Source organism: Sphingobium sp. L-44, from assembly GCF_056859495.1.
Genome location: NZ_JBSXOQ010000096.1, coordinates 57,672 through 114,201, shown reverse-complemented (window position 1 = coordinate 114,201; position 56,530 = coordinate 57,672). Strand labels below are relative to the sequence as shown.

General features: G+C 66.6%; 52 protein-coding genes and 1 riboswitch (2 of these 53 only partly in view). Of the genes, 33 read left to right on the top strand and 19 right to left on the bottom strand.

Going from position 1 to position 56,530, the window contains the following annotated elements:
• A protein-coding gene (locus tag AC13EK_RS14435) for a CaiB/BaiF CoA transferase family protein (RefSeq protein ID WP_069335486.1) crosses the window boundary here: on the bottom strand, positions 1–658 show its 5' portion. The gene continues 506 nt to the left of window position 1, outside the view; 658 of the gene's 1,164 nt are visible here — the first part of the coding sequence; its start codon is at positions 656–658; the stop codon falls past the left edge of the window.
• Between the two features lie 164 nt (positions 659–822).
• Between AC13EK_RS14435 and AC13EK_RS14430 the strand changes: the two genes are divergently transcribed.
• From AC13EK_RS14430 to AC13EK_RS14410, 5 genes are all read left to right on the top strand, one after another.
• Complete coding sequence (locus tag AC13EK_RS14430; RefSeq protein WP_069335485.1) at positions 823–1,989, top strand: acyl-CoA dehydrogenase family protein; 1,167 nt, start codon at positions 823–825, stop codon at positions 1,987–1,989.
• An 11-nt stretch (positions 1,990–2,000) separates the two neighbouring features.
• On the top strand, positions 2,001–2,882 hold the full coding sequence (locus AC13EK_RS14425) for an HpcH/HpaI aldolase/citrate lyase family protein (protein WP_069335484.1): 882 nt from the start codon (positions 2,001–2,003) through the stop codon (positions 2,880–2,882).
• Positions 2,879–4,126 carry an acetyl-CoA hydrolase/transferase family protein gene (locus AC13EK_RS14420; RefSeq protein WP_069335483.1) on the top strand — a complete coding sequence of 416 codons (1,248 nt, stop codon included), beginning with the start codon at positions 2,879–2,881 and terminating at the stop codon, positions 4,124–4,126. Before AC13EK_RS14425 ends, AC13EK_RS14420 begins: the two co-directional genes overlap by 4 nt.
• Entirely contained in the window at positions 4,126–4,893 is a 768-nt protein-coding gene (locus tag AC13EK_RS14415) for an enoyl-CoA hydratase/isomerase family protein (RefSeq protein ID WP_069335482.1), read from the top strand. The genes AC13EK_RS14420 and AC13EK_RS14415 overlap by 1 nt, the downstream gene beginning before the upstream one ends.
• 74 nt (positions 4,894–4,967) lie before the next feature.
• Positions 4,968–6,329: an aromatic ring-hydroxylating oxygenase subunit alpha gene (locus tag AC13EK_RS14410; RefSeq protein WP_069335481.1), complete on the top strand. Its 1,362-nt coding sequence runs from the start codon at positions 4,968–4,970 to the stop codon at positions 6,327–6,329.
• A gap of 167 nt (positions 6,330–6,496) precedes the next feature.
• Here the strand turns inward: AC13EK_RS14410 and AC13EK_RS14405 are convergent, their stop codons facing one another.
• From AC13EK_RS14405 to AC13EK_RS14395, 3 genes are all read right to left on the bottom strand, one after another.
• Positions 6,497–7,771 (bottom strand): amidohydrolase family protein, encoded by a 1,275-nt coding sequence (locus tag AC13EK_RS14405; RefSeq protein ID WP_010335457.1) that lies wholly within the window; start codon positions 7,769–7,771, stop codon positions 6,497–6,499.
• Positions 7,764–8,630 carry a helix-turn-helix domain-containing protein gene (locus tag AC13EK_RS14400; protein WP_069335480.1) on the bottom strand — a complete coding sequence of 289 codons (867 nt, stop codon included), beginning with the start codon at positions 8,628–8,630 and terminating at the stop codon, positions 7,764–7,766. Before AC13EK_RS14400 ends, AC13EK_RS14405 begins: the two co-directional genes overlap by 8 nt.
• A 77-nt stretch (positions 8,631–8,707) precedes the next feature.
• A complete protein-coding gene (locus tag AC13EK_RS14395; RefSeq protein ID WP_069335479.1) occupies positions 8,708–10,279 on the bottom strand; it encodes a class I adenylate-forming enzyme family protein in 1,572 nt (523 codons plus the stop codon).
• Positions 10,280–10,352: 73 nt separating this feature from the next.
• On the opposite strand from AC13EK_RS14395, the gene AC13EK_RS14390 reads away from it, so the two are divergent.
• Positions 10,353–11,300, top strand: a complete 948-nt coding sequence (locus AC13EK_RS14390; protein WP_069335478.1) for an enoyl-CoA hydratase/isomerase family protein — start codon at positions 10,353–10,355, stop codon at positions 11,298–11,300.
• On the opposite strand, the gene AC13EK_RS14385 is transcribed toward AC13EK_RS14390, so the two are convergent.
• From AC13EK_RS14385 to AC13EK_RS14365, 5 genes are read right to left on the bottom strand one after another with little or no spacing between them, the layout of a single operon-like run.
• Complete coding sequence (locus AC13EK_RS14385; RefSeq protein ID WP_069335477.1) at positions 11,262–12,656, bottom strand: amidohydrolase family protein; 1,395 nt, start codon at positions 12,654–12,656, stop codon at positions 11,262–11,264. The two genes, AC13EK_RS14390 and AC13EK_RS14385, sit on opposite strands and share 39 nt — an antisense overlap.
• Entirely contained in the window at positions 12,650–13,804 is a 1,155-nt protein-coding gene (locus tag AC13EK_RS14380) for a CoA transferase (RefSeq protein WP_069335476.1), read from the bottom strand. The genes AC13EK_RS14385 and AC13EK_RS14380 overlap by 7 nt, the downstream gene beginning before the upstream one ends.
• A 1-nt stretch (position 13,805) precedes the next feature.
• Positions 13,806–15,302, bottom strand: a complete 1,497-nt coding sequence (locus AC13EK_RS14375; protein ID WP_069335475.1) for a class I adenylate-forming enzyme family protein — start codon at positions 15,300–15,302, stop codon at positions 13,806–13,808.
• Between the two features lie 10 nt (positions 15,303–15,312).
• Entirely contained in the window at positions 15,313–15,603 is a 291-nt protein-coding gene (locus AC13EK_RS14370) for a hypothetical protein (RefSeq protein WP_069335474.1), read from the bottom strand.
• Positions 15,604–15,639: 36 nt separating this feature from the next.
• Positions 15,640–16,866, bottom strand: a complete 1,227-nt coding sequence (locus tag AC13EK_RS14365; protein WP_069335473.1) for a CaiB/BaiF CoA transferase family protein — start codon at positions 16,864–16,866, stop codon at positions 15,640–15,642.
• Positions 16,867–17,085: 219 nt separating this feature from the next.
• Here AC13EK_RS14365 and AC13EK_RS14360 point away from each other — a divergent pair, with 219 nt between their 5' ends.
• Positions 17,086–17,877: an SDR family oxidoreductase gene (locus AC13EK_RS14360; RefSeq protein ID WP_069335472.1), complete on the top strand. Its 792-nt coding sequence runs from the start codon at positions 17,086–17,088 to the stop codon at positions 17,875–17,877.
• A gap of 199 nt (positions 17,878–18,076) precedes the next feature.
• Positions 18,077–18,379 (top strand): hypothetical protein, encoded by a 303-nt coding sequence (locus tag AC13EK_RS14355; protein WP_004209466.1) that lies wholly within the window; start codon positions 18,077–18,079, stop codon positions 18,377–18,379.
• A 115-nt stretch (positions 18,380–18,494) separates the two neighbouring features.
• Here the strand turns inward: AC13EK_RS14355 and AC13EK_RS14350 are convergent, their stop codons facing one another.
• Positions 18,495–18,959 carry a MarR family winged helix-turn-helix transcriptional regulator gene (locus tag AC13EK_RS14350; RefSeq protein WP_004209468.1) on the bottom strand — a complete coding sequence of 155 codons (465 nt, stop codon included), beginning with the start codon at positions 18,957–18,959 and terminating at the stop codon, positions 18,495–18,497.
• Positions 18,960–19,041: 82 nt separating this feature from the next.
• Positions 19,042–20,298 carry an acetyl-CoA C-acetyltransferase gene (locus tag AC13EK_RS14345; RefSeq protein ID WP_069335471.1) on the bottom strand — a complete coding sequence of 419 codons (1,257 nt, stop codon included), beginning with the start codon at positions 20,296–20,298 and terminating at the stop codon, positions 19,042–19,044.
• 160 nt (positions 20,299–20,458) lie between these two features.
• Between AC13EK_RS14345 and AC13EK_RS14340 the strand changes: the two genes are divergently transcribed.
• The 4 genes from AC13EK_RS14340 (at position 20,459) to AC13EK_RS14325 (ending at position 26,447) form a co-directional block, all read left to right on the top strand.
• A complete protein-coding gene (locus AC13EK_RS14340) occupies positions 20,459–22,123 on the top strand; it encodes an MFS transporter (RefSeq protein ID WP_069335470.1) in 1,665 nt (554 codons plus the stop codon).
• Positions 22,124–22,255: 132 nt separating this feature from the next.
• Positions 22,256–24,445, top strand: coding sequence for a TonB-dependent receptor (locus tag AC13EK_RS14335; RefSeq protein ID WP_069335469.1), 2,190 nt, complete (start codon positions 22,256–22,258; stop codon positions 24,443–24,445).
• A gap of 26 nt (positions 24,446–24,471) precedes the next feature.
• Positions 24,472–25,509: an NAD(P)H-dependent amine dehydrogenase family protein gene (locus AC13EK_RS14330; RefSeq protein WP_069335468.1), complete on the top strand. Its 1,038-nt coding sequence runs from the start codon at positions 24,472–24,474 to the stop codon at positions 25,507–25,509.
• A 2-nt stretch (positions 25,510–25,511) separates the two neighbouring features.
• Positions 25,512–26,447, top strand: coding sequence for an SDR family NAD(P)-dependent oxidoreductase (locus tag AC13EK_RS14325; protein WP_277788067.1), 936 nt, complete (start codon positions 25,512–25,514; stop codon positions 26,445–26,447).
• A gap of 98 nt (positions 26,448–26,545) precedes the next feature.
• Here the strand turns inward: AC13EK_RS14325 and AC13EK_RS14320 are convergent, their stop codons facing one another.
• The 3 genes from AC13EK_RS14320 to AC13EK_RS14310 are packed head-to-tail and all read right to left on the bottom strand — an operon-like array spanning position 26,546 to position 29,336.
• Positions 26,546–27,409 (bottom strand): SDR family NAD(P)-dependent oxidoreductase, encoded by an 864-nt coding sequence (locus tag AC13EK_RS14320; protein WP_069337624.1) that lies wholly within the window; start codon positions 27,407–27,409, stop codon positions 26,546–26,548.
• Entirely contained in the window at positions 27,406–28,632 is a 1,227-nt protein-coding gene (locus tag AC13EK_RS14315) for an MFS transporter (protein WP_069337623.1), read from the bottom strand. Before AC13EK_RS14315 ends, AC13EK_RS14320 begins: the two co-directional genes overlap by 4 nt.
• 50 nt (positions 28,633–28,682) lie before the next feature.
• Positions 28,683–29,336, bottom strand: a complete 654-nt coding sequence (locus tag AC13EK_RS14310) for a TetR/AcrR family transcriptional regulator (RefSeq protein WP_234792410.1) — start codon at positions 29,334–29,336, stop codon at positions 28,683–28,685.
• A 69-nt stretch (positions 29,337–29,405) separates the two neighbouring features.
• On the opposite strand from AC13EK_RS14310, the gene AC13EK_RS14305 reads away from it, so the two are divergent.
• The 7 genes from AC13EK_RS14305 (at position 29,406) to AC13EK_RS14275 (ending at position 36,167) form a co-directional block, all read left to right on the top strand.
• Positions 29,406–30,791, top strand: a complete 1,386-nt coding sequence (locus tag AC13EK_RS14305) for a hypothetical protein (protein ID WP_234792409.1) — start codon at positions 29,406–29,408, stop codon at positions 30,789–30,791.
• Entirely contained in the window at positions 30,788–32,206 is a 1,419-nt protein-coding gene (locus tag AC13EK_RS14300; RefSeq protein ID WP_483022258.1) for an acyl-CoA reductase, read from the top strand. The genes AC13EK_RS14305 and AC13EK_RS14300 overlap by 4 nt, the downstream gene beginning before the upstream one ends.
• 161 nt (positions 32,207–32,367) lie before the next feature.
• Positions 32,368–33,717 carry an MFS transporter gene (locus AC13EK_RS14295; protein WP_170828713.1) on the top strand — a complete coding sequence of 450 codons (1,350 nt, stop codon included), beginning with the start codon at positions 32,368–32,370 and terminating at the stop codon, positions 33,715–33,717.
• A 17-nt stretch (positions 33,718–33,734) separates the two neighbouring features.
• Entirely contained in the window at positions 33,735–34,037 is a 303-nt protein-coding gene (locus AC13EK_RS14290) for a DUF1330 domain-containing protein (RefSeq protein WP_069337619.1), read from the top strand.
• Positions 34,038–34,059: 22 nt separating this feature from the next.
• The gene (locus AC13EK_RS14285) at positions 34,060–34,713 is read left to right on the top strand and encodes a carboxymuconolactone decarboxylase family protein (protein WP_017500044.1); all 654 of its coding nucleotides are present in this window, start codon (positions 34,060–34,062) and stop codon (positions 34,711–34,713) included.
• A gap of 118 nt (positions 34,714–34,831) precedes the next feature.
• Positions 34,832–35,062 (top strand): biotin/lipoyl-containing protein, encoded by a 231-nt coding sequence (locus AC13EK_RS14280; protein ID WP_069337618.1) that lies wholly within the window; start codon positions 34,832–34,834, stop codon positions 35,060–35,062.
• Between the two features lies 1 nt (position 35,063).
• Positions 35,064–36,167 carry a Gfo/Idh/MocA family protein gene (locus tag AC13EK_RS14275; RefSeq protein WP_069337617.1) on the top strand — a complete coding sequence of 368 codons (1,104 nt, stop codon included), beginning with the start codon at positions 35,064–35,066 and terminating at the stop codon, positions 36,165–36,167.
• A gap of 142 nt (positions 36,168–36,309) precedes the next feature.
• Here the strand turns inward: AC13EK_RS14275 and AC13EK_RS14270 are convergent, their stop codons facing one another.
• Positions 36,310–37,110 (bottom strand): enoyl-CoA hydratase/isomerase family protein, encoded by an 801-nt coding sequence (locus tag AC13EK_RS14270; RefSeq protein WP_069337616.1) that lies wholly within the window; start codon positions 37,108–37,110, stop codon positions 36,310–36,312.
• Between the two features lie 134 nt (positions 37,111–37,244).
• Here AC13EK_RS14270 and AC13EK_RS14265 point away from each other — a divergent pair, with 134 nt between their 5' ends.
• Complete coding sequence (locus AC13EK_RS14265) at positions 37,245–38,933, top strand: FAD-dependent oxidoreductase (protein ID WP_069337615.1); 1,689 nt, start codon at positions 37,245–37,247, stop codon at positions 38,931–38,933.
• A gap of 130 nt (positions 38,934–39,063) precedes the next feature.
• Here the strand turns inward: AC13EK_RS14265 and AC13EK_RS14260 are convergent, their stop codons facing one another.
• Together AC13EK_RS14260 and AC13EK_RS14255 are read right to left on the bottom strand one after the other, a co-directional pair.
• Positions 39,064–39,363: a hypothetical protein gene (locus tag AC13EK_RS14260; RefSeq protein WP_004209488.1), complete on the bottom strand. Its 300-nt coding sequence runs from the start codon at positions 39,361–39,363 to the stop codon at positions 39,064–39,066.
• Positions 39,364–39,379: 16 nt separating this feature from the next.
• Positions 39,380–40,387, bottom strand: a complete 1,008-nt coding sequence (locus AC13EK_RS14255; RefSeq protein ID WP_069337614.1) for a zinc-dependent alcohol dehydrogenase family protein — start codon at positions 40,385–40,387, stop codon at positions 39,380–39,382.
• 204 nt (positions 40,388–40,591) lie between these two features.
• On the opposite strand from AC13EK_RS14255, the gene AC13EK_RS14250 reads away from it, so the two are divergent.
• Both AC13EK_RS14250 and AC13EK_RS14245 read left to right on the top strand, forming a co-directional pair.
• Positions 40,592–41,587 carry a thiamine pyrophosphate-dependent dehydrogenase E1 component subunit alpha gene (locus tag AC13EK_RS14250; RefSeq protein ID WP_026108932.1) on the top strand — a complete coding sequence of 332 codons (996 nt, stop codon included), beginning with the start codon at positions 40,592–40,594 and terminating at the stop codon, positions 41,585–41,587.
• Positions 41,584–42,570 (top strand): alpha-ketoacid dehydrogenase subunit beta, encoded by a 987-nt coding sequence (locus tag AC13EK_RS14245; RefSeq protein WP_069337613.1) that lies wholly within the window; start codon positions 41,584–41,586, stop codon positions 42,568–42,570. Before AC13EK_RS14250 ends, AC13EK_RS14245 begins: the two co-directional genes overlap by 4 nt.
• Positions 42,571–42,616: 46 nt before the next feature.
• On the opposite strand, the gene AC13EK_RS14240 is transcribed toward AC13EK_RS14245, so the two are convergent.
• Positions 42,617–43,102 carry an Lrp/AsnC family transcriptional regulator gene (locus AC13EK_RS14240; protein ID WP_004209492.1) on the bottom strand — a complete coding sequence of 162 codons (486 nt, stop codon included), beginning with the start codon at positions 43,100–43,102 and terminating at the stop codon, positions 42,617–42,619.
• Between the two features lie 94 nt (positions 43,103–43,196).
• On the opposite strand from AC13EK_RS14240, the gene phhA reads away from it, so the two are divergent.
• From phhA to bluB, 11 genes are all read left to right on the top strand, one after another.
• Entirely contained in the window at positions 43,197–44,063 is an 867-nt protein-coding gene (gene phhA, locus AC13EK_RS14235; RefSeq protein ID WP_069337612.1) for a phenylalanine 4-monooxygenase, read from the top strand.
• The gene (locus AC13EK_RS14230) at positions 44,060–45,271 is read left to right on the top strand and encodes an amino acid aminotransferase (RefSeq protein WP_069337611.1); all 1,212 of its coding nucleotides are present in this window, start codon (positions 44,060–44,062) and stop codon (positions 45,269–45,271) included. Before phhA ends, AC13EK_RS14230 begins: the two co-directional genes overlap by 4 nt.
• A 10-nt stretch (positions 45,272–45,281) precedes the next feature.
• Positions 45,282–46,322 (top strand): 4-hydroxyphenylpyruvate dioxygenase, encoded by a 1,041-nt coding sequence (hppD, locus tag AC13EK_RS14225; RefSeq protein ID WP_069337610.1) that lies wholly within the window; start codon positions 45,282–45,284, stop codon positions 46,320–46,322.
• Positions 46,315–47,631 (top strand): homogentisate 1,2-dioxygenase, encoded by a 1,317-nt coding sequence (hmgA, locus tag AC13EK_RS14220; protein WP_069337609.1) that lies wholly within the window; start codon positions 46,315–46,317, stop codon positions 47,629–47,631. The genes hppD and hmgA overlap by 8 nt, the downstream gene beginning before the upstream one ends.
• The gene (fahA, locus tag AC13EK_RS14215) at positions 47,628–48,920 is read left to right on the top strand and encodes a fumarylacetoacetase (RefSeq protein ID WP_483022257.1); all 1,293 of its coding nucleotides are present in this window, start codon (positions 47,628–47,630) and stop codon (positions 48,918–48,920) included. The genes hmgA and fahA overlap by 4 nt, the downstream gene beginning before the upstream one ends.
• The gene (gene maiA / locus AC13EK_RS14210; protein WP_069337607.1) at positions 48,917–49,561 is read left to right on the top strand and encodes a maleylacetoacetate isomerase; all 645 of its coding nucleotides are present in this window, start codon (positions 48,917–48,919) and stop codon (positions 49,559–49,561) included. Before fahA ends, maiA begins: the two co-directional genes overlap by 4 nt.
• Complete coding sequence (locus AC13EK_RS14205) at positions 49,558–49,935, top strand: Rieske (2Fe-2S) protein (RefSeq protein ID WP_069337606.1); 378 nt, start codon at positions 49,558–49,560, stop codon at positions 49,933–49,935. The genes maiA and AC13EK_RS14205 overlap by 4 nt, the downstream gene beginning before the upstream one ends.
• A 30-nt stretch (positions 49,936–49,965) precedes the next feature.
• Positions 49,966–50,205: riboswitch (cobalamin riboswitch) on the top strand.
• 177 nt (positions 50,206–50,382) lie between these two features.
• A complete protein-coding gene (gene cobW, locus AC13EK_RS14200) occupies positions 50,383–51,435 on the top strand; it encodes a cobalamin biosynthesis protein CobW (protein ID WP_069337605.1) in 1,053 nt (350 codons plus the stop codon).
• Complete coding sequence (cobN, locus tag AC13EK_RS14195) at positions 51,435–55,154, top strand: cobaltochelatase subunit CobN (RefSeq protein WP_277788064.1); 3,720 nt, start codon at positions 51,435–51,437, stop codon at positions 55,152–55,154. The genes cobW and cobN overlap by 1 nt, the downstream gene beginning before the upstream one ends.
• A gap of 2 nt (positions 55,155–55,156) precedes the next feature.
• Positions 55,157–55,762 (top strand): cob(I)yrinic acid a,c-diamide adenosyltransferase, encoded by a 606-nt coding sequence (gene cobO / locus AC13EK_RS14190; RefSeq protein WP_069337603.1) that lies wholly within the window; start codon positions 55,157–55,159, stop codon positions 55,760–55,762.
• On the top strand, positions 55,762–56,397 hold the full coding sequence (gene bluB / locus AC13EK_RS14185; RefSeq protein ID WP_069337602.1) for a 5,6-dimethylbenzimidazole synthase: 636 nt from the start codon (positions 55,762–55,764) through the stop codon (positions 56,395–56,397). Before cobO ends, bluB begins: the two co-directional genes overlap by 1 nt.
• A 4-nt stretch (positions 56,398–56,401) precedes the next feature.
• Here the strand turns inward: bluB and AC13EK_RS14180 are convergent, their stop codons facing one another.
• Positions 56,402–56,530: the 3' portion of an ABCB family ABC transporter ATP-binding protein/permease gene (locus AC13EK_RS14180; protein ID WP_069337601.1), read on the bottom strand. 1,716 nt of this gene lie beyond the right edge of the window; 129 of the gene's 1,845 nt are visible here — the last part of the coding sequence; its start codon lies beyond the right edge, outside the window; it ends in the stop codon at positions 56,402–56,404.

The window sequence follows — 56,530 nt, the reverse complement described above, 5'->3', positions numbered from 1 at the left end:
CGCTGGCATGTTCGGTCAGCATGAAGGACGCCATGGTCTCGAACATGGAGACTTCCACCTCCTGCCCCTCGCCGGTGCGCTCGCGGTGGAACAGCGCCATCATCGTCGCATAAAGGCCAGTGAGGCCCGCCACCTTGTCGGCGATGATCGTCGCCATGAAATCGGGCTTGCCGGTCATCAGCTGTTGCAGATGCGGGATGCCGCATTCGGCCTGGATCGTGTCGTCATAGGCCGGCTTGTCGCCGTCCGGCCCGCGTCGGCTATAGCCATAGCAATTGGTGTAGACGATGTCGGGCCTGATCGCCTTTACGGCCTGATAGTCGAAGCCCAGCTTGGCGATCGCCTTGCCGCGCATCGAGTGGATGAAGACATCGGCGGTGGCGATCAGCGCGCGCAGCGTCGCCTTGTCCGCCTCCTGCCGCAGGTCCAGCACCAGGCTGCGCTTGCCGCGATTGACGTTGGTGAAGACGCCGCCCAGCTCGGGCGTCGACCCGGCATTGATATAGCGCGTCGCATCGCCCGCCGGCGGCTCGATCTTGATCACGTCGGCGCCCATGTCCGCCATGATCTGGGTCGCATAGGGGCCGAATACCATCGCCGTCAGGTCCACCACGCGGATCCCGGCCAGCGGCCCTTTCGGCATGTGCGTCGCGTCCATCATCCTCTCCCCATAACTGCCTTGGGGCTAGGCCAAGGGCGCGGCGAAATCCACGCGCAACCCCTTCGCCCCACCGATATGTGGGGCCGCCCGATTGTGCGCGCGGGAGGCCGGATGATACCCGCAGGCGATCATCCAGACGCCAGCAGAAGGCCCCCAGAGACGTGGATTTTGCCCTGACCGAAGACCAGAGGAACATCCGCGATGCGGTGTTCCAGCTCTGTGCCCAGTTCCCCGACGATTATTGGCTGGAACGGGACAAGGATGCCGTCTTCCCCTTCGATTTCCACCGGGCGATGGCGGACGCCGGCTGGCTGGGCATCGCCATGCCCGAAGCCACCGGTGGTGCAGGCCTGGGCATTACCGAAGCGGCGATCATGGTGCAGGCGGTGGCGGAGGCCGGCGGCGGCATGACGGCGGCGTCCAGCATCCACGGCCCGGTCTTCAGCCTGGAGCCGATCGCCCTGTTCGGCACGGCGGAGCAGCAGCAGCGCATGATCCCGCCGATCATCTCGGGCGCGGAGAAGATGTGCTTTGCCGTGACCGAACCCAATACCGGGCTCGACACCACCAAGCTCAAGACCAGAGCCGATCGGGTCGAGGGCGGCTACCGCGTCAATGGCGAGAAGATCTGGATCACCAACGCCCATGTCGCCGACCGGATGATGCTGCTCGCCCGCACCACCCCGCTCGATGAAGTGAAGAACAAGACGCAGGGCCTGTCGCTCTTCTTCACCAAACTGGATCGTGACAGGATCGAGCATCAGCTGATCCCCAAGATGGGTCGCCACGCGGTCGGCTCCAACATGCTGTTCATCAACGACCTCTTCATCCCCGAGGAGGATCGGATCGGCGAGGAAGGTCAGGGCTTCAGGATCATCCTCAAGGGGCTGAACCCGGAACGCATATTGCTCGGCGCCGAAGCAATCGGCATCGGCCGCAACGCGATCCAGCGCGCCGCCCGCTATGCCCGCGAACGCATCGTCTTCGACCGGCCGATCGGAATGAATCAGGGGATCCAGCATCCGCTCGCCAAATGCTGGATGCAGCTGGAGGCGGCGAACCTGATGGTGATGAAGGCCGCTACCCTGTTCGACAAGGGCGAGGAATGCGGCGTGGAAGCGAACAGCGGCAAATATCTCGCCGCCGAATCCGCGTTCGAGGCCTGCCATACCGCGATGCTGACCCTGGGCGGCATGGGCTATGCCCAGGAATATCATGTCGAACGGCTGCTGCGCGAAGTGCTGATCCCGCGCACCGCTCCGGTCAGCCCCCACATGATCCTCAATTTCATCGCCGAAAAGGTGCTGGAATTGCCCAAATCCTATTGAGGCGAGAGACGATGACGCTGCCGATCAAGATGCGCTCCTGGCTGTTCGCGCCGGGCGACAGCGAGAAGAAGATGGCCAAGGCGGCGGACAGCGCCGCCGATATCGCGCTGTTCGACCTGGAGGATGCGGTCGCGACCGAAAACAAGCCGCTCGCCCGCCAGATGGTGCATGATTTCCTCGCCGCCAGGCCGGAAGGGCGCGAGCGGCTCTGGGTCCGGGTCAATCCGCTCGACGGCCCCTATACGCTCGATGATCTCGCCGCGATCATGCCGGCGCGGCCGGGCGGCATCATGCTGCCCAAAGTCTATGGCCGGCAGGATGTCGAACGGCTCGACCATTATCTGACCGCATTCGAGGCCGCGCATGGCATCGAACGGGGATCGACCCCGCTGATCGTGCTGGTCACCGAAACGGCAGAAGCCATGTTCCATACCGGCGATTACAAGGGCGCGCCGCGCGTGGTGGCACTGACCTGGGGCGCGGAGGATCTGGCCGACTCGATCGGCGCCAGTTCCAACCGCAATGCCGATGGCAGCTATGGCTTCACCTATGAACTGGCGCGCTCCATGTGCCTGCTGGGCGCGGCGACCGCCGGCGTCACCGCGATCGAGACGATCCAGGGCGATTTCCGCGACCTCGACGGGCTGAAGGCGCGCGCCGAAAAGGTCCGGCGCGACGGCTATCGCGGCATGCTGGCGATCCACCCGGCGCAGGTCGATGTCATCAACGCCGCCTTCACCCCGACCGAAGAGGAGATCGCCGAGGCGCAGGCGATCGTAGACATCTTCGCCGCCAATCCCGGCGTCGGCGCGATCGGCTACAAGGGCGGGATGCTCGACCGGCCCTATCTCAGCCGCGCCGAACAATTGCTGCGCCAGGCCGGGGCCTCATGATCGACTTCACCCCCTATCTGCGGCGCGGCGACCGCATCGTCTTTGGCCAGGCCTGCGGCGAGCCGGTCAGCCTGGTCAGCGCACTGATCGAGCAGGGCGCCGGGATCGGTGACCTGTCCGCCTTCATCGCCACCAGCTTCTCAGGCCTGTTCACGCCCGAAAGCGCCGACAGTTTCCGCCTTTCCTCCATGGGGGCGATCGGCGCGCTGCGATCGATGACCAAGGCCGGCAAGCTGCAGGTCATCCCCGTCCATGTCAGCCAGGTCGAGCCGATGATCACGGCCGGCATCATCGGCTGCGACGTGGCGATGATCCAGCTCAGCCCCGCCGATGCCGACGGCAATCATAGCTGCGGCCTGATCGGCGACTATGTCCGCGCCGCCGTGGACAAGGCGCGGGTGGTGATTGCGGAGATCAACGAAGCCGTGCCCTATGTGCCGGGCGAGCTGATCCCGGCGTCGGCCATCGACGTCGCCATCCCCGTGTCGCGCCCGCCGGTCGAGGTGGCGCCCGCGAAGATCAGCACCACCGACGAGGCGATCGCCCGCAACTGCGCCGCCTATATCGGCGACGGATCGGTGATCCAGACCGGGGTCGGCGCGGTGCCCGACGCGATATTGCGGCTGCTGGGTGATCGCAAGGATCTGGGCGTCCATTCGGGCATGCTGGGCGACGGGCTGGTGGAACTGGCCGAAGCCGGCGTGCTGACCAACGCGCGCAAGGAAATCGACACCGGCGTCTCGATCAACGGCGCGCTGATCGGCACCCGCCGCCTCTATGACTGGGCGCATAACAACCCGGCCATCCGCATGTGCGCGACCAGCTACACCCATGACGCCGCAGTCCTCGGGCGGCTCTCGCGTCTCGTCACCATCAACAGCGCGCTGGAGGTGAACCTGACCGGCCAGGTCAATGCCGAACAGTCCGGCGCGGCCTATCTCGGCGGCACCGGTGGCCAGGTCGATTTCGTCCGCGCCGGCGCCCGCTCGCCCGGCGGCTGCTCGATCATCGCGCTCTCCGCCTCGGCCAAGGGCGGCAGTTTGAGCAAGATCGTGCCCTGCCTGTCCGGCCCGGTCACCACCGCGCGCAGCGATGTCGACATCATCGTCACCGAATATGGCGCGGCGGAACTGAAAGGGCAGACGCTGGCCGAACGCACCCGCCGCCTGATCGCCATCGCCGATCCCACCTTCCGCGAGGAGCTGGAGCGGTCGGCCCATATCATCCAGCAGAGGGGATTTTGATGAACGATCCTGTCCTGTTCGAGGCGCGGTCCGACGGCATCGCCATCCTCACCATCAACCGCCCCGACCAGCGCAATGCCCTGGGTCGCGACGTGCGCGAGGGGCTGCGTGCCGCCTGGGACCGGTTCGAGCATGATCCGGCCCTGCGCGTCGCCATCCTGACCGGTGCGGGCGACAAGGCCTTCTGCGCGGGCGGCGACCTCAAGGAAATGGTCGACACCGGCATGACCGTGCCGCCGCGCGCCATGTTCCCGCTGCCCTATGACAGCATCGAACTCAGCAAGCCGACGATCGCGGCGGTCAATGGCGTCGCCTTTGCCGGCGGCTGGATGATCGCCCAGGCCTGCGACCTGTGCGTTGCCAGCACGGCCGCGCGCTTCGCCATTACCGAGGTGAAGGTGGGCCGCAGCTCACCCTGGTCCGCGCCGCTCATTCACATGATCCCGCAGCGGATCATGATGGAAATCATCCTCACCGGCAAACCGATCACCGCGAGCCGAGCCTACGAAATCGGCCTGGTCAATCGCCTGGCCGAGCCGGAAGCCCTGATGCAGGCCGCGCTCGATCTGGCGGCGGAGATATTGGAGGGCGCGCCCTTGTCGGTGAAGGCCGGGCGCGACACGGTGATGCTGGCGACCGAGATGGGCCGCGCCGCTGCGCTGCAGGCCGCCCGCGCGGCCTCCGAACATACCTATAACAGCAAGGACGCGCAGGAAGGACCGCGCGCCTTTGCCGAAAAACGCACGCCGCAATGGACCGGGCGCTGAGCCTGACTGTCTGAAATCGTCAAGTCCGGGTGACGCGGGCGTGGCAAAAGGGTGAAATGGAGAAGGAATAGGCCATGAACGAGATCAGCAGCATCGGCACGCCCGGCGAGGATCTGATCGAGCCGGTCGTCGTCCCGGTCGAAGCCTATGTGTCCAAGGACTATGCCCGCGCCGAGCAGGAGCGGCTATGGCGCAAGGTCTGGCTGCAGGCGGCCCGGCTGGAGGATATTCCCGAGGTTGGCGATTTCGTCACCTATGACATTCTCGAAGACTCGGTCATCATCATGCGCACCGGGCCGGATGAACTGAGCGCCTATCATAATGTCTGCCCGCATCGCGGCCGCCGCCTGATCGACACGCCCGCAGGCCAGCGCAACGCGCGCGGCAACCGCAAGTCGATCATCTGCGGCTTTCATGGCTGGACCTTCGACCGCCAGGGCCAATGCACCTTCGCCAACCATGCCGATGACTGGCAGGGCAAGCTGACGGCGCAGCGCACCGCGCTCGGCAAGGTCAGCGTCGACACATGGGGCGGCTGGGCCTGGATCAATCTTGATCCCGATTGCGGCCCGCTCGCCGATTATCTGGGCGTGGTGCCCGACATGCTCGATCCCTTCGGCCTCCAGAATATGCGCTATCGCTGGCGCAAATGGATCATCTTCGACTGCAACTGGAAGGTCGCGATGGAGGCGTTCAGCGAGACCTATCATGTCCAGACCACCCATCCCGAATTCAACGCCTTCGGCGAATTTCGCGGCTGGGCGCGCAAACATGGGCTGCACACCAATATCGGCTATGAAGCGCCCAAGAATATGGACGAGAACCAGGCCAAGCTGCGCATCGGATCGGGCGAAGACCCGCGCCTGTCGACCGCGGAGATGCAGCTTTTCACCTGGGAAAATGCCAATACCAACACCACCATGACTTTGGTCGCCGCCGCCCAGCGCTTGAAGGACGAACTGCCCGAGGGCACCCCCGCACCGCAGGTGCTACAGCACTGGCTCGCCATCGCCCGCGCCGATGACGAGAAGCGCGGTGTCTTCTGGCCAGTGGTCGAACCCGCCCATACCGCCAAGAGCGGCACCGCTTGGCAGATCTTCCCCAATTTCCAGATCGGCCACGCCGTCAACAATATGCTCTGCTACTCCGCCCGCCCCTATGGCGCGGATCCGGACAAGTGCATTTTCGAGGCGGCGGTCTATGAACTCTTCCCGGACGCGGAAACGCCCGCCACCGAATGGGAATATACCAGCGCGGAACAATGGCCGCCGGTGCTGCAACAGGATTTCACCAATATGCAGGCGGTGCAGCAGGGCATGAAGAATGTCGGCTTCCGCGGTACCCAGCCCAACCCCTATATGGAGCGGGCGGTGGCCAGCCTGCACTATAACCTGTCCCGCTACATGGGGACGGGCGCGCCAAAGCCGCTGGACTGACCGACATTGCCGCGATCATGGCCCTTCGCCGCCGATCATCTGTCTGGCGGCGGAGCGCTTTCGCGCCTCCATTTTTCACCAATGACTGTCTTCGACGACTGCCCTCCAATGGAAAGGGGCGCTCCCGGCAGGAGCGCCCCTTTCCGTTTCCATCCTGATTGGGCCCCTCAGAAGGGCAGCTTGTAGAGGTTCACCGCATTGTCCTGCAGCACCTTCTTCTTCACTGCGAAGTCGTAGCCGCCCAGCACATCGGTCAGATGCGCCTGCACGCCCGGATAGAGCGAGGTCGGGTGCGGGAAGTCGGTTTCGAACATGACCTTGTCGACGCCGATCGTTTCCAGCAGCAGCTTGGGCGCGACCTTCTCGAACCAGAAGGTCACCCAGAAATGGTCGCGGAAATATTCCCAGGGCCGCTTGTTGAGCAGGCCCACCTTGCTCGGCAGCATTTCGTCGAACTGATGCTCCAGCGCCTCGATCGCGAAGGGCACCCAGCCCGCGCCGCTTTCGATCAGGCCGATCTTCAGCTTGGGATGGCGGTCGAGCCGGCCCGACACCATCCAGTTGCCCAGCGTCGCGGCATTGCCGATCGAGAACATGGTGGCGACCACCGACAGCGTCTGTTCAAAGCCGAAGCCGTCCCAGGTCAGCGTATTGGGATCGATCGCCGCATTGAGGTGGAAATTGAGCGGCAGGCCTTCGGCCTCGCACATTTCCAGGAAGGGCGTCCAATAATCATTGAGGAAGCTCGGCACGCCGACGCGCTCGGGCGTGTCGGGCAGCACGAAGCCGCGCAGGCCCATGTCGACGCAGCGCCGCGCTTCGGCCTCCATCGCCTTCTGGTCCCAGAAGGGCAGATGGGCCATGTTGAAGATGCGTTCGCCCGACACCTGCTGATATTCGGCCGATGCGTCATTATACATCTGGATGATCGCGACCGCGAGATCGGGGTCGCCCAGCGACATCAGCGACCCGGCCTGGGTCACGCCGGAATTCTGGAAGCCGATCTGGGCATAGATGCCCATATCGTCCATCGCCTGCAGCCGTTCCTTGATCAGATGGCCACCCGGATGCGCCTGCGCCAGCTTGGGGAAGGCAAGACGGCCGAGCAGCTTGTTATTGTCGGCGCGGATGACGTTGCCGCCCATCGATCCGAAATTGCGGTCGCCCACATACCAGCGTTCGACGCCGTCGGCGTCCTGCTTCACATAGGGCACCTTGGCCTTGTACTTGGCCGGCGCGCGCGAGGTGAAGAGGTCCGGCGCTTCGGTGATATGGGTGTCGGTATCGACGATCTTGATGCCGGCCAGCGACGGGTCGAGCCCGCCCGACTGGGTGCTGTAATCGACCTCGCGGATGACGCCGCCTTCGGTATAGCCTTCGGCCGACCAATATTTACGCGCGGCCTGGGCGTCGGCGACGTCCTTGTCCTTCACATCAGCCATGCTTCACCTCCAGCGCGCCCTGCCAGCTGGCGGATTCGAAGATCGGCTGGACGGAGGCGGCCGGCGACTGTTCCTCGACCGAGCGGCGGACCGCTTCGCTGAGCGTGCGCTGCAGGCCGGCGGCGTCGATCTGGTCGGACGGTTCATAGACGAAGCCGATCGCCAGCGGCTGGCCGTCGGGCATGTGGGGCAGCAGCATGGCGGTGACGTCGGCGATCGAACCGAAGCCGGCAAAGCCGCTGATATGGCCCTCGTCCCGGCAGCGCTGCACCTGGCCGGCGACATCGGCGAAGACGAACTTGCGCTCCTGCGGCGCTTCGGCATTGAGGCGGCGGATCAGGCCGTCGCGACGCGGCTGCTGCACGGTCGACAGCATCAGCAGACCAGCGGCGGAGTCGGTCAGCCGTTCCTGGCGGCCACCGGCCAGGCCGTTATTGGCCGAGGTGCGCAGCGCCTTCTTGCCGGCGCGCCAGTGAACGATCTGGATGTTGAGGCCGACCATGCTGAACACGGCAATGCCAAGGCCCGTCTGGGCCGACAGGCGATCGATCAGGCCGTTGAGGACGCCATCGCGCACCATGCGCGGCTGGATCGCGGCACCCAGCATCGCGGCGCGCGGGGTCGGCGAATAGGCGCGCGAACCCGGATCCTTGTGGAGCAGGCCCAGGTCGACCAGGCTCGACAGCAATTCGGACGTGCTCGACTGCGGGCGGTCGAAGCGGCGGACAATGTCCATCACCGTCGCCTGCGGATGATCCTCGTCGAAAAATTCCAGCACCTCGACCACGCGCTTGGCGATCTTCGCCTTGTTGGACTCGGTCTTGGCTACCCTCGGCTTATGGGACTCGATCAGAGCCATGGTTCCTCTCCTTCGTTATTGAACATGGTTGTTCACTAACGCCGGGAGGCTGTCAACAGAAAATGAGATACCCTCGTTTATGTGATATTCTCTGTCTCATTCTGCGTTTCCGGCGACATATTCGCAAACAGCGCCTGAAGCGCGCGGCGATCGGTCTTGAGCGACGGGGTGCGCGGCAAGTCCCTGATGAACAGCCATTTTACCGGAACATGGGTGGCAGGAAGATGCTGGCGCACATGCGTTTCCAATGCTGCGACAGCGGGTGCAGCAAAATCGGCGTGAAGCCGGATCGCGGCCGCCGGCACTTGCCCCAGCCGGTGATCCGCCATGCCTGTCACCGCCGCTTCGGCGACGGCGGGGTGCAGCATCAGCGCGCGTTCGATCGACTCGGGCAGCAATTTGAAGCCGCCGCGGATGATCGCCCCGTCCGCCCGGCCGCGCAGGAACAGGAAAGCATCGGCATCGATCAGCGCGATGTCGGACGTGCGGATCCATTCCGGGCCGATTCGCGGCGCAATGACTTCCAACAGACCTTCACTGTTGGGCGGCAACGGGATGCCGCTGTCTGGATCGACGATGCGCAACTGTGCGCCCGGCATGGCGCGGCCGACCGACCCGATCTTGCGAGATCCCCATTCGGCATGGAGCGCGGCGGTCATCGACGCCACCGGGCCGGCGAACTCGGTGGCGCCATAGGAGAGCAGGATGGGGATGCCGTAGCGCGCCTCGAACGCCTGCTGCACGCCGGGATCGAGCGGCGCGGCGCCACAGCCGATCGCGCGCAGGGAAGCGAGGTCTTCGACCGGTAAGTCGGCGTCCAGCACCGCCTGCACGCTGGCCGGGGGCAGGCCGCCATGGCTGGGCCGCCAGCGACGCACATGGGCATGCCAGGCGGCGAGCGAGAAGCGCTCCAGCAGCTCGACCCGCTGCCCGCGCAGCAGCATCGGCAGCGTCGAATAGAGGCCGGTGATGTTGCCGAGCGGAAAATAGAGGAGGAAGGGCGGCGCGGCCTGGGGATCATCCGCCTGTTGCCGGGTCAGCGGGGTCGAGAGGAAATGTCGTTCCAGCAGCGCATAGGGCACGGCGAAGCTTTTCGGCGGGCCGGTGGTGCCGCTGGTCAATATCTCGATTTGTGGCGCGGCGGGGCCGTGGCGCTGCTGAATTTCTGGCGCGGCATGTTCATGACCCGGCAGCGCAGCCGCGGTCATGCCGTCGATCGCGACCGCTATTATAGCTTCGGCGGCCAGCACCGCGCGAATCTCCGGCCCGATATCCTCGGCAAAGGCGACCAGCGCAGCGGGGGCCATGCGCGCCAGATCGCGGGCGATCGCGGCGTCCGACTGAAAGGCATAGATCATGCGGATCGTTCGCCCCTGCGCGATCAGGCCCAGCAGCGCGGCGAGCGCTGCCGGCCGATTGCGCGCGACGAAGGCGACCGGGGCATCCGCCGCAATGCCGCTGGCCTCCATTGCCGCATCAATCTCTTCGGCTACTGCGCGCAGCGCTCCCCAAGCGATCCATTCGCCCTCATAAAGGATCGCTGCCTGATCGGCGGGCCGTTGCAGGGCGGCGGCGGCGAGCGCGCGCAGACTGGGGTGATCCGTCTCCATGGCGCGATATTGCGGCAGGGCGCGGCGCTGGTCAGCCATTGTCCGCAACGCCCTGGCGATCAGTGCTGCGTCCGCCTTTGCCGCGCTTCGGCCCGGTTCTACCCTGCCACCCATGCCCGGCCTTGCCGCCCTGATCGACCCCGATGGCCTGACGCTCCCCTGGACCGGGGATGCGCAGCCCTATGGGCTGGTCGATCTCGACCGGGCACCGCACAGCGATGCGCCGTTGCACCTGCCGCCCTTTCCCTTGCTGGGGATCGGCGACCCGACCCATCCGCTCGCGTCGCGGCTCGACGCTCTGGTCGAACTGCCGGTGTCGCTCGGTGCGATCACGCAGCAGATCGTGGCGCAGCCCGAAGCGGCGCGGGTGCTGGTGCAATTGCTGCGGTTGATCGACGGGCTGGCCCCCGCCCAGGCGCTGGTCGCGGAATCGCTCGCTTATGGTCTGCTTCAGGGCAGCGCCGGCCATGCCCGCTGGCTGGCCGCGCAAATGCCCGCGCCGATGCAGTCGCCCGGCATCATCCGGGTTGATCGGGACGGTGACCGGCTGTCGATCCTGATCGATCGGCCAGATGCCCATAATGCCATCGACCGCGATCTGCGCGACGGGCTGCGCGTGGCGTTCGACATTGCCGCGCTCGATCCCGATATCAGCCATGTCAGCCTGCGCGGCGCGGGCCGCAGCTTCTGCACCGGCGCGGACCTCAGCGAATTTGGCACCACGCGCGATCCGGCGACCGCGCATGACATAAGGATGCAGACGCTGCCGGCCCACGCGCTGCTGCGCTGCGCCGATCGGCTGACGGTCCATGTCCAGGGCGGCTGCGTCGGATCGGGCCTGGAAATGGCGGCCTTTGCCGGGCAGATCACAGCCAGCGCCGACGCCTGGTTCCATCTGCCCGAACTGGCGATGGGAATCATTCCGGGCGCAGGCGGCTGCGTCTCGCTCAGCCGCCGGATCGGGCGTCAGCGCGCGGCGCTGATGATCCTGTCGGGTAAGCGGATCAACGCCCGCACGGCGCTAGGCTGGGGCCTGGTCGACACGATCATGGATGATTGATCCGGCAATCCACGTCATCGCCACATCCTCCGCCCGCAGGCGGTCCCGTGCCTGCGCCCAGGGACGATCCAGCAGGCACAGGTCGGCCAGCGCCCCGACCGCGACTGCACGCTGCCGGCGCAGATCCAGCGGATCGGCGAGATAGAGGGCGAGCGCCGCCTCGGGCGTCAGCGCCTCGTCCTGCCCGATGACCGCGCCACCATCCGTTCTGCGCGATACCGCCGCGCGCATCGCCGCCCAGGGATCGGCAACGCCATAGGGCGCGTCGCTGCCCGCCGCCAGCACCAGCCCGGCGCGGGCAAAGGCGCCCAGCCGATAGAGCAAGGGCCGTTCGCGCGGTTCGACATCGCGCAGATACTGATCGCCGCGCTCGGCGATGAAATGCGGCTGGCTTACCACCTGCACGCCAAGCTCGACCATCTGCTCCAGCAGCGCATCGGGGGTGATGCCGGCATGTTCGATCCGGTCGCCCGGCCGCGCGCCGGCCTGTGCCAGCGCGGCGAGGGTGAATACCAGTTCGGTCTCGGTCGTGCAATGGCTGGCGATCGCCCGGCCCTGATCATGCGCGGCGCGCAGGAAGGTCACGCACTGGTCGAAGTCGGGCAGGGCATTTTCATGCAGGTGCAGCTTGGCCGGGCCGACCGCGATGCCGGGCGGGGGCGCCGAGTCCCCCAATGCGAGCGTGCCGGCGGCAACCAGATGCTGCGGCAGGCGACCGGCCGCCCGCTCGGCGGCGAAATAGCGCAGGCTTGCGCGGTCATTGCCCGGCGACATGTCGGTAACGCCGGTGACGCCATGGCGGGCCAGTTCGGCCCCGACCGCGTCCAGCGCCGGCGGCGTGCCGCCCAGTACCCCGCGCAGCCAGCCATCCTCGTCGAACAATCGCCCGGTCCAGCGCCCATCGATCCGCTCCAGCCCCGGCGGCGGCGCGTCCAGCGCCAGCAGCAGGTCCAATGCCCGGCTGTTGAGCAGCCACATCCGCCCCGACCGATGCTGGATGCGCACCGGCCGGTCCGCCTGCCATCGGTCGATCGTCCGCGCATCGGGCAGGCCGGCGACGCTCTCATGATAGCCGATGCCGCGCAGCCAGCCTTCGCCCGGCTGTGCCAGCGCGGCGGCCAGATCGGCTTCGCTGGTCACGGCCGGCGGTCCGCAGGGCAGCGAGGCGCGGGCGACGGCATAGGCCGCAAGATGGATATGATGGTCGTGCAGGCCGGGCAGCAGGGCGCCGCCGCACGCATCCATCACCGCTTCGCCGGGCAGAGGGGCCAGCGCGCCGATCGCCGCGATCCGCCCATTGGCGATGCGCAGGTCGGCCCGGCCCTTGCCCCATAGTTCGGCATCGCGGATCAGCATAGCCAGGCCCCATTATCCTGCCCCAGCGCCGCGACCGGTCCCGTGGTTCGCGACGCAACGGCGGGGAAGGGCGCGCCCTCGGCCGCTGCCCAGCGCTGCAGCTTCGCGGTAAAGCTTTCCGCGTCGCGCGCCCGTTCCCAGCCGATCGCCTCGGCCACCACGGCGCTCATCGACAGCATCAGATGCGCGCCCATCCCTTCATGCCACTGTGCCAGCGCGCGGTGCGCGGCATGGATTCCGGTCAGCGGGTCGGCGCAGGCATCGCCGCCAAAGCCGATCCGCCCGCTCGCCTGTCGCAATGCGGCGCTCAGCACGCCGGCGACGCTGCAATCATCGCCAAAGCCGATCCAGTGGACCGCGTCGCCCTCCGCGCCATGGCCGGTGATCGTCACCCAGACCAGCCCCGGCACGTCGCGCACCAGCGCATCGGCATCGATCCCCAATTGCGCCAGCGCGCGGGGGCGGGCGGCCGCGATCACCATGTCCGCGCGGCGGATCAGCGCGATCAGCGCCGCCCGATCCTCCGCGTCGCGCAGGTCGATCGCGACATTGGCCTTATGCTGGTTCAGCCGCGCGAACAGCAGCGGATCGCCCGCGCGCATTCGGTCGGGCCGGTTGCGGCTCTCCACCTTGATCACTTGCGCGCCGGCCAGCCCCAGCAGATGCCCGGCCAGCGGCCCGGCCCAGAGCGCCGACAGGTCGATCACCAGCGGCTGACGGTCGCGCTTCGGCCGGGCCCCCCCTGTCATCATCACGCGACAGGCCAGGCTGGCCGGCACCTCGTCGATTGCCGCGATCGCAAGGCCCAGTTGCCGCCCCTGTGTCACGATCGAGGACGCCTGCGTCGACGCAAAGGCTGTGACAATATCGCTGTCACTTTCGATGCCGACATCGCCGAACAGCGCCGGCATCAAGTCCCGGTCATCGGCCCGCGCCAGGGTCAGCGCGACCTGTCCGTCGATCGTGTCGTAGAGTCGACACCCCCCACCGGCCGAGCGCCGCCCCGGTATGGCAAAGCCGTTCAACGCCGCCCGCTCGCCCAGCAGCTGCGCGCCGCTCAACCCGGCCAGCGTCGGCGTTCCCGCTAGCGCCCGGATCGCCTGCAATTGCGCCTCGGCCCAGCCGGCAAGCGGCAGGGCGAGAGCCATGTCAGGCTGCGAACAGCTTCTTGATTTCCCGGCGGAGGAGCTTGCCCATTTCATTATAGGGCAGGCTCTTAGCAAAGAGCACGCGCTCGGGCACTCGCGAAGAACGCAGCCGGGCACGGATGACCTGCTTCAGCTCCTCGTCGGCCGGCGCCGCATGGCCGTCGCGCACGACCACGATCAGGCCGACCGCCTCGCCCCATTCGGCCGAGGGGATGGCGACCGCCGCCGCTTCGGCGATGGCGGGCAGGGCCAGCATCACATCCTCGATCTCGCCGGGCGAGATATTCTCGCCGCCGCGCACGATCACATCGTCGGCGCGGCCCGACAGGAACAGATAGCCCTCGGCATCGATATAGCCGGCGTCGCGGGTCGGGAACCAGCCATCGGCGTCGAGCGCGCTGCGCTCGCGATATTCGCCCGACACCTGGTCGCCACGGACATAGATTTCGCCCGGCTCGCCGGCGGGCAGGCAGCGGCCTTCCTCGTCCCTAATCTCGATCTCCACCGTCGGCAGCGGCCGGCCGACCGACGCCAACCGGGCGCGGGCGGCGGGATCGGTCGCGACATGGGCGGCGCGATGTTCGTCCGGCCCCAGCAGGGCGACGGTCGAGCTGGTCTCGGTCAGGCCATAGGCGTTGGTGAAGCCGGTGTCGGGAAACAGGTCGAGCGCGCGCTGGATCAGCTCCAGCGGCATCTTGCCGCCGCCATAGGCGACCGCGCGCAGATTGCTGAGGTCAGGTTGGACACCTTTGTCGACCGTCTCGATGATGCGCGAGAGCATGGTGGGCACGACAAAGGCATTGCTCGCCCGCTCGCTTGCCGCCAGGTCCAGCCAGGCGGCCGGATCGAAGGCGGGGAGCAGCAATATGCGGCGCAGCGCATAGATGGAGCTGAGCAGGGCAGCGATGCCGGCGATATGATAGGGCGGCACGCTGACCAGCGCGGCATCTTCTTCCGGCGCGGCGCCGAACTCGATCGTACCCAATATATAGGAGACCAGATTGGCGTGGCGCAGGATCGCCGCCTTGGGTGCGGCGGTCGTGCCGCTGGTGAAGAGCTGGATGGCGACGCCATCGCCTTCGTCCGCCTCGATCGGCGCATCGGCCGCAGCGTCCAGCGCGGCGGTCACGAAATCGGCGCGCGCCAGCACCTTGTTGTCGGCCGAGGGGCAGAGCCGTTCGACCCGCGCGACATCGCCGACGATCAGCGCCGGCGTGATCCGTGCCAGCAGCGCGGCCAGGTCGGCGTCGGCCAGCCGATAGTTGAGCGGCACATAGGGCACGCCAGCGATCGCCGCGCCGAACAGCGCCATCGCCGCCGCCTCGCTGCTCTCGTCCAGCAGCGCGACATGGCTGCAGCCACTGTCCCGGATCAGCACGGCGGCGCCGCGCGCGCCCGCCAGCAGCCGGGCATAGCTCCAGCGCTGGCCGTCACAGACCAGGCCGATGCGGTCGGGCGCGGCATCGGCCGCCATTTCAAGGAACAGGGCGATGTTCATGGGATGGGCGTCAGTCCGAAGCGGGCAGGGGCTTGGCGTCCTTGGGGCTCAGCGCCACGCCGTCGACCGACAGCGAACCCTTGCCCGGCTTGACGCACAGCAATTCGAAATTGCCGGCCGGATCGACATAGCGCTTGCCCATCAGTGTGCCCGTGCTGAAATCGGCGGCGGGCGTGCCGACCGCTTCCGGCCTGGTTTCGCCCATGGCGCTGCCGCCGCATTCGATCGTGCCGGTGCCGCTGCGGATCACCATCACTTCGGTGTCGCACACCGCGCTTTTCAGTTTCGTACCCGGTTTCATATCATTCCTGCCTTCCAGCCCCCCGACGTCGCCCCTTCAGGCGATAGCGCCGCTGGCCTTCCATTGTTCAATCTGGTCCCACTCGACGCCCAGTTCCATCAGCACCAGTTCGGTATGTTCCGATGCCTGGGGCGACCGCGTGGTCTGCACCGGCTGGCCGTCAAACTGCACCGGGCCGCGCACCAGCCGCAGCGGTGCGCCGCCATCGGCGCCCTCGACCTCGATGATCATGTCGTTGGCGATCGCCTGCTCGTCAGTCAGCAGATCCTTGAAGCTCTGGATCGGCGCCCATTGCCCCTTCATCGTCTTCAGATGCTCGCGCCAATAGGTGAACGGCTTCGCCCCGAAAGCCTTGACCAATATGTCGCTCGCCGCGCCGGCATTCTCGATCAACGCCAGCACATCCTTGAAGCGCGGATCGTCCGCCGCCTCGGGCACGCCGACATGGGCGAAGGTGTCGGCGATCAGGCCGGTGGGGCTGACCATGCACAGGTTGATCGTGCCGCCGTCCGAGGTGCGGAAATTGCCCATGAAGGGGTTGCGCAGCGATCCGCCGGAACTCGGCATGCCGTTGCGGGTCAGGATGTCGGTCTCCATCACCTGCGCGATCAGCGCGCCCGACGCCCACCAGGCGCTCGACAGCAGCGAGACGTCCAGCTCGACCGCCTCGCCGGTCTTTTCGCGGTGGAACAGCGCGCCGGAAATGCCGCCGGCAATGAACATGCCGCCGATCGAGTCGCCAAAGGCGGGAATGCCCTGGGTCAACGGGCCGGGCAGTTCCTCTGGCGTCATCGCATGGGCAACGCCGCTGCGCGACCAGAAGCAGGTGCCGTCGAAGCCGCCGACCTCGCGCTCGGGCCCCTTGTTGCCCAGCGCGCTGCCACGGGCATAGATGATGTTCGGATTGACCGCGCGGATATGCTCGATGTCGAACTTGTTCTTCTGCCGCACCTGGGGAAGATAGTTGGTGAGAAACACGTCGGCGCTCTTGGCCAGCTCATAGAGCACCGCCTGGCCCTCTTCGGTGGACAGGTCGATGCCGACGCTGCGCTTGCCGCGATTGGGATGCTCGAACAGGGTATGGCGCAGCGGATCGAGCTGCACCCCGCCCATGTTCAGGAACCCGCGCTGCGTGTCACCGCGCACCGGATGCTCGATCTTGATGACGTCCGCGCCCCAGTCGGCCAGGATCGCGCCGGCAGCCGGCACATAGGTGAACTGCGCCACTTCCAGAACGCGCACCCCCTTCATCACCTGGGTCATAAAATCAGCCATCCCCTCATTCGCCGCATGATGCGACCTGTTGGGGAAAGGGTAGAAGCTGCGCCGGTCGCCGCAAGTCCGGCGGGCCTGCTATCGCTATCGCGATGCGCCCCGGCTGCCTAGCGCCGCGGCGATATTGCCGGCGTCGGCGGGGTCATGGGTTGAGCCGCCTTGTTGCTGTGCCATAGCCGATCCGAAAACAGATGTGGGAGACATGCCATGAAACTCGACTCTTCCCTGTCCGCCGTGGTGACCGGCGGCGCGTCGGGCCTGGGGCTGGCGACGGTGCGGGCACTGCGCGAGGCAGGGGTGAAGGTCGCGATCTTCGATATCAACGAGGATAGCGGTCAGGCGATCGCGGCGGAGGTCGGCGCCACCTTCTGCCAGGTCGACATCATGTCGGAAGACAGCGTGCTCGCCGGTTTCGACGCGGCGCGGGCGGCGCAGGGGCAGGAACGCATCCTGGTCCATTGCGCGGTCGTGTCGAAGGGCGGCAAGACCGTGTCGAAGGACAAGGAGACCGGCGGCTTCAAGCGCATGTCGACGCAGGATTATGCGATTTCGGCCGAAGGCGTGCTGGTCGCCAGCTATCGCATCGCCTCGATCGCGGCGCTCGGCATGGCCGGCCTCGAACCGCTGGAGGATGGCGAGCGGGGCAGCATCCTGTTGACCTCCAGTGCTGCGGCGCAGGATGGGCAGGTCGGCCAGGTCGCCTATGGTTCGCTGAAAGCCGGGGTCAACGGCATGGTGCTGCCGATGGCGCGCGACCTGATGGAGCTGGGGATTCGCGTCAATGCGATCATGCCGGGCATCTTTGCGACGCCACCGATGCTGCGCTTCAAGGATATGAACCCGGCCATGTACGAAAGCCTCAACAATAGCGTGCCCTTCCCCAAGCGCCTTGGAAAGCCCGAGGAATTTGCCGGGCTGGCGCTGGAGATCACGCGCAACAGCTACATCAATGCCCAGCTGTTCCGGATCGACGGCGCGATTCGCTTTCCGCCGCGCTGAACCTCCGGCGCCGCGTCCATCGAATGCAAAGGCCGCGTTCCATATGGACGCGGCCTTTTGTCTGCCCGCTCAAGCCGCTGTTCGCACATGCAAAAATAAATACTAAGCTAGGTTGACATTATCGCTGGCAATAGCTAACCTAGCTTAGTGTTAAGGGGATATATCTCCCCGACCCGTTTTTAGTTGAAGAGGTTGTGCCATGACTCGTTTCGCCAAGATCGCCCTGTCGCTCTCTCTCGCCGCTGCCGCCCTGCCGCAGGTCGCTGCCGCTGGCGAAGCCGTCCAGATCAGCGCGGCCACTGCCGCCGCCGACTACAAGGGCAAGATGCTCTACACCGCCAGCGGCGATCGTCTGGCCGCCATCTATCGCGTCGCTGCCGACGGCAATGCGCAGATCATCCTCAACGGCAAGATGGTGAACGTGCCGGCGTCCAGCCTGACCGCCGCCGACGGCAAGCTGACCACCAGCCTGTCGAAGAAGGATCTGCTGACTGCGCACTAAGAGATCGCCGGGCGCGGCCTCCCCTGCGCCGGCCGATAGCGAATGGGCCGCTCCTTGCCGGAGCGGCCCTTTTTTTATGTCCGGGAAAGGTGGGGCGCCGGGACGGCGGCGGCCTTCAGGGCTTGACGATATTTTCCGAAATCGTGTCGAGCAGGCTGTTGAGGCGCTTCAAATCCTCGGCCGAGAAGCCGGCAAAGGCGACCTCCTCATTCTCCTGCGCGATGCCGGATAGCTGCATGGTGATCGCCTGGCCACGCTCGGTCAGGAATACGGCATGGGCGCGCCGGTCGTCATCCTTCTGCCGCCGTTCCAGCAGGCCGTCGGCGCAGAGTCGGTCGATCAGTCGCCCGGCCGATGCCTCGGCCATTTCCAGCAGGTTGGCGATATGGCGCTGGGTCGTGCCGGGATAGCGCGCGACCGCCGCGATCACCGTCCATTGCGAGCGGGTGACGCCCAGCCGCACCACGCTCTGGTCGAAATGCGCGCGCAACTGACGCGCGATGATCGTCAGCTTCATCGTCGCGTTGCGCATCAGCGCCGGCGGGTTGTCGGCGAGTGTCTTGTCCTGCAGGCTTTCCATTGTGCGCGCAGCATAGCGCCATCGCGGCGAAACGAAAGCAGCCCCCTCCTGTTCGGCGCAGCGCGGCGGCCGGACGATCCGATCAGACACGTTCGATGATGATCGCGGGCGCCATGCCCCCGGCCGCGCACATGGTGATCAGGGCATAGCGGCCGCCGCTGCGTTCCAGTTCGTCGAGCGCGGTACCGATCAGCACCGCCCCGGTCGCGCCGATCGGGTGGCCCAGCGCAATCGCGCCGCCATTGGGATTGAGCTTGGCGCGGTCGACGCCCAGGTCGCGGATGAACTTCTCCGTAACCACGGCGAAGGCTTCATTGACCTCGAACACATCGATGTCGGCCACGGTCAGACCTGCCTTGGCCAGCACCTTGCGCGCGGCTGGGACCGGGGCGTTCAGCATCAGCGTCGGATCATCGCCGACATTGGCGGTCGCGACGATGCGGGCGCGGGGCTTCAGCCCATGGGCGTCGGCATAGGCTTTCGAGGCCAGCAGGATCGCGGCCGCGCCATCGACCACGCCCGACGATGTGCCCGCATGATGCAACGGTTCGATCGCCAGATCGGGATATTTCTGGTTGATGAGTTGGCGGAAGGTCGGCCCGTCTTGGCGCGAGGGCATGTCCATGAACGCGGCGAAGGCGGGTTTCAGGCCGGCAAGCTGCTCGGCGGTGGTGTCGGGGCGGGGATATTCCTCATGGTCCAGCACGACGCTGCCATCCTCGTCATGCACCGGCACGGTCGACCGGGCGAAGCGGCCTTCCTTGAGCGCGATGCCGGCCCTGCGCTGGCTTTCGGCGCCAAAGGCATCCAGCTCTTCGCGGGTGATGCCCTCCATCGCGGCGATCGCGTCGGCGGCGACGCCCTGGTTCGACTGGGGGTGTTTTTCCTGCAACCGCATATTGCCGGTGCCAAGTCCGCCAGCGGCCTTCACGCCCGCTTCGCGCAGCGACTGGCCGTACCAGGTGACATAGGACATCATCTCGGTGCCGCCGGCGATCACCAGATCCTCCATGCCCGACATGATCTGCGCTGCGGCCAGGTTGGTGGCGGTGAGGCCGCTGCCGCAGAAGCGATCCAGCGTCACGCCCGAAGCCTTGACGTCATAGCCCGCATCGAGCGCCGCCATCCGGCCAAGATCGCCGCCCTGTAGCCCCATCTGCGCGCTGGTGCCCCAGATGATGTCGTCGACATCGGCGGTGTTCAGATTGTTGCGATCCTTGAGGGCCTTCAGCACTGCCACCGCAATATGCTGCGGGTGCATGTGCGACAGCGCGCCCTTGCCCATCTTGCCGATGCTGCGCGGGGTGCGGACGGCATCAATGATATAGGCGTCGGTCAAGCATCTTCTCCCGGTCTCTTTTGCCGCAGGCGCGGCTCTCGCATCCTATCGCATGGAAGCGGGACGGCCCCCAATCGCACAGGCGATCGATCGCGCGTGGATTGGCCTGCGTCGCCCGGCTGGTGCAGGCTGGACGGGCAGATGATGAGGAGGGAGACGGATGGCGCAAGGCGAAGTCGCGCAGGCGACGGGCGGCAGCTTCGCGCCGCTGCGCGAACCGGTGTTCCGCCGCATCTGGACCGCCAGCCTCCTTTCCAATTTCGGCCAGCTGATCCTGGGCGTCGGCGCGGCTTGGGAAATGACGCGGATGACCGCATCGCCCAGCATGGTCGCGCTGGTGCAGACCGCGCTGATGCTGCCACTGATGCTGGTGACATTGCCCGCCGGCGCCTTTGCCGACATGTTCGACCGCCGCCGGATCGCGATGAGTGGCCTGGCCTTCTCCATGGCCTGCGCCGCGCTGCTGACCTTCCTGGCCTGGACCGGGCATAGTTCGCCCTGGATGCTGCTCGCCTTCTGTTCGCTGATCGGTGCGGGCGTCGCGCTCTATTCGCCGGCCTGGCAGGCGTCGATCAGCGAACAGGTCGGGCCGCGCCTGCTGCCCGCCGCCGTCGCGCTCGGCACGATCAGCTATAATGTCGCGCGCAGCTTCGGCCCGGCGCTGGGTGGCATCATCGTGCTGGCGGCCGGCGCCCATGCCGCCTTCGCGATCAACGCCATCTGCTATCTGCCACTGTTCCTCGCCTTCTTCGCCTGGCAGCGGCGTCATGTCCCCGCGCGCCTGCCGCCCGAACAATTCCACCGGGCGATGGTGTCGGGCATGCGCTATGCCCTGCATGCCGGGGCGATCCGCACAGTGCTGCTGCGCGCCTTCCTGTTCGGGCTGGCCGGGGCGTCGGCGTCGGCGTTGGCCCCGCTGGTGGCGAAGAATCTGCTGGGCGGCGATGCCAGCGTCTATGGCCTGTTGCTGGGCGCCAGCGGGGTGGGGGCCGTGCTGGGGGCACTGCTGGTCGGGCCATGTCGCGACCGCTTCGGAACGCAGCGGACCACCGCCGTGCTGGCGCTGGTCAGCGGGATCGCGCTGGCGCTGGTCGGGGTCAGCCGCCATGTGCCGCTCACCTGCCTGGCGTTGCTGGTCGCGGGCGGCGCCAATATCCTGACCATCGCCCTGTTCAATGTTGCGGTCCAGCTGTCGGCGCCGCGCTGGGTGACGGCGCGGGCCTTGTCGCTCTTCTCCTCGGCGCTGACCGGCGGCATCGCGATCGGTGCGCTGCTCTGGGGGCTGGTGGCGCAAAGCTGGTCGGTCGATGTCGCCCTCTATGGATCGGGACTGGCATTGGCATTGCTACCGCTCGTGGGCTGGCTGTTGCCGCTGCCCGAAACCCGCGAGGCGGATGTCGAGCCCTTCATCATCGCGGGCGAACCGGAAGTCGGCATGGCGCTCACCCGTCGCTCCGGCCCGGTCATCATCGAGATCGACTATGATGTCGATCCCGACCAGGCACGCGATTTCTATGCGGCGATGGTGGAGGTGCAGCGCACCCGGATGCGCAATGGCGGCTTCAACTGGTCGATCGCGCGCGACATCGCCAATCCCGCACTGTGGACCGAACGCTATCAATGTCCGACCTGGGGCGATTATCTCCACATGCGCGATCGTTTCACCCAGGCCGACAAGCTGGCGCAGCAGGTGGCGCGCGCCTTCGACCGCAAGGCCGGCGAGGTGCGGGTGCGGCGGCGGCTGGAGCGGCCATTCGGATCGGTCCGCTGGCGCGCGGACTCGCCCGATCCGCGACAGGATACGATCGGATATCTTGGCCCCTGAACGCGGCGCGGCAACGCCGAGGCGATGAGTCAGCCGCGGGCCGCTTATCTGCGCGCGAGACCGCGGTTCTCGGCCTTATCATGCCACCCATAGGGAAGGCCGGACCACCGGCACCGATCATGGGAGGCAAGGATGATCCATCGGAAGACGCTTATTCGTTCGTCGGGTATTGGCGCGGCCATGCTGCTGGCCACCGTGTCGCACCTGGCTGTCGCGCAGGAGGCGGCGCCGCCGCCAGCCCAGAATGATCAGGATCTGATCATCGTCACCGCCCAGCGCCGTGCCGAATTGTCGCGCGACGTGCCGATCAGCATTACCACCGTCACCCAGGATCAGCTGACCAGCGCCGGCGCCAGCCAGCTCACCGACATCGCCACCGTCACCCCGGCGCTGCGCTTCGACAGCGCCGCCGCCTTCGTCCAGCCGACCATTCGCGGTGTCGGCACGGCGGTCGCCAGCTCGGGCGGCGGCGCCAATGTCGGCATCTATGTCGACGGCTTCTATTCGCCCAACCCGCTGGCCGCCGATTTCCAGCTGATGAGCCTGAAAAGCGTGCAGGTGCTGAAAGGGCCGCAGGGCACGCTGTTCGGCCGCAACACCACCGGCGGCGCGATCCTGCTGACCACGGCCGATCCCAGCAGCGACGGCGCGGGCGAGTTCAAGGTCAGCTATGGTCGCTTCAACAGCCTGGCGGTGCAGGGCTATGCCACCTTCGGCGTGGTCCAGGATGTGGCGATGGATGTCGAAGGGCTGTTCCGGCGCGGCAACGGCTTCGTCCACAATATCACCACCGGCAGCGACCGGGACGGGCGCTACAGTAACTGGTCGGTGCGGACGGGAATCAAGGCGGACCTCAGCGATTCCGTGTCGCTGCTGCTGCGCTACACCCATGGCGACACCGACGATCCGACCCTGCTCAACACCAATATCTATGTCGGCGACGATATTGGCGGCGCGGGCACGAACCTGCCGCCCAGCCTCTACGCGACCAAGCATAATGACGTGGCGACCGGCGGCCCGACCGAATTCCTGTCGAACAATGACGTGATCCAGGCCACGCTGAAGGCGGACCTGGGCTTTGCCGACCTCACCTCCTACACCCAGTATCGCGACGAAAATTCGCTGATCGTCGAGGATCTGGACAGCACGGCGGCGAATATCTTCCTGCTGCACATTCCAGTGCGCAGCCAGACCGTCTCGCAGGAATTGCTGCTGACCTCGAAGGCGGGCGGGCCGCTGCAATGGACCGCCGGCCTCTTCTACTTCAACAACAAGGACCGATGGGGCACGCGGGTCGGCACGCCGACTGCCGGCAACCCGCTCGCCAGCATTGCGCTGGGCGGTTCGGGCACCAACAGCAAATCCTATGCCGCCTTTGCCGACCTTACCTATGCCTTCACGCCCGACCTGTTCCTGACGGTGGGTGGGCGCTACAGCCATGACAGGATCGGCGACGCCTATTATATCATCCCCTTCTCCGGCGTGCGAACCTATGTGCCCGACCTCAAGGGCAACAAGTTCACGCCGCGCGCGGTGCTGCGCTACAAGCCCAGCGAGGAATCGAGCGTCTATGCCTCCTATAGCAAGGGCTATAAGTCGGGCATTCTCGACGTCGGCGGCAATACCGGCAACAAGGTCGCGCCGGAGGATATCGACGCCTTTGAAGCGGGCTTCAAATATGATGATCGCCGCCTGTCGGTCGACCTGTCGGCCTATTATTATGACTACAAGAATCTGCAGGTGTCGCTCTATCGCGGCAACCCGCCCTCGGCCCAGATCATCAACGCCGCCTCGTCGGAAATCTATGGTCTGGAAGGCCAGCTCTCCTATCGGCTGACCGACCGGTTCCAGTTCAATGTCGGCGCCGCCTATACCCATGCGCGCTACACCAATTTCGAGGATGCGCCGATCTATACCCGCTGCACGCTCGCCAGTTGCGCGGCGCAGGGGATCAGCTTTGTCGTCGTGCCGACCCAGCTCAACGATGTGCATATGCAGCGCACGCCCGACTTCACCGGCAATGTCGGCGCGCGCTACACGCTGGATCTGGCGGGCGGTTCGCTCGCCCTGTCAGGCAATCTCTATTACACCTCGAAATTCTATTTCGGCCCGTCCGGCACCCAGTTCGCGCAGAAGGGCTATGAGGTGCTGGCGCTGCGCGCGGAATGGACCGATGCCAGCGACCGCTTCTCGCTGGCCGTCTTCGGCGACAATGTCACCGACAGCCGCTACCGCACCCAGGTGCTCAGCAATAATTTCGGCATCGGCAATGTCTGGAGCGCGCCCGCGACCTGGGGCGTCCAGGCCGGCGTCAAATTCTGATCGGGGCGGCAAGGGAGAGGATGGCGATGGGCAAACACTATCGGGTGATCCAGTGGGCCACCGGCAATATCGGCGGCCGCGCCCTGCGCGCGGTGATCGAGCATCCGGGGCTGGAGCTGGCCGGTCTGTGGGTCAGTTCGGCGGCCAAGGCGGGGCAGGAGGCCGGCACGCTCGCCGGCACCGCGCCCCAGGGCATCATTGCGACCAGCGATATCGACGCACTGGTCGCGACCCCGGCCGATTGCGTCCTCTATATGCGACAGGGGACCGATATAGATGAACTGTGCCGGCTGCTGGCATCGGGCAAGAATGTCGTCACCACGCGCGGCGATTTCCATCATCCCGCCTCCATGGACCCGGATGTCCGCGCCCGGATCGAGGCCGCCTGCCAGGCGGGCAACAGCTCGATCTACAGCACCGGCTCCAGCCCCGGTTTCGTGACCGAGGCGCTGACCATTCCCTTGCTCTCGCTCTCGCGCCGGCATGACTGCCTGACGATCGACGAGTTTGCCGACATGGAAAGCCGGGATTCGCCCGACCTGCTGTTCAACATCATGGGCTATGGCGTCGCGCCGACGCAATTCGATCAGCGCAAGGTCGATTATGTGAAGCATGATTTCGCCGGTTCGCTCGCCCAGTTGGCCGACGCCGCCGGCATTGCGGTCGATTGGTGGGAGGCATTCGGCGAAATGGCGGCGGCGACCCGCGACGTGACGATCGCGGCCGGCACCATCGCGGCCGGCACGGTCGGCGCCCAGCGCATCACCATATCGGGGATGCAAGGCGACAAGGCCGTGCTGCGCTTCCGCGCCAACTGGTATTGCACCCGCGACATAGACCGGCCCGACTGGGAATTGCGCGAGTCCGGCTGGCGTATCCAGGTGCAGGGCGACACCCCACTCGACGTCAACATCAGCTTCCCGGTGGCGCCGGAAGATTATGCCGCCTTCACGCCGGGCCTGACCGCCCACCGCGCGGTGAATGCTATTGCGGCCGTGTGCGATGCGCCGCCGGGCATCCGCACCACCGCCGACCTGCCGCAGATCATCGCGCAACTGGGATGAGCATGGACAGGATCGATTTCACCGGCCGTACCATCCTCATCACCGGGGCGGGCGGGGGCCTGGGCCGCGCCTATGCGCTGGACATCGCCGCGCGCGGCGGCGCGGTCATCGTCAATGATCTGGGCGGATCGGTGACGGGGGAAGGGGCGTCCTCGACCATGGCCGACGCCGTCGTGGCGGAAATCGTTGCGGCGGGCGGCATCGCGGTCGCCAATGGCGATGATGTGTCGTTGCCCGACGGCGCGCAGGCGATGATCGACCTCGCCATCGCCCGTTTCGGCCGGATCGACGCGGTGATCGCCAATGCCGGCAATATGCGCTTTGCGCCCGTAGAGGATCTGACGGCGGCCGATCTCGACGCGCTGCTCGCCGTCCATGTGCGCGGCTCCTTCAATGTCGCGCGCGCCGCCTGGCAGCCTATGCGCGCGCAGGGCGGCGGCCGGCTGGTGCTCACCACATCGGGCGGCGGGATGCTGGGCATGGGGCAATTGTCCGCCTATGGCGCGGCGAAGGGCGGCGTCATGGGGCTGATGCATAATCTGGCGGAGGAAGGGCGCCCGTATGGCATCCTCTGCAATGCGGTCATGCCCAATGCCGCCAGCCGCATGTCGGCGGGCATGAGCGAGGGGACGCTCGGCCATAATCCCTGGGGCCGGGCACTCGGTCCCAGCTTCGATCCGCGCTTCACCGCTGGCCTGGTCGCGTATCTGGCCCATGAGCGCTGCACATCGACCCACAGCATCTATTCCGCGCTCGGCGGTCGGATCGCACGGGTGTTCGTCGGCGCAACGAAGGGATGGGACCATGGGCTGGATGCGCCGCCGACTGCCGAGGATGTCGCCGCCCATATCGATGCGATCCGCGACGATGGCGCCGGCTATGCCATCCCGACCAATATCTTCGACGAGTTCCGCATCGTGGCCGAGGGGCGGGGCTAGAGCATTCTGAAGTCGGCTGGAACAGCCGACGACTCGCAGAATGCGGCAAACCAGAGGAAATTAGAGCATCCTCCGATTCAACCTAATCGGAGGATGCTCTAGAAACCCGCCACCATCGCTTCGCTCACCTGCCACAGCTTCAATGCCTGCGCATCATCCTGCGCGGCCGCCGATGGCGTCAGTTCCGCGCGCTGATGGAAATAGCGGCCGCTGCTGCGCCCCGGCTCCTCTGCACTGGCCAGCCAGACCAATGTGTCGGCGGCCTGCGCCGGCGTCACCGACCGGTCGAGGATCGATTCCATATAGGCCTGCATCGGCGCGTCGCAGTGGCTGGCGAAATTGCTGGCGACCACGCCAGGATGCATGGCGTGGGCGATAATGCCGTCATCGGCCACGCGGCGGGCCAGTTCGCGGGTGAACAGGATATTGGCGAGCTTCGCATGGCAATAGGCCGCGCCACCGACGAAATTGTCGGCGAAGCTGAGGTCATCCCACTGGATGCCCGTGCTCTGTTCATGCCCGGTCGAGGACACGGCGATCACGCGCACCGCGCCCGGCCCCAGCCTGGCGGCCGCCGCGCGCAGATTGGGCAGCAGCTTTTGCGTCAGCAGGAACGGCGCGAGATGGTTGGAGGCAAAGGTCGCCTCGAACCCTTCGGGCGTGATCGTCCGTTCCGCCACCACGCCGCCGGCATTGTTGAGCAGCGCATCAATCTCCGGCGCGAGTGTCGCGATCTCCTGCGCGACCCGCGCCGTATCGGCCATGGCGGAAAGATCGGCGCGCAGCATCGTGAAATCGCCGCCGGCCTCGGCCCTGAGGTCGGCCTCTGCGGCGGCGCAACGGGCGGCGTCGCGGCCGATGCCGATCACGCGCCAGCCCTGTTGCAGCAGGGCGCGGGCGGCTTCCTTGCCGACGCCGGCGCTGGCCCCGGTGACGATCGCGGTGCGTTGCGTGTCGCTCATGCGTAGACGGGCTCCATAGTGGGGGGACGGCGCCCCAGGGTCAGGAACAGGGCAGCGCCGGCCAAAGTGATGCAGGCGCTGAGCGCCAGGAACGGCGCATAGTTGCCCCAGATGCTCAAGGTGAGGCTCAGCGTCAGCGATCCCAGCGCCGCGCCGCCCGCGATCGCCGCGCCGACAAAGCCCATGACCAGGCTGAACACGCCCAGGCCAAAGCGGCGCGAGACGAGATAGGCGGCGATGTCGCCCTCCGCGCCCTGCGCCAGCCCCATCATCGCGACGGAGAGAGCCAGGACGATGGTCGCATCCAGCGGCGACGCCATCAGCGCCATGCCGATCGCCGGCATCGCCAGCGCCAGCGCGGCGACATGGTGCGGCGGCATCCGGTCGAGCGACAGGCCGCAGGCGAAACGGCCGAGCAGCACGCCGATCGCATAGATGGAAATCAGCCAGGTCGCGGTCTGCGACGCGGCGCCGCTGTCCATCAGCACCAGCTTCATCTGGGCCGAGGCGAGGCCCTGCGGGAAATTGACCAGCACCATGCCGACGATCAGCACCCAGAAAGCGGGATTGCGGAAGATGACGCGGCTGCCGACCGGCGCGGGCGCCCCTGCCTCCTCGACCTCCTCATGGGGATGCACGCCGATATGCGCCGGGGTCAGCAGCACCGCGATCAGCCCGAAGACCAGAGTGACGCCGCCCATCAGCAGATAGCCGTTGCGCCAGCCCTGGCTTTCGATGAAGCCACCGAGCAGCGGGGCGATCACCGCGCCGACCAGCGGCGGACCGGTCATCACGATAGAGAAGGCAAGGCCGCGTGCCCGCTCGAACCGTTCGGCGACGATGCGGGTATAGACCGGCGATGTGGTGAGCGTGCCAAGGATGATCTGCAGCACGGCGACGGCGAAGAAGGCGCGGATGCTGCCGGGCTGGAAGGCGAAGCCCAGATAGGCGAGTGGCCCGGCCAGCACGCCGACGGCGGAGACGGCGCGCACGCCGAAGCGGTCGGTCAGCCGCCCGGTGATCGGCTGCATGATCAGCATCAGCAGGCCGAAACTGCCGAGCAGGGCGAATTGGGATTTCTCCCAGCCGAACTCGCCGATCATCTTCGGCGCGAACAGGCTCATCGTGTAGGCGGACAGGCCGATGCCGAAGCCCAGTCCCATCGTCGCGGCGAGCAGAGGTCGCCAATGCGTCCGCAACTCACCCCAATAGGCCGATCCCATATCCCTCTCCTCATCCGGTGCCGGCCCCCTCTTGCGGGTGGTCCGGGTTGCTAGTCCGATCTTGTCCTTATGCCGTTCAGGAACAGGCGCACGGCGGCCCGCACCCAGTCATCCACCTCGGCGGCGCTCATCGGCTGGGGCGATCCCACCAGCCGGATCGGCCCGCCCAGCACCATCGTCATGAACAGGCTGGCTGCCATGTCCGGCCGGTCCACGCAAATCGCCCCGGCGCTATCATGGCGGCGCAGCAGGTCGGCCAGATGGTCGTGCACCGGCTGGGCGCCCTGGCTGTAGGACAGCATCAGCAGGTCGGGGAAGCGATAGGATTCGGTGGTGATGATCCGCCGCAGCCGGACGCCTTCCGGCGTCGACAGGTCGGCGATGCGCAGCCGGGCGATCGCGACCAATATGGTTTCCAGATCCTCGCCGGTGATTGCCTCCAGCGCGGCGCGCGGCGTGGCGGTGCGCGCGATCGCCCGGCCGACCGCCGCCATGAACAGCGCCGCCTTGTCGGGATAGCGGGCATAGATGGTGCGCTTGGTCATGCCGACGGCGGCGGCCACCGCCTCCATCGTCGTCAGCTCGAACCCCTTGTCGAGGAACATGTCGAGCGCGGCGTCGAGCATTTCGGCCTGGCGCGCCTGCGCCTGCTCACGGGTCGGGCGCCCGGCGGCGGGGCGGGGGTCTGAAATCGGTGTGTCCATGACCAGCATCATTATGGCCCTTGCCGCCTTTTGCGAATCATGCATAATGATACGCATCGGGTGCTATTAATGCACCGGAGCCACAAGGGCAAGGAGCAGGATATGGGCGCGCAGGCCGATCGCCTCACCGGACTGGTCAGTTCGGACTATCGATTCAACATCCCCCACGCCGAATTGCGCGACGCGCAGATCGCGGCGCTGAACGAACGGTTCCAGGAAAAGAAGGACGGCATCCGTCTGCTCGGCCACCGCGCGCGGGAAGCGGGGATCAGCGAGGTGACCTCGCTCGCCGATGCGGTGAAGCTGCTGTTCCCGCATACGGCGTACAAGAGCTATCCCGAAAACTGGCTGATGCAGCAGCGCTGGGACAAGCTGACCCAGTGGCTCAACACCATTTCCGCCCATCCCGTGACCGACATCGACCTTGATGGCATCACCGATGTCGACGACTGGATCGCCCGGCTGCAGGCGGCCGGCCATTATGTCTCCTGCTCCAGCGGCACCACCGGCAAGTCGGCGATGCTGATCGCGTCGCAGGCGGACATGGATTGGTCGAAGGTCGATACCGTCAATGTCTTTGCCTGGGGATCGGGCGTGCAGCCGGCGCAGGACCGCCGCATCATGGGGCTGGCCCCGGTCGCCAAGGTGCCCAAGAACGAGATTATCGGGGAAGCCCAGCGGGCGGCCTTTGGCGATCCCGACAAGGAGATGTTCCAATATCCGGTGCCGCCGATCACCGTCGGGTCGCTGACCCGCATGGTCGTGCTGCGCAAGGCGATGGCGGACGGCAGCGCGCTGCCTGGCGACATTGCCGAGTTCGAGGAAACGTCGCGTTTCCGCCAGGAGGCGATGGACGCCGCCGTCCATATCGCCGCCGATGCGATGATCGAGCATCGCGCTGACAAACTCTATATCGCGGGCATGTGGAACGCGCTCTACCATGTCGCCAAGGCGGTGCGGGAGCGGGGCTATTCGGCCAAGGATTTCAACCCGGACAACTGCATCTATATCGGCGGCGGGCTCAAGCGCGCGCAACTGCCGGACGATTATCAGCAGTTCGTGCATGAAACCTTCAACATTCCCGAAGGCCGGCACTTCCAGAATTATTCGATGCAGGAACTCAACAGCGGCATGCCCAAATGCCGCGAGGGCGGGCGTTACCATGTGCCGCCCTGGATCGTGCCGATGGTGCTGGACAAGGATGGCGATGCGTTGATCGCCCATGATCATGATGGCGAGGTCGAGGGGCGGGCCGCCTTCTTCGACCTGTCGCTCGACGGCCGCTGGGGCGGAGTCATCACCGGCGACCGGATATCGGTCGACTACAGCCCCTGTGCCTGTGGCAATAGCGGGCCATCCATTCGCGACAATATTGCCCGCTATGCCGATCTGGACGGCGACGACAAGATCGGCTGCGCGGGCACCGTCGATGCCTATGTGCGAGGTGTGGCATGAGCGTGCTTGAACAGACAGCGCCGGTCGAAACGGCGGCCGAACCGATCCGCGTCGATCATTTCGTGCGTGGCAGACTGGTCGAGGGCGGGGCGGTGCGCCATCGCTCGCGCGACCTGGGCGTCGATTTCGCGACGCCGCAGATCGACCTCAATGCGCTGGTCGCGCCGCGATCCGAACTGCCGCCGCTGCTCGACGTGCGGGTCAGCGAGATCATCGATTTCCTGGTCGAGGCCGGACAGCGGATGGATTTCGAGACCAATCCCTATCTGCAGGCGGCGCTGGAACATACGGTCAAGGTCAATCCGCTGCCGCGCCGGGTGGTGGAAAATCTGTTCCGCCGGGCCAAGCATTTCCTGACGCCCGAGGGGCTGCGTTGCAGCATCGAATCGAGCTTCCTTGATCCCGCCGCGCTCGACCGCTGGGTGGAGCGCACCGACATGCACGGCAATCGGGGCGCGTTGCGCGCCTTTCCGCCGCGCATGGTGCATATGCTGGCCGGCAATTCGCCCACCGGCTGCATCTCCTCAATCGCGCAGGGCGCGCTGGTGAAAGCGGTCAACGTCTTCAAGATGCCGTCGAGCGACCCGTTCACCTGTGTCGCGATGCTGCGCACCATGGCCGATGTCGATCCCGATCACCCGGTCGTCCGGTCGATGTCGGCGGTCTATTGGCGCGGCGGCGACGAGCGGATCGAAGGCACGCTCTATCGCCCGCAATATTTCGACAAGATCGTCGCCTGGGGCGGCGGCGACGCGATCAAGAATGTCATTAAATATCTCGGCCCCGGCATCCAGATGGTGTCGTTCGATCCCAAGACGTCGATCTCGATGATCGGGCCGGAAGGGTTCGATCCCGCCGTCGTCGACGATGTCGCCGATGCCGCCGCCACCGACGTCGCGACGATGAATCAGGAAGCCTGCCTCGCCAGCCGCTTCATCTTCGTCGAGGGCGACCGCGCCGGGGTGGAGGCCTTCTGCGCGAAGCTGCAGGAAAAGCTCGGCCTAGATCGCGAAACCGCCTCGGCGGTCGCGCATCCGCTGCCGGTCGAGGTGCGCGACGAGATCGAGATGCTGACCCTGATGGGCGACGATACCAAAGTCTGGGGCAAGCCGGACGGCCGGGGCCTCGTCATCCTGACCGACGAGCCGGTCGATTTCCACCCGAGCAACAAGACCGCCAATGTCGTCCATGTCGCCTCGCTCGATCAGGCGGTGCGCTATGTGAATGTCGCGACCCAGACGATCGGCATCTATCCGTCCGAGCGGAAACTCGCGCTGCGCGACCGCCTCGCCAGCGCCGGGGCGCAGCGCGTCGTCCGGCTGGGCGGCGCGGCCAAGCATGTGATGGGCGGTGCCCATGACGGCATGTTGCCGCTGCAGCGCTTCGTCCACTGGATGAGCGACGAGGACGCCTGATCCTCCTTGACCGGGCGGGAAGGGGCCATCGCGTAAGCGATCCTTTCCCGCCCGCATTGCCTCCCGCGTCGAACCGGTTTCAAATCCTGCCAAGGATGACGGCAGACAGCCGCACGACAGTCGCGCGCAAGGACCGCGCCGCAACAGGTGAGGACAAGCGCATGGCAGACAGCGACCCGCATTTCGACACGGCTTCCGCCGTCACGCCGGCCGAAGCGCTGCCCTCCATGGCCTATCGCGCCTATTTCCTGCTGCTGATGGTGCTGGTGTCGGCTTCGGTTCAGGGCGAACGCTATCTGATGGTGGTGATGGTGGAGCCGATCCGCCACGAACTGGGCCTGTCCGACGCCGCGATCGGCATGGCCAAGGACATGATCATCGCGATCGTCTATATCCTCGCCATCATCCCGCTGGCGCGGCTGGCCGATGGCTGGTCGAAGCGCAAGATCGTTGCCATCGCCGCCACCGTGTGGAGCGCGGCGGTCATCGTCTGCGGCCTGGCGAAGAGCTTCTGGATCCTCCTGATCGGCCGGGCCGGCATCGGCCTTGGCGAAGGCGGCTTCACCCCGCCGTCCCAGGCCTGGATCGCCGACTTGTTCCCGATCCGCCAGCGTGCGACCGCGCTGTCCATCTTCCTGCTCGGCGCCTCGCTCGGCACCTTCCTTGGTCCGGCCGTCGGCGGCTGGGCGGTGCAGGCCTATGGCTGGCGTGAGACGCTGATCTTCGCTTCCATCCCCGGCTTCATCCTGGCGCCGATCGTCTGGTTCACCCTGCGCGACAGCCGATCGGGTCTGGCTGATGGCGCCTCGGCCGAACAGGCGCGGCCCGTGCCCTTTCTGCAGACCGCGCGCGAATTGCTGGCGATCCGCACCCTGCCGCCGCTGATTGCTGCCGCCTCGCTCAACGCGCTGCTGACCATGGGCTTCATCAGCTGGGCGCCGGCCTTCATGGAACGGACCCATGGCATGCCCGCCAGCCAGGCCGGGTTGCAGATGGGCGGCGCGCTCTTCTTCGGTTCGGCGATCGGCCATACGCTGGGCGGACCGCTGGCCGACTTTCTCGGCCGCCGCGACATGCGCTGGTATGTCTGGATCCTGATGCTGTCGGGCGCCTGCGCCACCGCGATCGGCTGGATGATCCTGACCGGTCCGGGCGAGCGGGTCTTTCCGCTCTATGGCCTCAACATGCTGCTGGGCGGCCTCTCCGCCGCGCCGCTGATGGCGGTGGTGGCGGGGCTGGTGCCGTCGCGCTCGCGCGCCACTGCGATCGCGGTTCTGATGGTGTCGATCCAGGTCGTGGGCCTGGGTGGCGGACCGGTGCTGGTGGGCGCGCTCAGCGATGCGCTGCGCCCGGTCTATGGCGAGGATTCGCTCGGCATGGCGATGCGCTGGGCGCTGCTGGTCGGCATTCCCAGCACCATCCTCGCCTGGTTCGCCAGCCGCAGTTGCCGAAAGGATTTCGCCGCGGCCGGCGGCTGGGACCGCAGCACCATGCCCGCCGCCATCCACTGACGCGAGGAGCGCCGCCGATGCCCGCCTATATGATCGTCACCCGCGAAGGCCCGATCGCCGATCAGGAAGCGATGGACGCCTATAGCGCGATGAACCGCGCCAATGCCGCGACCTTCGTTGCCCATTACGGCATCCGTCCGCTCGCCGTTTATGGTGCGCAGCAATTGCTGGAGGGCGAGGGTGCGGACGGCGCGATCATCCTGGAATTTCCCGACGCCGCCAAGGCCCGCGCCTGGTATGACAGCCCTGAATATCAGGCGGCCTTGCCCTATCGGATGAAGGCAGCGCCCTATCGCGTGCTGCTGGTCGAGGGACTTTGAGATTCTCCATCAAGGACGCATCATGACCGACATTACCCCCCGAATTTCCCATCTGCCGCGCGACCAGTGGACCGACGACGCGCGCGAGGTTTTCGCCTTCTGGGGCGAACCCAATGCCTGGGAGGAGGGGTCCAAGACCAATGTCATGATGGTGATGGCCAACCATCCGCCGCTGGGGAAGGTCTATAATATCTGGGGCAAGCATCTGCTGATGGCGAACAGCCTGTCGACGCGCGCGCTCGAACTGCTGATCCTGCGCGTCGCCTGGCGGGTGAACTCGGCCTATGAGTGGCATAATCATGTCGGCTATGCGCTCAACGCCGGCATCACGCTGGAAGAAATCGGCGCGATCCGCGATTTCCCCGAAGGCGGCGACTGGGCGGAGGAGGATGCGCTGGTGCTGCGCTCGGTCGACGAACTGATCGAGGATGGCAAGATCAGCGACGCCACCTGGGACGGGCTGGGCGCCCATTATGACACGCGGCAGAAAATGGATCTGGTCTTTTCGATCGGCCATTATGTCATGACCAGTTGGGCGCTCTCCTCCTTCGGCGTCGGCATCGAGGGTGGGGCCGACCCGATCGGCTTCGACCTCAAGACCGGATCGGGCAGGACGCCGGGCAAGACCTTCAAGCCGGGCGAAAGTGACAATTGGACCGACACGCGCGGCTACTGATCGTCGTTCCCTTATCGCGCCGGTGATATGGCGGCGGCGGGCCGCTTTTGCGCATTGTCCGCCGCCAAAGGCGCGATAGCAGGGGAACAGATATTCGCTGTTTCAAAGGGGACACACCATGGCCACCGACATCCTGCTGCCCAAGATCGGCTTTTCCATGACCGAGGCGCAGATCGCCGAATGGCTGGCCGAAGACGGCGCGACCGTTACCGAGGGCCAGCCGCTCTATCTGCTGGAAGCCGACAAATCGGCGAACGAGGTCGAGGCCCCGGCCAGCGGCACGCTGCGCATCATCGCCAAGCCGGGCGAAACCTATGAGGTCGGCACCGTTCTGGGCACGATCGAATAAGATGGTGCTGCGCGTCGGCATCGTCAGCGCCGCCTGGGGCGCCTTCGCGCATCTGCCTGCCTGGCGCGCCATTCCCGGCGTCGAGGTAACGGCGATATGCACCTCGCGCGAGGAGACGGCTCGCGCCGCGCAGCAGCGGCTCGGCCTGCCGCGCGCCTTCTGGAATGCGGAGGAGATGTGCGCCGATCCCGACATCGACATTGTCGACCTCGGCACTCGGCCCAGCGTCCGCCTGCCAATGGTGCTGGCCGCGCTCGCCCATGGCAAGCATGTCTATAATGCCAGCCCCCATGCGCCCGACTGGGCCGGGGCGAAGGCGATCGACACGGCCTGGCAGGGCGGCGCCAGCATCGGCGTGGTCGACGCCTTCTCGCAATATCTGCCCGCCCTGCGCCAGATGAAGGCGATGCTGGACGATGGCCATATCGGCGCGCCGCTTGGCGGTACCTGCCATTTCAACATCTCGCTGTTCAACCAGCCCAACAAGCTCTTCCCCTATAACTGGTTCGCAAAGGCCGGGCAGGGTGTGTCGGCGGTGCGCAACAATGGCAGCCATGCGCTCTATCTGCTGCTCCACCTGCTCGGCCCGATCGCCGAACTGGTCGCCGACGACAGCCAGATACTCAAGCGCTGGACCTTCCCGGACGGCGACACCATCACGCCCGAAACCACCGATCTCGCCAATGTCATCCTGCGCTTCGAAAGCGGGCTGGTGCTGCAGATGCAGATCAGCTGGAGCATGGCGCTGCATGACGGTTTCCTGCTCGACCTGTTCGGCGACAAGGGCCGGATGGTCTCCACTTCGCCCACTTTCCCGACCGCACGCGACTGCACGCTGCGCGCCGGGCAATTGGGCGGCACGCTGGCGGAAGTGACGCTGCCCGATGCGTTCAAGACGACGCCCGGCATCACCCTCGACTGGCAGAGCGAGCCCCAGCCCAGCTACCCGATGGCGCTGTCGATGCAGGCCATGGTGGACGTGATCCACGGCCGCGGCGCGGCCGCCCCGGACTTCGCCCGCGCGCTCGCGGTCGAACGCATCCAGGAAGCGATCCGCATCTCCAGTGCCGAGCGGCGGTGGGTGCGCGTGGCGGATATTATCTGACGCGCCACCACCGTTCGTCATGCCAGCGAAGGCTGGCATCTCTCTTCTTCTGGCGATGGGCTTGAAAGAAAAGAGAGATGCCAGCCTTCGCTGGCATGACGGTATGAAGAAGGCTGTCGCCTACGCATCTATCAGTGGCCTTCTATCGCCCTGTAAACTTCGGCGTCCGCTTTTCCTTGAGCGCGGCGATGCCTTCGCGGTGATCGGCGGTGCGGACGCTGAGCGATTCATAGGCGATGCCGGCTTCCATCACGGCGCCGGCGATCCGCTTCAATTCCATGTTGGTCAATATCTTGGTCCAGCGGATCGCATTGGGCGCGCCGGCCAGCAGCTTGGCGCAAAAGGCATCGACGGCCCCGTCCAGCTCGTCGGCCGGCAGGCAATGGTTGATGAGGCCGATCTCCACTGCCCTGGCTGCGCTCAGCAGTTCGCCGGTCAGCAGATATTCCTTCGCCTTGGCAAGGCCGATCCGCTGTGCCCAGATGACCGCGCCGCCATCGCCCGCGACCAGGCCGATGCCGACATGCGGGTCGCCGATCTTCGCCCCCTCGGCGGCAAAGATGATGTCGCACAGCAAGGCGATCGACGCGCCCAGCCCGACCGCATGGCCGTTCATCCGGCACACCACCGGCTTTTCGATGTCGAGCAGGGCGGACACGATCCGCTTCGCCTGCCGCGCTTCATGATCGAACAGATGCGGGTTGGCGGCATTATGCTCCATATGGGCGATGTCGCCACCGGCCGAAAAGGCCCGGCCCGCGCCGGTCAGCAGCAGCACGTCCGACCCATTGTCGCGCCCGGCAAAGGCCAGCGCCTCGGGCAGTTCGTCATGCAGGTCGAGATTGACCGCGTTCAGTGCTTCCGGCCGGTTGAGCGTCATCACCAACAGCCGCCCCCGCCGCTCCAGCAGGATGGTGCGATAATCGGGCAGGTCATGGCTCATGCGTCTCTCCTCACGGCCTGCTCTAGCATGGCACCGCGCCGCTCCAACGTCGCCGTGGCGATGAGCGTGGCTCCACCCTCCCCATCATCGCCCCGGCACGATAGCCCGGACGCACAGAAAAGGGAGAGCGGCGCATGGACGGGTTCGACGAGATATTCGACTGGGTGGTCGTGGGCAGCGGCGCCGGTTCGATGAGTTCGGCGCTGGTCATGCGCCAGGCCGGCAAGTCGGTCGTCATCCTGGAAAAGACCGACAAGATCGGCGGCACCACCGCCAAGTCGGGCGGCGTCATGTGGATTCCCGCCAACCGTTTCATGGCAGCCGATGGCGAGGCGGACAGTGCCGAGGCGGCGATGACCTATCTCGACGCGCTGCAGGCGCTCGATGGCCATCCTGCCCCCGGCACCTCGCGCGAGAAGCGCCTTGCCTATGTGACGCAGGCGCCGCGCGCGGTCGATTTCCTGGTGGATCAGGGGGTGGCGCTGCAACGCGGTTCGACCTTCTGGCCGGATTATTATGATGAGCAGCCCGGCGGCTGCAAGACGTCGCGCACCGTGGTGGCCAGGCCCTTCAACCGCAAGGAATTGGGCGACTGGGCCGACCGGTTGCGCCAGGGCTTTGCCGAATTCAACGTCACGCTGGTCGAGGGGATGGAGGCGCAAGGCCATCGTCGCACCAACAGGGCATCGGGCAAGCTGATGGCCAAGATCGCGCTGCGCACCATTCGCGACAAGCTGCTGGGCCGCAAATATACGACGGCGGGCGCCGCGTTGCAGGGACGGATGCTGAAAGCCGTGCTGGCCGCCGGTGCCGATGTCCGCACCGATACGCCGGTAAGCGAGATCGTCGTGCAGGAGGGGATCGCCACCGGCGTGGTCACGGTGAAGGACGGCAAGCCCTGGCGGATCGGCGCGCGGCTGGGCGTGCTGGTCAATGCCGGCGGCTTTGCCCGCAACCAGGCGATGCGCGACCGCTACATGCCCGGCACCCGCACCGAATGGTCGCAGACGCCCGAAGGCGATACCGGCGAGATGCAGCAGGAACTGGAGCGGATCGGTGGCCGGCTGGCGCAGATGGATCAGATGGTCGGCTATCAGCTCACCCCCGCGCCCGGCTGGGACAAGGGCTATGTCGCGCCCGGTGCCCAGTCGATGACCGGCAAGCCGCACGCCATATTGGTCGATCAGGGCGGCACCCGCTTCATGAACGAAGGGGGCAGTTACGAGCTGTATTGTGAAACGATGGTCCGGCGGAACGCCGTGGTGCCGGCGGTGCCGAGCTGGGCGATCTTGGACCGTCAATATGTCGAACTTTATGCCGTCGCCGGCCGCTTCATCGACAAGGCGATTCCCGAAGGCTGGGTGGAAAGCGGCTATCTGCACAGCGCCGACACGATCGAGGGGCTGGCGGCCAGCATCGGCGCCGATCCCGCCACCCTGGCCGCGACGGTGGCGCGCTGGAACGGCTTCGTCGCCGCCGGCAAGGATGGGGATTTCGATCGCGGCGCGCGCGCCTATGACAATTGCGGCTTCGTCGGCGATCCCTTTTCCGCGGAACGCTCCATGGGATCGATCGAGAAGGGGCCTTTCTACGCCGTGCCGGTCGTGCCGGGCGATGTCAGCACTTATGGCGGCGTCGTCACCGACGAACGCGGGCGGGTGGTCGATGGCGCAGGCGCGCCGATCCCCGGCCTCTATGCCACCGGCGTCACCACCGCATCGGTGATGGGCAATGTCTATGTCGCGGCGGGCGCCAGCATCGGGCCGTCGATGGTGTTCGGCTATATCGCCGCGCGCCATGCGGCCGGGCTGGACAATCAGTAACGAAGGAAGGGAATAGCCCCGGAAAACCATTGCCCCCGACGCGGGGGGAGTGCGCCGGGGGCCTGGTAAGATGTCTCGGCCTGAGGGGGCTGGCCGGGACCATTCACAGATAGGAAGCCGTGGGCGGCTTTCAACCCGCGTCGGGCGGAGAATTTTCATCCTGCGCATCGAACCGGGCCGGGCGTGAGAGCAGGAAGGGCAGGCTGGGCGAGGCGATCTTGGTCTGGCCGCCATCGGCGTGGATCAGGGTCACGCGGCCGACCCCCGGCGAGGCCACGACCGCGACCACCGTATCGACCCATTGGTGCAGCACCGCGCGCGAATGGGCGAGTTCGTCGCCACCGGTCCGGGCATCGCCCTCCGCCTCCAGTTCGGCCTCCAGTTGCAGCACGCGCTCGGCCGCCTCGCGCGCCTTTTCATTCTTGTCCATGCGTCCGTTCCAGAATTTAGAGTAGGTTTATCCCGATCTTGCCGAAGAATTGGCCGCTTTCCAGATGGCGGCAGGCATCGGCCAGGCGGGTGAGATCATAGACCGCATCGACCACCGGCCGGATGCGATGCTGCGCGCAAAAGGCCAGCATGGCCTCATGCTCGGCGCGGTTGCCGACCGAGATACGGGCGACCGGATGGCCGCCGACATCAGCAAGGTGCCAGCTGAAGTCGGACCCCAGCATGCCGATCGCGGCGATCACCCCGCCGGGGTTGAGCAGCAATGCGGCGGTTTCCACCTGGCTGGCGCCGACCACATCGACCACGATGTCGACACCACGCCCGCCCAGCGCCTGGCGGATCGCCGCCGGCCAGTCGGGATCGGTCCGATAATTGATGCAGATGTCGGCACCCAGCGCGCGGGCGCGCGCCAGCTTGGCGTCGGAGGAGGAGGTGATCGCGACATGGGCGCCGGCCGCCTTGGCCAATTGCAGCGCCGCGATCGATACGCCGCCCGTGCCCTGGCACAATATCCATTCGCCCCGCTGGATCGGGCGGGGCAGGAACAGCGCGTTCCAGGCGGTGAGGCCGGCGCAGGTCAGCGTCGCCGCCTCCAGATCGCCGAGCGTATCCGGCACGATGCACAGGCTTTCGGCCGGAAAGACCGCATATTGACGCGCGACGCCGTCGGCGCTGCCGCCCAGCATCGCCATGCTCGGCTGTCGTCCCTCCAGCCAGCCCAGCGCGAAGATCGGGTTGACCCGGTCGCCCGGCTTCACGCGCGATACGCCCTCGCCCACCGCGACCACCTCGCCGGTGGCGCAGGACAGGGGGACATAGTCGGGTTCCTTGGCAAGCCCCGCCATCATGCCGCGGGCGATGATCAGGTCGCGGAAATTGAGCGTCGCCGCCTTGAGCCGCACCAGCGCCTCGCCCGGCCCCGCAACCGGGATCGGCACGCTGTGGATCGCGATCCCCTCAATCCCTTCGCCGCCCCTGGCGACGGCGGCCAGCATGTTCGTCATCGCGCGCTCTCCCTGCCGCCAGCTTGGGCCGATCGGACCGCATTGCAAGCATCGCCGGCCGCATATCGGTGGAGCGAAATCGCGCGGGAAAGCGACGCATTTTCGCGCCTTTTGGGGCGCGGAGCTACATATCGCCGGGGCGAGTTGACCCCCGATGCCCGACGGCCAATGCAGGGGGCACATTCCATAGCCATCGAGGAACCCATGGCAGAGTTGAGCAACGCCCCGGCGCCGAGCCAGGAAGCGCTGGTGGACATCTACCGCCGCATGATCCGGATCGAGCGCAATGACGACGCGATCCGCAAGACCATCCGCCTGGGGCGGCTGGTCATGCCCTATTATTCGGCGCGCGGGCAGGAAGTGATCCCGGCGACCATCTCGTCGCTGCTGACCGACGACGACAAGATCTGCACCATCTATCGCGGCATCCACGACATGGTGGCCAAGGATATGCCGCTGCGCCCGCTCTGGGCAGAGATTGCCGGGCGCGTCGATGGCACTTGCAAGGGCAAGGGCGGACCGATGCACCTTACCCATCCCGAAACCGGGGTGATGGTGACGACCGGTATCGTCGGTTCCTCCATGCCGATCGCCAATGGCCTCGCTTGGGCGGCGAAGCTCGACGGTTCGAAGCGGGTGACGATCGCCTATTTCGGCGATGGCGCGTCGAATATCGGCGCCTTCCACGAAGCGCTGAACCTGGCGTCGGTGTGGAAGCTGCCGGTGATCTTCGTGTGCCAGAATAACGGCTTTGCCGAACATACGCGCTACGAGAATGGCACCTCGGTCGACTTCATCGCCAAGCGCGCGATCGGCTACGGCATGCCCGGCCATACCGTCGACGGCAATGATCCGCTCGCCATGTATGCCGCCGCGCATGAAGCGATCACCCGCGCTCGCGAGGGCGAGGGGCCGACCCTGCTGGAGTGCAAGACCTTCCGTTTCCTGGGCCACGTCCTGGGCGACGACGACAAATATATGACCAAGGAGGAAAAGGCCGCGGCGATCGCCAAGGACCCGCTGCCCGCCTTCAAGGCATGGCTGGTGGCACAGGGCCACGCGACCGAGGATCAGCTGGCCGAGATGCAGGCGAAGATCGAGGCCGAGGTCGAGGACGCCCAGGAATTCGGGCTGGCGAGCCCGCTGCCGTCGGTCGACGAACTGCGCCGCGATGTGTTTGCCCAGGAGATGCCCGCATGACGGCCAAGAAGATGAACTCGCTCCAGGCCGTCAATTCGGCCCTCGCCCAGGCGATGGCGGAAGATGACAAGGTGCTGGTGCTGGGCGAGGATGTCGCCGACCGCGAGGGCGGTGGTGTCACCGGCGCGACCGCTGGCCTGTCGACCCGCTTCGGCGACGATCGCGTCAAATCGACGCCGATTTCCGAACAGGCGATCATCGGCGCGGCGATCGGCGCGGCGCTGGCCGGCTACAAGCCGGTGGCGGAGATCATGCTGATGAACTTCACCACTGTCGCCATGGACATGATCTTCAACCATGCCGCCAAGCTGCGCTTCATGTCCGGCGGGCAGAGCACGGTGCCGATCACCATCCGCACCCTGACCGGCGCGGGCTGGCAGACCGCCGGCCAGCATGCCGACCATCTGGAAGGCTGGTTCGCTCACACCGCCGGCATCAAGGTGGTCGCGCCCTCGACCCCGGCCGATTACAAGGGGCTGCTGCTCTCCTGCATCCAGGATCCCGATCCCTGCATCTTCATTGAATCCGCCGGCAGCCTGTTCATTCCGGGCGAGGTGGATGAGGTCGCGACGCCGATCCCGCTGGGCAAGGCGCGGATCGTGCAGGAAGGCACCGACATCACCATCGTCTCCTGGTCGTCGCAGCTACTGCGCTGCCAGGCCGCGCTGCCGGCCTTGGCGGAGGCGGGCATTTCGGCCGAACTAGTCGACCTGCGCACCGTATCCCCCTGGGATCGCGAAGCGGTGCTGGCCTCGGTCGCCAAGACCGGCCGGGCGCTGGTGGTGCATGAAGCCGTGCGCGATTTCGGTCCGGGCGGCGAGATTGCCTCGACCATTGCCGAGGAACTGTTCGGTCAGCTCAAGGCCCCGGTTCGGCGCCTGGGCGCGCCCAAGTCGCCGGTGCCCTTCGCCAAGGTGCTGGAGGACGCCTATATCGTCTCGCCCGAGCGCGTGGCCGAAGCGGTCAAGGCGCTGATGGCCTGAAGATCGGAAGACGGCCGGGGCAGCAATTGCTCCGGCCGCTTTCTTCCTACCGTCCCGCTTCCCCCACCGGCAGCACCGTGGTGAATTTCGTCACCGACAAGGCGAAGTGGGAGGAAGCGCCGCCGACCGAGGGGTGTTTGAGCAGGTTGCGCATCAGGAAATGCTCATAATCGGCGACGTCGGAGGCCACGACCCGCATCAGATAGTCCCATTCGCCCGACATGAGGTAGCATTCCATGATCTGCGGATGCGCCTCGACAAAGGCGTGGAAGGCGTCGACGCTTTCGCTGGTGTGGCTCTTCATCCGCACGCTGCACAAGATGTTGACGGCGTGGCCCAGCTTCTCCGCATCGGCGAGGCGCACCGCGCCCTTGAGCACGCCCATCTCCTCCAGCGCCCTGATCCGTCGCCAGCAGGAGGGAGCGGTGCTGCCGACCCGTTCGGCCAGGTCCGCATTGCTGAGCGAGGCGTCACGCTGAAGCTCTGCGACGATGCGGCGGTCGAGCGCATCGAGATTGACGGATTTGTTCATGATATCGCCGATCCGTGAATTGATTTCCCAAAATCCTTCATAAATCCTGCCCGATTGAAAGGCAATTACGCCGACTCTGTGAGAGATTGGCGTGATGGTAGAGGAGCTTGATCCGCCCACAGGCGCTGCGGCCGACTGGACGATCCCGCAGGCGTGGGACCGGTACAGCGCGGCCGAGCACGCGATGTGGGACACGCTTTTCGAGCGCCAGTCCGCCATGCTGCCCGACCGGGTGGTGCCCGAGTTCATGGCCGGGCTCGACATATTGCGCATCAACCGCCCCGGCATCCCCAATTTCGAGGAATTGTCCGATCGGCTGATGCAGGCGACCGGCTGGCAGGTGGTGGCCGTGCCGGGGCTGGTGCCGGATGGGGTCTTTTTCGAGCATCTGGCCAATCGCCGCTTCGTCGCCGGCCGCTTCATCCGCACGCCTGAGCAGATCGACTATCTGCAGGAGCCGGACATCTTCCACGATGTCTTCGGCCATGTGCCGCTGCTCGCGAACCCGGTCTTTGCCGACTATATGCAGGCCTATGGCCAAGGCGGCCTGCGCGCCGCCGATCTGGGCGCGATCGAGCGGCTGGCCCGGCTCTACTGGTACACGGTCGAATTCGGCCTGATCCGCCGGCCCGAGGGGCTGCGCCTCTATGGCGCGGGCATCGTCTCCTCCTATGGCGAATCCGTCTTCGCGCTCGACGATCCCTCACCCCATCGCCTCGGTTTCGATCTCAGGAGGCTGATGCGCACCCGCTATCGGATCGACGATTATCAGCAGAGCTATTTCGTCATCGACAGTTTCGAGGATCTGCTGCGCCAGACGGTCGAGACCGACTTTGCCCCGCTTTATGCGGAGCTGGCAGGACAGCCCGATTTCGCGACCGACGCGATCACCGACACCGACATCATCTACACCCGTGGCACCCAGGCCTATGCCCGTGCCCGCGCTCCTGAGGTTCTATGACAGACACGACCCTTCTTGCCCCGGCGCCCGGCCGGTCCCTGTTCGGTGCGCTCGATCGCCAGGCGCCCGACGCGCTGCTGGGGCTGATCGCGCAATATCGCGCCGATCCGCGCGCCGACAAGATTGACCTGGGCGTCGGCGTCTATCGCGACGAGGCGGGCGCGACCCCGGTGATGCGCGCGGTGAAGGCGGCCGAAGCGGTGCTGCTGGCCGAACAGGGCAGCAAATCCTATCTCGGGCCGGAGGGTGACACGGGCTTTGTCGAACTGCTCGCCGCCATCGTCTTTGGCCCGCTGGCGGGGTCCGACCGGATCGCCGGGGTGCAGACGCCGGGCGGCACCGGCGCGCTGCGGCTCGGCGCGGACCTCATCGCCCGCGCCCGCCCCGGCGCCACCGTGTGGATCGGCGATCCGACCTGGCCCAATCATGCGCCGATCTTTCGCGAGGCCGGGCTGACGCTGGCGTCACACCGCTTTCTGGATGGTGCCGGCGCAGTCGATTTCGACGCAATGCGGACCGATCTGGCCGCGGCGCAGGCCGGCGACGTGCTGCTGCTCCATGGCTGCTGCCACAATCCGACCGGCGTCGATTTCAGCGCCGAACAATGGGCGGCGATCGCCGATCTGTGCGCGGCGCGCGGCCTGATCCCGTTCATCGACCTCGCCTATCAGGGGCTGGGCGACGGGCTGGAGGCGGATGCCGCCGCAACCCGCCAGATGTTGGCGGCCGTGCCCGATGCGCTGGTCGCCTATAGCTGCGACAAGAATTTCGGCCTCTATCGCGAGCGGGTGGGGGCGCTGTGGGTGCAGGGGGCGAATGCCGCGCTGACCATGCTCGCCTTTTCCAACATCGTCGCGCTGGCGCGCGGCATCTGGTCGATGCCGCCCGATCATGGCGCGGCGATCGTGCGCACCATATTGGAACGGCCGGCGATGCGCGCCGAATGGACGAGCGAGCTGGACCAGATGCGCACCCGCATCAATGCGCTGCGCGCCGCGCTGGCGGCGGCCCATCCGCAGCTCGCCGCCATTGCCGGCCAGCGCGGCATGTTCGCGATGCTGACGGTCACGCCAGCCGCCGTCGCCGCGATGCGCGCCGACCATGGCATCTACATGGCTGGCAATGGCCGCATCAACATCGCCGGGCTGCGGCTCGACACCATCCCCGCCTTCGTCGCCGGCCTTTCGCCGCATCTGCCTTCTGCCTGAGGACTTCTTCATGACCAACGATCCCGCCAACCCGCTGGGCCTCAACGGCTTCGAGTTCGTCGAATTCACCTCGCCCGAGCCCGAGAAGATGGCTGCCCAGTTCGAGCAGCTGGGCTTCACCGCGACCCATCGCCACCCGACCAAGAACATCACCCGCTACAAGCAGGGGCGGATCAACCTGATGCTCAATCGCGACGATGCCGGGCGGGTCGCCGCGTTCCGTGGCGAACATGGCCCCTCGGCCAGCGCCATGGCCTTTCGCGTTGCCGATCCCGATGCCGCGTTGCGCTGGGCGCTTGAGCATGGCGGCAAGCCGACGGACGAGAATGATACCGTGATCCAGGGGATTGGCGGCTCCTATCTCTATTTCATGCCCGATGGCGGCGATCCCTATGCCGACTGGGCCGAGTTCCCCGGCTGGCGGGAAGCGGAAGCGCGCAACAATGTCGGCCTCGACCTGCTCGACCATCTGACCCACAATGTGAAGCGTGGCCAGATGCGGGTGTGGAGCGAATTCTACCGCACCCTCTTCGGCTTCGAGGAACAGAAATATTTCGATATCAAGGGCAAGGCGACCGGCCTGTTCAGCCAGGCGATGATTGCCCCGGACAAGGCGATCCGCATTCCCCTGAACGAGAGCCAGGACGACAAGAGCCAGATCGAGGAGTTCATCCGCGACTATAATGGCGAGGGCATCCAGCATATCGCGCTCACTACCGCCAATATCTATGACACGGTCGAGCGGCTGCGCGCCCGCGGGGTGCGGCTGCAGGACACGATCGAGACCTATTATGAGCTGGTCGACCAGCGCGTGCCGGGTCATGGCGAGGATCTGGAACGTCTGAAGCGCAACCGCATTCTGATCGACGGCAATGTCGGCGAGGAGGGCATCTTGCTGCAGATCTTTACCGAGACGATGTTCGGCCCGATCTTCTTCGAGATCATCCAGCGCAAGGGCAATGAAGGCTTTGGCAATGGCAATTTCCAGGCGCTCTATGAATCGATCGAGCTGGACCAGATCCGTCGCGGCGTGATCACCGTCGATGAGTGACGCGCCGCCCCGGATGATGAGCGGCTTCGGCAATCATTTTTCGACCGAGGCGGTGGCCGGCGCGCTGCCGGTGGGGCGCAATTCGCCCCAGCGCCTGCCCTATGGCCTCTATGCCGAGCAATTGTCGGGCACCGCCTTCACCGCGCCACGGGCGGAGAACAGGCGCAGCTGGCTCTATCGCATGCGGCCGGCGGCATCGCATCCACCCTTCGCGCCTTATGATGCTGCAGCCTTGCTGCGCAGCGCGCCATTTGACGAGGTGCCGCCATCGCCCAACCGGCTTCGCTGGAACCCGCTGCCATTGCCTGAGCGTGACGTCGACTTCATCGACGGCCTCACCAGCTATGCCGGCAATGGCAATGTCGCGGCGGGCCAGGGTTGCGCCGTGCATCTCTATGCCGCGACCGCCTCGATGGTCGACCGCGCCTTCGTCTGCGCCGATGGCGAGATGCTGATCGTGCCGCAGCAGGGGGCGCTGCGTATCGTCACCGAACTGGGCGTGATCACCGTCGCGCCGTTGCAGGTCGCGCTGATCCCGCGCGGTGTCCGCTTCCGGGTCGAACTGACCGAGGGCGCCGCGCGCGGCTATGTCTGCGAAAATTACGGCGCGCCCTTCCGCCTGCCCGATCTGGGGCCGATCGGCGCCAACGGCCTGGCCAACCCGCGCGATTTCGAGGCGCCGGTCGCGGCATTCGAGGATGTCGAGCGGCCCTATGCGCTGGTGCAGAAATATATGGGACGGCTGTGGACAACCACGCTGGATCACAGCCCGTTCGACGTCGTCGCCTGGCACGGCAACCTCGCCCCGCTGCGCTATGACCTCACCCGCTTCAACACGATCAACACGGTCAGTTTCGACCATCCCGATCCCTCGATCTTCACGGTGCTGACCTCCCCGAGCGAGACGCCGGGCACCGCCAATATCGATTTCGTCATCTTCCCGCCGCGCTGGATGGTGGCGGAGGACACATTCCGGCCGCCCTGGTTCCACCGCAATGTGATGAGCGAGCTGATGGGGCTGATCCAGGGCGAATATGATGCCAAGGCGGGCGGTTTCGCGCCCGGCGGCGCGTCGCTGCATAATGGCATGGCCGGCCATGGCCCCGACCGGGCGAGTTATGACAAGGCGATCGCCGCCGACCTGGCGCCCCAGCGCATCGCCGACACCATGGCCTTCATGTTCGAAAGCCGCATGGTGCTGCGCCCGACGCGCTGGGCGATGGAAAGCCCGCTACTGCAACCCGATTATGATGAATGCTGGTCCGGCTTCCGCAAGGCCCAGCTTCCCCCGATGAACGAGACCCCATGAGCTATTGGCACATAGACGAGACCCATGATCCCGCCCGCACCAGCTGGGTTGCGAGCGCGCAGGATCATGGCGACTTTCCGATCCAGAATCTGCCTTATGGGCTACTTTCGCCCGCAGGAGCTTCGCCCCGCGCCGGTGTCGCGATCGGCGACGCGATATTGGACCTGGCCGGTTGCGTTCGCGCCGGGCTGATCGATTGCGCGCCGCTGCTGGAAGACCAGCTCAATGCGCTGATGGCGCTGCCGGTGACCGAACGGGTCGCCCTGCGCCGCCGGATCAGCGCGATGCTGTCGGACCCGGCCCATCGCCCGGCGGTCGAGCCGCTGCTGCACCGGGCGGTGGACTGCACGCTGCACCTGCCGGCGCGGATCGGCGACTATAGCGACTTCTATGTCGGCATCCATCACGCCAACAATATCGGCCGCCAGTTCCGGCCCGACAATCCGCTGCTGCCCAATTATAAATATGTGCCGATCGGCTATCATGGCCGGGCGTCCTCGATCCGCCCGTCGGGCGCGCCGCTGGTCCGTCCGCGCGGCCAGCGCAAGCCGCCCGCGGCCGAAGTGCCTGTGGTCGGCCCGACTGCCCGGCTCGACTATGAGCTGGAACTGGGCGTGTGGATCGGCGCCGGCAATGATCTGGGCAGCCCGATCCCCATCAGCGAGGCGGCGGATCATGTCGCCGGCTTCTGCCTGCTCAACGACTGGTCGGCGCGCGATTTCCAGGCGTGGGAATATCAGCCGCTCGGGCCCTTCCTGGCCAAGAATTTCCATTCGACCATTTCGCCCTGGGTGGTGACGCCCGAGGCGCTGGCGCCGTTCCGCATCGCCCAGCCGCCCCGGCCGCAGGGCGATCCCGCGCCGTTGCCTTACCTCAGCGATGCCGACGACCAGGCCCATGGCGCGCTTGCGCTGACGCTGGAAGTCTATCTCTCCACCCAGGCGATGCGCGACGCAGGCCAGCCGCCGATGCGGCTGAGCCAGGGGCCGGCCAGCAACATGTACTGGACCGTCAGCCAGATCGTCACCCATCATGCCTCCAATGGCTGCAACCTGATGCCCGGCGATCTGCTCGGCAGCGGCACCATCTCCGCCCCGACGCGCGAGGGCTATGGCAGCCTGATGGAGATCAGCAGCGGCGGGCGCGAGCCGATCAGCCTGCCGTCGGGCGAGACGCGCTGCTTCCTGGAGGATGGCGACGAGGTGACATTGCGCGCCACCGCGTCCGCCCCCGGCCATGTGTCGATCGGCTTTGGCGAATGCCGCGCGATGATCGTGCCGGCGCGATGAGCGACCTTACCCTTCATGGCTATTGGCGATCGAGCGCGAGCTATCGCGTGCGGATTGCGCTGGCCCTGAAGGGCGTCGACTATGCACAGGTCAACCATGACCTGCGCAGTGGCGCGCAGCGCGCACCCGACTATCGGGCGCTGGCGCCGCAGGGGCTGGTGCCCGCGCTGGTCGCGGGCGACAGCGTGCTGACGCAGAGCGGCGCGATCCTCGAATGGATCGAGGCACGCTGGCCGCAGCCGTCCTTGCTGCCCGCCGACCCCGGCGAGGCGGCGATCGTCCGCGCCATGGCCGCCATCATCGCCTGCGACATTCATCCGCTCGGCAATCTGCGCGTGTTGCAGGCGCTGCGGCAGGACTTCGATGCCAGCGAGGATCAGGTCCGCGCCTGGATCGCCCGCTGGATCGGCGAGGGATTTGCTGCGCTCGAAACGCTGGTTGCGCGTCATGGCGGCACCCATGCCTTCGGCGACGGCCCCAGCTTCGCCGACTGCCATATCGTGCCCCAACTCTACAATGCCCGGCGCTTCGGCGTCGACCTGACGCCCTTTCCGCGGCTGTGCGCCGTGGACGCGGCGGCATGCGCGCTCCCCGCCTTTGCCGCCGCGCACCCCGATCGCCAGCCCGACGCCGACGCATGAGCGACACCGACACGCGCCTGTTCGCGACGCCGGCGGGTGTGCGCCTTTGCCCGATCGACCAGATCGCCGACTGCAAGGCGCGCAATTTCGTGCTGCAGATGCGCGCCGGCCGCTTCCATGGCTTTGCCGTGCGCACCGGCGATCATGTCGCCGGCTATGTCGACCAATGCCCCCATGCCGGCCTGCCGCTGGCGCAGCAGCTGGACGATTATCTGACCCCGGATGGCAGCCATATCCGCTGTAGCTGGCACGGCGCCATTTTCCGCCGCGACGATGGTGTCTGCGTCGGCGGGCCGTGCGTCGGTCAGCGCCTTACGCCCTGGCCACTCGCCATCGCCGATGGCTGGATTGTCACCGCTGCCCAAAGCGACTAGGAACCGGCCCAGGGACGGCGCTTCGCATCGTCCCGACATGATCGCGCCGGTGCCCCCACGGGGGCTTAAAATGGGAAGGCGGTGCGGATGCCATGGCATCCAAGTCCGCAGCTGTCCCTGCAACTGTGAGCGGCGAGCGTGATGAACAGCGCCCTCCCCAGCCGGGAGGGCAGCCACTGGGCCGGACGCTAAATCCTGCGAGGCCTGGGAAGGCCGTTCCTCCCGCTATGACCCGCAAGCCAGGAGACCTGCCGGCGTTTAGGTCGCTCTTGCTTTGGTCCAGGGGATGGCCGGGGCACGGTGTTCCGTCTGAGCGACAGGTTGGCGGCTGGAGCCGCGCGGTCACGCATCTGCGGGCGAACAAGCGCCCGTCCGCGATGCTGGCCGGCCGTGCGCGCGCGCCCGGTTCGCTCCCGCCCCGGTTGCTCCGGCGCGCGAGTATTTGTCATGGCCAACACTGCATCTGCCAAGATTCCGACCACCGTCATCACCGGCTTCCTGGGCGCGGGCAAGACCACGCTGATCCGCCATCTGCTGGAAAATGCGAAGGGGCGCCGGCTCGCCCTCATCATCAACGAATTTGGCGATGTCGGCGTCGACGGCGAACTGGTGAAGGGCTGCAACGACGCCGCCTGCCCCGAAGAGGATATTGTCGAGCTGGCCAATGGCTGCATCTGCTGCACCGTGGCCGACGATTTCCTGCCGACCATGACCGCGCTGCTCGACCGGCCGAGCCCGCCCGACCATATCATCATCGAAACCTCGGGCCTGGCCCTGCCCAAGCCGCTGGTCAAGGCGTTCCAGTGGCCCGACATCCGCACCCGCGCCACGGTGGACGGCGTCGTCGCGCTGATCGACGCCGATGCGGTCGCCGCCGGCCGTTTTGCCACGGACGAGGCCGCCCTGGCCGCGGCGCGCGCCGCCGACCCCAATCTGGACCATGACAGCCCGCTGGAGGAATTGTTCGAGGATCAGCTCGCCTGCGCCGACATGGTGGTGCTGAACAAGAGCGACCTGGTCGATGCCGACACGCTGGCCGCGGTCGAGGCGCAGGTCGATGCCGAAACGCGGCCCGGCGTGAAGATCGTCCGCGCTGCCCATGGTGCGGTCGATATCGGCGCGCTGCTGGGCATCGTCGCGGCGGCGGAGGATGATCTCGACGCCCGGCCCTCGCACCATGAGGCGGAGGGTGAGGATCATGACCATGATGATTTCGACAGCTTCGTCGTCGGCGGCGATGCCGTTGCCGATCCCGATACGCTGGTGGAGGCGCTGTCCGCGCTGATCGCCACCCATGACGTGCTGCGCATCAAGGGCATGGTCGCGGTCGCGGGCAAGCCGATGCGCCTCGTCGTGCAGGCGGTTGGCCCGCGCATCCAGCATTTCTTCGACCATCCCTGGCAGCCGCAGGAAGCGCGCCGCACCCAGCTGGTGGTGATCGGCCAGAAGGGGCTGGACCGCGCCGCGATCGAGGCCGACATCCAGGCCGTGCTCGGCTGATGCATCTTCTGTCCGCCACGCCGGGAACGATCAGCGACGGCGAGGAGGCGATCGACCTCGATCAGCCGCCCGGCGACATCGTCATCCTGACCGTGGCGGACAGCGACCTGGCCTGTTTCGCCGCTGCCGCCGCGCGCCTGCCCGATGACGCGCCGAGCGTGCGGCTGGCCAATCTGCTGCAGCTCAAACATCCCTATTCGGTCGACCTCTATGTCGAGAAGGTGATCGCCAAGGCGCGCTTCGTCTGCGTCATCCTGCTCGGTGGCAAGAGCTACTGGCCCTATGGCGTGGACGAGATTGCGCAGGTCGCGCGCGAGCGGGGCATCGCCTTCGCCGCGATCGCCGACGGGCGGGAGGGCGATCCGGCGCTGGATCGTGCTTCCACCGTGCCGGCGGCGATGCGCGAGCAGTTGCGGGACTATCTGCGCCAGGGCGGCACCGCCAATGCTTTGTCCTTCCTGCGCTGCGCCGCGCGGCTGATCGGCGCGGATGCGGGCGAGCCAGACCATCCGCTGCCGATCGCCGACGCGGGCCTCTATCTGCCCGGCCATGACCGACCCGGCGTGGCCGAATTGCGCGCGACCTGGGTCGAGGGGCGGCCGGTGGCGCTGCTGATCTTCTATCGCGCCTTGGTGGTGGCCGGCACGCTGAGCGCGGTCGATGCGATGGTCGCAGCGCTTGGCGCGCGCGGCTTCAATGTCGCCGCCGTCCATGTCCGCGCGCTGCGCGAACCCTTCGTGCGCGACTGGCTCGGCGGGCTGCTGGCCGACATCGCGCCCGACATCATCGTCAATGCGACGAGCTTCGCCGCCTCCTCTTCGTCCGAACCGCGCGTGCCGGGCATATTGGAGCAGGCCGATTGCCCGATCCTGCAGACCGCCTTTGCCGGGGTCGAGGAAGGCAGCTGGCGCGGGTCCGCCCGTGGCCTTGGTCCGCGCGACCTGGCGATGAATGTCGCCCTGCCCGAAGTGGACGGGCGCCTCTTCACCCGCGCCGTCGCCTTCAAGGCGGCCGAACGGTTCGACGCGCGAACCCAGTGCGGCATCATCGTGCCACGCGTGGCACCCGACCGGGTCGCCTTCGTCGCCGATCTGGCGCGCAACTGGGCGGCGCTGCGCCGCACCGCGCCGGCCGAGCGCCGGGTCGCGCTGGTGCTGGCCAATTATCCCAATCGCGATGGGCGGATCGGCAATGGCGTCGGCCTCGACACGCCGGCCAGCGCCGCCGCGATCCTGCGCAAATTGGGCGAGGCCGGCTATGCGATCGGCGACGCCCCGCGCGATGGCGCTGCACTGATGCGGCTGATGACCGGCGGCGTCACCAATGACCGGGCGTCGATCGACCGACCGGGCGAGGTCAGCCTGTCGCTCGATGCCTATCGCGCCGCCCTTGCCGCTCTGCCGGACAGCGCGCGGGACGCCATGGTCGATCGCTGGGGCGCGCCCGAGGCCGATCCCTTCGTGCGCGACGGCGCCTTTTGCCTCGCCGTCCATCGCTTCGGTCATGTCGCGATCGCGGTGCAGCCGGCGCGCGGCTATAATATCGATCCCAAGAGCAGCTATCATGACCCCGCGCTGCCGCCGCCCCACGCCTATCTCGCCTTCCATGTCTGGCTGGCGCAGGACTTCGGCGCGCAGGCGCTGGTCCATGTCGGCAAGCATGGCAATCTGGAATGGCTGCCGGGCAAGGCGGTGTCGCTCTCGGCCGATTGCTTCCCCGAAATCTGCGCCGGGCCGGTGCCGCAACTCTATCCCTTCATCGTCAATGATCCGGGCGAGGGGACACAGGCCAAGCGCCGCATCGGCGCCGTCATCCTCGACCATCTGACCCCGCCGCTGACGCGGGCGGAAAGCTATGGGCCGCTCAAGCAGCTGGAAGCGCTGGTGGACGAATATTATCTTGCCGCCGGCATGGACCCGCGCCGGCTCGACCGGCTGCGCCGCGATATCATCGACCTCGCCCGCAGCCAGGGGCTGGACAAGGATGCGGGGGCCGCTGGCGACGATGACGACGCGCTTGCCGCGATCGACAATTATCTGTGCGAGCTGAAGGAATTGCAGATCCGCGACGGGCTGCATGTCTTCACCGCCTCGCCGCAGGGGCGGCTGCGCCGCGATCTGCTGATCGCGCTGGCGCGCACGCCGCGCGGGCTCGATCATCCGGGGCAGGCGTCCTTGCTGCGCGCGCTGGCCGATGATCTGAGGCTCGGCTTCGATCCGCTCGATTGCGTGCTGGGGGCGCCGTGGCAGGGGGCGCGTCCGGCGGCATTGGCGGACTTATCCACAGATGCCTGGCGCACCCATGGCGACATGGTCGAGCGGCTGGAACTGCTGGCGGCGGCGCTGGTCGATGGCGCGGCGTCGGTCGGCCCGGCCAGCGCCGCGGTACTGGCGGCGATCGCGGATGATCTGGCGCCGCGCGTCGACGCCTGTGGCCCGCGTGAGGCGGCGGCGCTGCTGGCCGGGCTTGACGGACGGTTCGTGCTGCCCGGACCTTCGGGCGCGCCGACGCGCGGCCGGCCCGACGTGCTGCCGACCGGACGCAATTTCTTTTCGGTCGATACCCGCGCGGTGCCGACCGCCGTCGCCTGGGATCTGGGGCAGAGATCGGCGCAATTGCTGGTCGACGATTATCTCCAGCGCGAGGGCGACTATCCCCGCGCCATCGCCCTGTCCGCCTGGGGCACGGCGAACATGCGCACCGGCGGCGATGATATTGCGCAGGCACTGGCGCTGATGGGGGTGCGGCCGCGCTGGGAATGGAGTTCGGGGCGGGTCGTCGGCTTCGATATGATGACCCTGGCCGAGTTGGGCCGACCGCGCGTGGACGTGACGTTGCGCGTCTCCGGCTTCTTCCGCGACGCCTTCCCCGAACAGATCGACCTGATCGACAGCGCCGCCCGTGCGGTGATGGCGCTGGATGAGCCGGACGAGGATAATCCCGCCGCCGCCCGGCATCGTGCCGAACAGGCAGCGCTGGTGGCGGATGGTGCCGATGCGGCGGAGGCCGCGCGCCGCGCTGGTGCCCGCGTGTTCGGATCGAAACCCGGCGCCTATGGCGCGGGACTGCAGGCGATGATCGACGAGAAGATCTGGCACAGCCGCGCCGATCTGGCGAACGTCTATCTCGACTGGGGCGGCTATGCCTATGGCGCGGGGGTGGAGGGCGACAGCGAACGCAGCCTGTTCGCCACCCGCCTGGCCCAGGCCGACGCGGTTGTCCAGAACCAGGATAATCGCGAGCATGACCTGCTCGACAGCGACGATTATTATCAGTTCGAAGGAGGCATCGCCGCCGCCATCGAACATCTGAAAGGCACCCGGCCGCTCATCTATCATAACGACCATAGCCGCCCGGAGCGGCCGGTGATCCGCACGCTGGAGGATGAGATCGGCCGCATCGTGCGCGCCCGCGTCACCAACCCCAAATGGATCGCTGGCGTCATGCGCCATGGCTATAAGGGCGCGTTCGAGATCGCCGCCTCGGTCGACTATCTCTTCGCCTTCGCCGCCACCACCCATGCGGTACGCGACCATCATTTCGACGCCGTCCATGCTGCCTTCATCGAGGATGAGGCCGTGCGCGCCTTCATGGCCGACGCCAATCCCGCCGCCCTGCGCGAGACCGCCGCCCGGCTGGCCGAGGCGCTAGAACGCGGCCTGTGGAAACCCAGATCGAACAGCGCGGGCATGCTGCTCGCCCAGCTTGCAGGAGAGTGATGATGGTCGAACGCACCGACGAACAGCATGCGGAAAAGATGAAGAAGAAGCAGGCCGCCCATGACAAGATCATGGCGACCAAGACCCAGGAAAAGGGCCTGCTGATCGTCCATACCGGCAAGGGCAAGGGCAAGACCACGGCGGCGCTGGGCATGGTCGTGCGCATGATCGGTCATGGCAAGAAGGTCGGCGTGGTCCAGTTCGTAAAAGGCGCGATGACCACCGGCGAAAAGGCGGTGTTCGATGCCTTTCCCGCACAGGTCGAGTTCAAGCCGATGGGCGAGGGCTTCACCTGGAACACCCAGGATCGCAGTCGCGACATCGCGCTGGCGCGCGAGGCGTGGGACGAGGTGAAGCGCATGGTCGCCGACCCCGATTATGCCCTGGTGCTGGCCGATGAACTCAACATCGTGCTGCGCTACGATTATCTGCCGCTGGACGAGGTGCTGTCGGTGTTGACCGGCAAGGACGCGATGAAACATGTCGTCGTCACCGGCCGCAACGCGCCTGAGGCGCTGATCGAGGCGGCCGATCTGGTAACCGAAATGACCATGATCAAGCATCCCTTCCGCAGCGGGGTGAAGGCGCAGGCCGGCATCGAATATTGATGCAGGCCTTTAATCCCGATTTCTGCGTGACGCTGACGGAGTTGCTCACCTGGCGCCGCGATGTGCGCCATTTCCGCACCGATCCGCTGGACGAGGCGATGGTGCTGGAACTGCTGACGCTGGCGCAACTGGCGCCCTCGGTCGGCAACAGCCAGCCTTGGCGCTTCGTCCGGGTAAGGACGCCGGCGCTGCGCGCGGCATTGGCCGATCATGTCGATGCCGAACGCGAGCGCGCCACCAGCCAGATCGCCGACGCGACCCGGCATGATGCCTATCGCGCGCTGAAGCTGCACGGGCTGGGCGAGGCGCCGGAGATCATCGCGGTCTTCTGCGACGATGCGACATCGGCCGGCGCGGGGCTGGGCGCGGCGACCATGCCGCAGACCCGCCTCCATTCGGTGGTGCTGGCGATCCACACGCTGTGGCTGGCCGCACGGGCGCGTGGGCTGGCGCTCGGCTGGGTGTCGATCCTCGACCCGGCCTTCGTCGCGCGGACGCTGGCGGTGCCCGACGACTGGACCTTCGCCGCCCTGCTGTGCCTGGGCCATCCCGAAGCGGTCGCCGACACGCCCGAACTGGACCGGCTGGGCTGGCAGGCCCGGCTCGATCCCCTGGCGCAGATCAGCGAGTGCTGACCATTTATTGCGGGGCGACCTCGAACATGTCCTCGATCCCCGGCTCTTCGGGCATGTCGTCGCGTTCGGTCGCCTGGCGCGCCCACATGGTGGCGTAGAGACCGTCGGCGCGGACCAGATCGGCATGGCGGCC

Bases quoted from the DNA above. Each gene is read 5' to 3' on its own strand.
- AC13EK_RS14425 (WP_069335484.1), top strand. From the start codon at position 2,001: ATGACGCTGCCGATCAAGATGCGCTCCTGGCTGTTCGCGCCGGGCGAC.
- AC13EK_RS14415 (WP_069335482.1), top strand. From the start codon at position 4,126: ATGAACGATCCTGTCCTGTTCGAGGCGCGGTCCGACGGCATCGCCATC.
- AC13EK_RS14265 (WP_069337615.1), top strand. From the start codon at position 37,245: ATGGACGGGTTCGACGAGATATTCGACTGGGTGGTCGTGGGCAGCGGC.
- AC13EK_RS14260 (WP_004209488.1), bottom strand. From the start codon at position 39,363: ATGGACAAGAATGAAAAGGCGCGCGAGGCGGCCGAGCGCGTGCTGCAA.
- AC13EK_RS14370 (WP_069335474.1), bottom strand. From the start codon at position 15,603: ATGAAACCGGGTACGAAACTGAAAAGCGCGGTGTGCGACACCGAAGTG.
- AC13EK_RS14290 (WP_069337619.1), top strand. From the start codon at position 33,735: ATGCCCGCCTATATGATCGTCACCCGCGAAGGCCCGATCGCCGATCAG.
- hppD (WP_069337610.1), top strand. From the start codon at position 45,282: ATGACCAACGATCCCGCCAACCCGCTGGGCCTCAACGGCTTCGAGTTC.
- AC13EK_RS14270 (WP_069337616.1), bottom strand. From the start codon at position 37,110: ATGAGCCATGACCTGCCCGATTATCGCACCATCCTGCTGGAGCGGCGG.
- AC13EK_RS14320 (WP_069337624.1), bottom strand. From the start codon at position 27,409: ATGAGCGACACGCAACGCACCGCGATCGTCACCGGGGCCAGCGCCGGC.
- AC13EK_RS14350 (WP_004209468.1), bottom strand. From the start codon at position 18,959: ATGGAAAGCCTGCAGGACAAGACACTCGCCGACAACCCGCCGGCGCTG.
- AC13EK_RS14250 (WP_026108932.1), top strand. From the start codon at position 40,592: ATGGCAGAGTTGAGCAACGCCCCGGCGCCGAGCCAGGAAGCGCTGGTG.
- AC13EK_RS14280 (WP_069337618.1), top strand. From the start codon at position 34,832: ATGGCCACCGACATCCTGCTGCCCAAGATCGGCTTTTCCATGACCGAG.
- AC13EK_RS14330 (WP_069335468.1), top strand. From the start codon at position 24,472: ATGGGCAAACACTATCGGGTGATCCAGTGGGCCACCGGCAATATCGGC.
- AC13EK_RS14385 (WP_069335477.1), bottom strand. From the start codon at position 12,656: ATGCTGATCCGCGATGCCGAACTATGGGGCAAGGGCCGGGCCGACCTG.
- AC13EK_RS14360 (WP_069335472.1), top strand. From the start codon at position 17,086: ATGAAACTCGACTCTTCCCTGTCCGCCGTGGTGACCGGCGGCGCGTCG.
- AC13EK_RS14240 (WP_004209492.1), bottom strand. From the start codon at position 43,102: ATGAACAAATCCGTCAATCTCGATGCGCTCGACCGCCGCATCGTCGCA.
- AC13EK_RS14420 (WP_069335483.1), top strand. From the start codon at position 2,879: ATGATCGACTTCACCCCCTATCTGCGGCGCGGCGACCGCATCGTCTTT.
- bluB (WP_069337602.1), top strand. From the start codon at position 55,762: ATGCAGGCCTTTAATCCCGATTTCTGCGTGACGCTGACGGAGTTGCTC.
- AC13EK_RS14275 (WP_069337617.1), top strand. From the start codon at position 35,064: ATGGTGCTGCGCGTCGGCATCGTCAGCGCCGCCTGGGGCGCCTTCGCG.
- AC13EK_RS14335 (WP_069335469.1), top strand. From the start codon at position 22,256: ATGATCCATCGGAAGACGCTTATTCGTTCGTCGGGTATTGGCGCGGCC.
- cobN (WP_277788064.1), top strand. From the start codon at position 51,435: ATGCATCTTCTGTCCGCCACGCCGGGAACGATCAGCGACGGCGAGGAG.
- AC13EK_RS14375 (WP_069335475.1), bottom strand. From the start codon at position 15,302: ATGAACATCGCCCTGTTCCTTGAAATGGCGGCCGATGCCGCGCCCGAC.
- AC13EK_RS14300 (WP_483022258.1), top strand. From the start codon at position 30,788: ATGAGCGTGCTTGAACAGACAGCGCCGGTCGAAACGGCGGCCGAACCG.
- AC13EK_RS14295 (WP_170828713.1), top strand. From the start codon at position 32,368: ATGGCAGACAGCGACCCGCATTTCGACACGGCTTCCGCCGTCACGCCG.
- AC13EK_RS14310 (WP_234792410.1), bottom strand. From the start codon at position 29,336: ATGGACACACCGATTTCAGACCCCCGCCCCGCCGCCGGGCGCCCGACC.
- AC13EK_RS14355 (WP_004209466.1), top strand. From the start codon at position 18,077: ATGACTCGTTTCGCCAAGATCGCCCTGTCGCTCTCTCTCGCCGCTGCC.
- AC13EK_RS14390 (WP_069335478.1), top strand. From the start codon at position 10,353: ATGCCCGGCCTTGCCGCCCTGATCGACCCCGATGGCCTGACGCTCCCC.
- AC13EK_RS14380 (WP_069335476.1), bottom strand. From the start codon at position 13,804: ATGGCTCTCGCCCTGCCGCTTGCCGGCTGGGCCGAGGCGCAATTGCAG.
- fahA (WP_483022257.1), top strand. From the start codon at position 47,628: ATGAGCTATTGGCACATAGACGAGACCCATGATCCCGCCCGCACCAGC.
- AC13EK_RS14395 (WP_069335479.1), bottom strand. From the start codon at position 10,279: ATGGCTGACCAGCGCCGCGCCCTGCCGCAATATCGCGCCATGGAGACG.
- AC13EK_RS14325 (WP_277788067.1), top strand. From the start codon at position 25,512: ATGGACAGGATCGATTTCACCGGCCGTACCATCCTCATCACCGGGGCG.
- AC13EK_RS14365 (WP_069335473.1), bottom strand. From the start codon at position 16,866: ATGACCCAGGTGATGAAGGGGGTGCGCGTTCTGGAAGTGGCGCAGTTC.
- AC13EK_RS14205 (WP_069337606.1), top strand. From the start codon at position 49,558: ATGAGCGACACCGACACGCGCCTGTTCGCGACGCCGGCGGGTGTGCGC.
- cobW (WP_069337605.1), top strand. From the start codon at position 50,383: ATGGCCAACACTGCATCTGCCAAGATTCCGACCACCGTCATCACCGGC.
- AC13EK_RS14245 (WP_069337613.1), top strand. From the start codon at position 41,584: ATGACGGCCAAGAAGATGAACTCGCTCCAGGCCGTCAATTCGGCCCTC.
- phhA (WP_069337612.1), top strand. From the start codon at position 43,197: ATGGTAGAGGAGCTTGATCCGCCCACAGGCGCTGCGGCCGACTGGACG.
- AC13EK_RS14230 (WP_069337611.1), top strand. From the start codon at position 44,060: ATGACAGACACGACCCTTCTTGCCCCGGCGCCCGGCCGGTCCCTGTTC.
- AC13EK_RS14400 (WP_069335480.1), bottom strand. From the start codon at position 8,630: ATGGCTCTGATCGAGTCCCATAAGCCGAGGGTAGCCAAGACCGAGTCC.
- maiA (WP_069337607.1), top strand. From the start codon at position 48,917: ATGAGCGACCTTACCCTTCATGGCTATTGGCGATCGAGCGCGAGCTAT.
- AC13EK_RS14410 (WP_069335481.1), top strand. From the start codon at position 4,968: ATGAACGAGATCAGCAGCATCGGCACGCCCGGCGAGGATCTGATCGAG.
- AC13EK_RS14340 (WP_069335470.1), top strand. From the start codon at position 20,459: ATGGCGCAAGGCGAAGTCGCGCAGGCGACGGGCGGCAGCTTCGCGCCG.
- AC13EK_RS14305 (WP_234792409.1), top strand. From the start codon at position 29,406: ATGCACCGGAGCCACAAGGGCAAGGAGCAGGATATGGGCGCGCAGGCC.
- AC13EK_RS14285 (WP_017500044.1), top strand. From the start codon at position 34,060: ATGACCGACATTACCCCCCGAATTTCCCATCTGCCGCGCGACCAGTGG.
- AC13EK_RS14315 (WP_069337623.1), bottom strand. From the start codon at position 28,632: ATGGGATCGGCCTATTGGGGTGAGTTGCGGACGCATTGGCGACCTCTG.
- AC13EK_RS14405 (WP_010335457.1), bottom strand. From the start codon at position 7,771: ATGGCTGATGTGAAGGACAAGGACGTCGCCGACGCCCAGGCCGCGCGT.
- cobO (WP_069337603.1), top strand. From the start codon at position 55,157: ATGGTCGAACGCACCGACGAACAGCATGCGGAAAAGATGAAGAAGAAG.
- hmgA (WP_069337609.1), top strand. From the start codon at position 46,315: ATGAGTGACGCGCCGCCCCGGATGATGAGCGGCTTCGGCAATCATTTT.
- AC13EK_RS14255 (WP_069337614.1), bottom strand. From the start codon at position 40,387: ATGACGAACATGCTGGCCGCCGTCGCCAGGGGCGGCGAAGGGATTGAG.